Origin of the sequence: Niallia sp. FSL W8-0177, from assembly GCF_038006285.1 — a bacterium.
In the GTDB taxonomy this organism is placed as follows: domain Bacteria; phylum Bacillota; class Bacilli; order Bacillales; family Cytobacillaceae; genus Niallia; species Niallia circulans_A.
The window spans coordinates 173,015-230,481 of record NZ_JBBOUX010000002.1; the positions used below are offsets into that span (position 1 = coordinate 173,015).

Here is a 57,467-nt window from a genome sequence, read left to right on the forward strand (position 1 = left end):
AATTTCGAATTCTATCTAAATAGAGAGTACGCATTTAACAGAGATAGGGGGAAATGTAACTGCTGTAAGGTTTCACTATATGAATGGAATCTTAATACACATCACAAAAACCCTAAACTACCGCTCAATAAAGTCAATAAGGTGATAAATCTAGTTTCCTTATGCAAAACATGCCACAAGCTGGTTCACAATGAAAATCCTGTTACCCATACCAAAGGTGGAAAGAAAATAGAGCAACTTAGAAAGTTGCTTAAAGAGGCTAAATAAGTACGGCTTTCGAGGATTAATTAACTCTTATTCGTATTTGAACAAATTAGTGTGATGTCAGTTATAGTCGCAATGCTATAACAGGCTTTATGGAGAACTGAGACAACAGTTTAAAATATGGCTTCCCGATGGAACGCCGTATGCGGTGAAAATCGCACGTACGGTGTGAGGCGGGGGAAAAGATGGAGATTACTTCAAATTCTTACCTATCGCACCCGAAATGGGTAGTGGCTACCTCAATCCTTACGGATTGGGATGCCACACATAAAGTACCATTATGACTGCTGTGGCTGATGTACTATCGGATATGAAAAATAAAGAAGGATATCATAGTGTTTTAATGTGCCCACCTTCTTTAACTAAAAAGTGGCCAGAAGAGATTAAAGAAATAATTCCTCATGCTGAAGTGAGAGTAATTGAAAGAACGAGTCAATTAATTAATTATCATCGTGATTGGTTAATGAGTGGAAGAAAGAAACCAAAAAAACCAGTTTTTTTCGTTATATCTTTTACGACCATGAGAGGAGATTCATCTATCGTTCCGGCTGTTCAATTTAGTCAGAAAAAAACTAGTAAACAGCAAAGTGAAGATAGATTACCTTATCGATATGGTTATTATTGTCCTTCTTGTGGAAAGGCTCACCAGGTAATTGAAGATATAAAAATGATTCCTGATACGGATGAACCTTCTAAAGAAATAGAAGTGCGTTCTACAAGAACCATGGATAAAGACGAATTCGGAACTGGAAGAAGGCTCCAAAATACACAAAAGCCCGCAAATGCCTTTTGTTCAGAATGTGGAGAAAGCTTATGGACCAAGAAGGTAGCAACTCGTTATTCATCAATAAAAGAATGGTATGTATATGAAAAGAAATTGATTCATGCCATTAAAGAGGGAAATAAGAACTTATTAGAGCATATTCAAAGTAACCAAAAAGAGGTACCAAAAAAGCAGGGTCAACCACGAAGAGTTGCTAGTATTGAATACATTCGAAGAAAAATGAAAAATTTTTTTGATATTGCAATTGTGGATGAGATTCATGAACGTGTGACACGTTACCTTATAAGTGTCGTTTGATACGAAATAGGTGGTCTAAGAATAATCTTAGATACAACTGATATACCGATGTCGGAAATGAAAGCCGTCACGTTGAGCTGAAACCGACAGTCTGATACTCCTACATGCAAGTATTTGATAGAAATACAAGCATTCTGTATGGAACTAGGTGAAGTCGGCTGAATTCAAATCTGAAGCCACTCTTATAGAGAAGGTATGGTTGGAGATAGGCCGGGACGCTATAAAATACCTATGATGAGAATGTTCCGTGGGGAACTGACGAAGATTGCGAATGTACGCGCCTAGAGGATTGACGATTGGGAAACCCTTCGTACTACTAAATGTAGGGTGAGATACCGATGAGTAAAATTGTTCGTTATGAAAATCGGGATAGCCAACGATGAGGCTATAAGGCTCACAGGTGTAAAGCGACCATCTAAGGGTATATGCAAAGCTAGGTATATCGGAACGTGGTAAGCAACCAACTCCTAATTAAACACCTATCAGTGGGGAGGTCACTATAAGATTCTTACGAATTGAAGTGTGTTTATGGTTGTGAAAGTAGGGTCACAGTACCGCTGAAGCTATGGAAACATAGTGGAGGGATAGACCCAAGTCTAGAATTCTAATTAAAATCCGAGTTAGAGTTGTAGCTCATCTTTCGGGTAAGAAGGTGAGTTGGAAATCACTTTAAGGAGATGATTTCTACACCAATGAGCGCAATAGCAAATCGACATAAACAATATTACGATTTCACGGGAATACAAAATGATTTGTTTCAGAGGAGCCGCGAAGGTACTAAAAACTTTAAGGATTTGTTAGAGATTATTATTTCCGATGAAAATATCTTGCTAGCATATCGGCAAGTTAAATCTAATATGGGTGCAAAGACTCCGGGAACGGATGACCAAACCATTCTAGACCTTGCTAAAGTTGATCAAGATAAGTTTATTCATCATTTGAGAAAACTAGTATTGAACTACAAACCCAAATCAGTCAGACGTGTATGGATACCTAAAAATTATTCAAAAGGGAAAAGACCTTTAGGTATTCCGAGTATAAGAGACCGCATAGTACAGCATATGTTCTTAAATATACTTGAGCCCATATGTGAAGGAAAGTTCTACAATCACTCATATGGTTTTAGACCAACACGTACAACAAGACATGCTGTTGCAAGAGTTCAAACGCTAGTAAATATCAATAAATACCACTTCACGGTTGATATTGACATAAAAGGATTCTTTGATAACGTGAATCACTCCATTCTACTCAAACAATTATGGAATATTGGCATAAGGGATAAGAGAGTAATTTCGGTCATAAGTAAAATGCTTAAAGCGCCGATTAAAGGAGAAGGCATACCATCAAAAGGAGTACCTCAAGGTGGAATTTTATCACCTCTTCTATCCAATATAGTTCTAAATGATTTAGACCAATGGGTAGCAGACCAGTGGGAAAGCTTTGAAACAAGGTATAAATACTCTGTAAATCACTCGAAATATACAAACCTTAGAAGAAATTCCAAACTTAAAGAGGGATTCTTAGTGAGATACGCTGATGATTTTCGAATCATGACCAATAGTTATGAATCAGCAGTTAAGTGGTTTCATGCAGTCGTGGACTTTTTAAACAAAAGGCTAAAACTTGAAATATCACCTAACAAATCAAAAATTATAAATCTTAGAAAGAAATCTTCTTCATTCTTAGGTTATATATTTAAAGCCGTTAGAAAAGGAAACAAAAGAGTCTTTTATTCTCATATTGATGACGACAAACAAAAACAAATCATCGCGAAATTGAAGGATAGAATTCATAACATACACAAACATCCTACGGCCGGTAACGCCAATCTTTACAATTCCGTAGTATTAGGAGTTCAAAATAACTTCCAATACGCTACTCACATTGTTAATGATATGAGCGATATTGAATACAGAGTTCTTCGAACTCTCAAAAGCCGACTTAAAAAGATAGCATGGTATGGTAAACCTATTAATCTTCCAGAAATAGGAGCATATCTAAAGTTTTACGAAAATACTCGTAAAACATACAGAATTGCTGGTGTGTACCTATTTCCAATAAGTCAAGTGAAGACCAAGAATAATTTAAATTATTCGCAGGCAATTAACCCATACACTGATGAAAAAGTCTTTGATTGGGATAAAGAACTAGCTGAACTAATGAAATCCAGACTTCCTAATAGAAGTGTAGAGTATATGGATAATAGATTATCTAAATACTCCGCACAAAAAGGAAGATGTCATGTTACTGGAGTACCTCTCAAAGCAGCTGACGTTCATTGTCATCATAAAATGCCTACCTCTCTTGGTGGAACAGACGAATTTCAAAACCTTGTTGTTGTTCATAAGGATATACACATAGCGATACACGCTACTAAGGAAGAAACCATATTAAAGTATGTTAATAGATTCAACCTTCACACTAAACAAATCGAGAAACTAAACCAACTCAGGAAGCTATGTAAACTCGAAAGGATTATTATTAGATAAATCTAGATGGAGCGCCGTATGAGCTGAAAGGTTCACGTACGGTGTGGATCCGGGGAAAAGTTGGAGATAACATCAAATTCTTACCTATGGATATTGAAAGCATCGACTAGTGCTCAAGGAAATGCACTTGGAAGTATTGCAGCTGCAGCTAAGAAAGTGGTTGGAGGAACGGGAACATTATTTGGTGGAAAAGCGGAAGATATTTATTATACCTTATGGAGGCTGTTTCCTTCTTTGATGGTGGAAAATGGTTATAAATATTCTGAAGTTAGAAAATGGAACGAAGAATATGGGGTAATTGAAACTACCACTTATAATCAAGATTCCAATGCTGAATATACAAACAAGCAATCAAGAGGTGGGACAAAAAGAAACGAGAAAATACTACCAGGTATTTCACCGTTTGTTTTTTCAAAATTTCTTGTACAAAATACAGTACTTGTTAGATTAGTTGATGTTTGGCCAGATCCAGTTGAATTCGTGAATGTGCCAACTATACTAGTGAAACCAGATGAAGATCTTCAACAAAATTATCTGAGAATGGTCAACACTTTTGAAAGATCCATTGAGGAGTTAGAAGATGGGTTTAAATTATATATGCCGTTAACTCAGACTGGAATTTCATACCCAGATAATCCATTTACTTATCCGGCATTTTATATGAATGGTGAACTTATTTGGAAGCCAGAACCATTTGAACAAGAAAGAATTCTTAGTAAAGAGAAGAAGTTACAGGAAATAATTAAGGGCGAGATATCTGAAGGAAGAAAATCTATTGTTTATGTTCGAGATACCGGGTCAAGCGTTGAAGGTAGGGATGTTAGACCACGATTAAAGCATATTTTAGAAATGATTGGTGCTAAGGTCTGTATCCTGGATACTTCTTCAACAAGTACAAATAGACGAAGTGAATGGTTAGAAAAAAAGATAAAAAAAGAAAATTATGATGTTTGTATTGTATCTCAAGAATTAGTGAAAGTAGGATTAGACCGTGCGACAAGAAGTTGCTAAATAATAGTGTTTCCATAAGAAACCGTCTTAGTCATTGAGGACGTTCCCGCCCGACACTGCTTTTCGAGTAATCGAATTGTTGGGTTGCATGAGGGTTAAATGCTTAATGGAGGAATTTACACAGAATTCCAAAAGAGCTAGGGAAAGTTAGGAAGGTATAAGCGTAAGCTGAACCTTTGTAGTCTTCGTTACCGACAACAAGCGTACTGTGATTGAACAAGCTTGTAGATGTGGATAGGAAAAGTTCTACGGTCGAGGAACTGCGAAATGACCCATAGATCCACCGGAGTAAAGAAGGATGCCTAACCTAACGTATCTATTATTAGTGAAACTTGGTAAGCCCTATACATTCCTCTCATCTAAGGTAGGGTGACCGTAAGGAAACCACAATATGTAGAGGGTAAAGGAACGTGGAGAAAGCGAATGTCGACATAACGAAAGTTAAGGTGAAAACTCATTTGTATAAGCCGTCGAATAGGGCAATACCCAAATCGAAAGATTGCAGACTTCCACGTGGTCATCAACACGAATAGAAAGCGAAAAGAATAATCCTTAAAGAGAGGGAGATATGTTATGAAAACCAACGAGTACGTTGCGTCGGCTGTTTCCCCACTGGTGGATAACTGGCACTCAATTAATTGGATGAAAGTTAATCGCTATGTAAGGAAACTTCAACAACGAATCTATCGTGCCGAACAACTTAAACAAACGAGAAAAGTAAGGAAATTACAAAGACTTCTACTTAGAAGTAAAGCGAATTTACTGTTAAGTATTAAGCGCGTAACGCAAGAAAATAGAGGCAAAAAGACAGCTGGTATAGACGGATATATTTCTAACACTCCGCAAGAGCGAGTTGAATTATACAACAAACTTAAAATGTACAGTATAAGAAATATTAAGGTTAAACCGGCTAGAAGAACATATATCCCTAAAAAGAATGGAAAGAAACGTCCGTTAGGCATTCCTGTAATTGTTGATAGAGTGTACCAAAACGTATTTAAAACTGCTCTAGAACCACAGTGGGAAGCAAAATTTGAAATGACATCGTATGGATTTAGACCTAAACGTGGCGCACATGACGCTATGAGCGATTTATTCGTGAAATTAAGCAGAGGAAGCGCTAAGGGGTGGATTTTCGAAGGTGATTTTGAAGGCTGCTTTGACAACTTAAACCACGACCTTATTATGGAAAGAATTAAAAACTTCCCAAATAACAAAATCGTTAGAGAATGGTTGGAAAGTGGATACGTTGACAATGCTACATTCCATAAAACAGACAAGGGAACACCACAAGGCGGAATCATCTCACCACTGTTAGCGAACATAGCATTACATGGGATGGAAGAAGAAATTGGAGTAAGATATATCCACTCTAAAAGACAGGGAGATACATTGTATACCTCGTCAGTTGGCGTTGTTAGATATGCAGATGATTTCGTTATCGTCTGCCCTACGAAAGAACAAGCCGTTGGGATGTACGAAAAATTACAACCATATCTAGACAAACGTGGATTGAAGTTAGCAAAGGAGAAAACAAGAGTTGTTCATATTAGTGAAGGATTCGATTTCCTCGGATTTAACTTCAAACAATACCCAACTAAGGATGGAAATAAATTATTCATTAAACCATCACTTGAAAGTGTCAAAAATGCTAAACAGAAAATCAAGGAAGTATTCGACTGGGGAAAAGGCAGAGAAACAGCATATCTAATTGAAAAACTGAATCGTGTATTACAAGGGATTGCAAACTATTGGTCACCAACAGTAGCCAAAGTAATTTTCAGAGACATTGATACTTATGTTAATGAAAAAGTCGTAATTTACCTTAAACACAGACATCATAGAACTTCATTTAGAAAACTGATGAAAATGTACTTTAAACCAGACAATACAGGCGTAAGCAAAGACAAGTGGCTCCTAACGTGTCCAAAAGATAATACGAAACAGCTTATTCGCATGAGTTGGACTAAGATTGAAAGACACGTAAAGATCAAACAATATAATAGTCCATTTGACGCATCGCTTAAAGTTTACTTTGATAAACGTGACGAGAAAATATTCAATAGGGAAAATACTAATGCTAAAAGGAAACTTGCGAAAAAGAGCAGATACAAATGCAGAATTTGTGGTGAATCCTTACAAGGAATAGAACCAATTGAAAGCAATCATATAGTGCCTGTAGTAATTGGCGGAGTTGATAGTTATGATAACCTCGAACTACTACACAAATCATGTCATAAAACACACCATGTATTGTTAGAGAATTATGGCGAAGGTAAGAAATTACCAAAAGTCGTAAACTACCTAGAAAGCAATGGTATCAAAGACGTGAATAGTAAAAAGGCTATTAATCTTATGAAAAGAGCATTCAAGAAGTTCCGTTATTAAGTTGAGAGGATGATAGATGGCTTGAGCCGTATGTGCTGAAAGGTACAAGTACGGTTCTTAGGGGGGAAAGAGGTGGTAACATCTCCGACCTACCCGACTATTATGTACTCCAACATTGATATTTTATCAATTTAGTTGGTCTTTATTTACAATTAATCAAGCTGCACGAAGAGCGTGGAGAATAAAACAAACTGAGGAGTGTAGACTGTATTATTTAGCGTATAAAAATATGTACCAAGAACAAATGGCAACATTGATAGCCATGAAGAATAAAGCTGCTGGTGCTATTAACGGTGATGTTTCAAGTGATGGATTGAATGCTATGTTAGGGGATACTGGCGATTTACAATCCATGTTAATACAGTCGATAAAGAAAGGAAATGTGCTTCAAGGAAGTACGGAAGAATGGGTTGCAGAAGCGTCTGATAGAGCTAGAGAAATTCTTTCTAATATTGGAAAACCAAAGAATTTCTCATTAAAATCAAACAAAGAATATTTCGAAGAATGGGCTAATAAGTACATTAAAACTGACAGTTCAAGAAATGTTCTTATAAGAAAATCTAAAACTATCGCTAGCAATATAGAGAAAGGTAAAATTCCTGGTTTTCATTTTAACGAAATGATATTGGAAGTAGATTTATATGCTGCTTTTGGAAGTGATTCAGCTCTTGATGGTGAAATAGTAGACTATTTAACTCGAAGTGAGAGGGAGTCTAAAACAAATAATGATAGTTCACAAATTTCCTTGTTTGATTTAGTGGAGGAAAAACCAGAAAAGAAAAATAAACTTAGAGTAGTCAGTGGTCAGCTGGCATTCGAATTATTTTAGGAGGATAAAAATGCATACTATTACGATAAATTTAGATTGGTTTGTATATATGTATTTTCTAATAGAATATTTTTTCCATGCAGTCTGTATGGATTTAAAGATGAAACAGTATTATTTAGAGAATGGATTAATTCCAACAGAGACAGAACCTAAATCGAAAGATGAAATTATTTATTTAGAAGAAACTCAAAATCTAAATATACAGGAAGATGATTGGGAAGAAGTTATGCGCCCAACTAATATTTATCATATTACTCCGACTGTTTCAGAATTAGATGATAGAACAATAGAATACTTATCGAATTTGACTAAAGAAATTAATTTTGAGGAACTATGTGACGAGCAAAGTGGACCTCTTGAAGAGGAACTTAACCTTACAGATTTAAATACCACAACTTCTCGAGAATGTAGAAATAAACAAGTAAATTCAGAAATAGAGGATCAAGTGGATGATATACCCACTACAAAAATAGCTGATAATTTACAAGGGAAGCAGCGTTGGCTTGTATCTGTTCTAGGTATGGAAGAGGAATATATTCATGTTTCAGATGGTAAAAGAGCGTGGATAAATATTGGCGAAAGTGTGTATCGAATAAATAGAAAGGATTCCTTGTCTTTAGAAATTGAAAGAGAAGGAAAAAATATAAGAGTTTTAAAGATAGAAATTTTAGAACATGCTGTTTCATCAGATTATATTATCCCGGATGAAAAAATCGAATATGAGGCAGCTGCAATTTAAGGGTTATTTGCTATTCGGAGGAAGTGAATTTAGTTCACCTCCTTCACTAAATGAACAAATTAGGATTTGTTCATTTAGTGAAGGGGGAATCCTCTCGGGTACAAATCCACCAGTAAAGGTCTATTTAACTAGTTTTTGGTGAATTTTTCATGAAAATTAGTAAAAATATCCCTGTAATCGACAAACTTCGACAGTTTTACTATATATATTAATACTATACTAATGTACATCAATGATAAAAAAAATGAAAGAAATTATAAAAAGCCATCTAAAGGGGGCAGTGGAATGAGATCTGAAATCAACACAGCTGGTTTAGAATCTATATTGTCTGTGATTGAGGATGACAATCGTTATATTCAAAAACTAAATTTAGATTATAGGATAAAAGATAATAAATTCTATATTGGTTGTTTATATGGAGATACATTTAATACGTCACTCAAGAAAAATTACTTAGAGGTGCTATCTCAAGAAGTAATTAATATGTACGAGAGAAGCTTATTGCCTTTAAGCACTCTTAAAGTTCATGATTTTACAGTAAATTTAGAAATTAATGATAGAGGTGAATTTATACGGGAAGAGCAATATATAGAGATTATTATCCCTGTAGAAGCAGTTGATAAATTATCAACTTTATCCCAATTATATAGCAAATTTAAAAAGCTCATCCCTCTTTTTCCCATAATTAATTCGATAGAGGTTCAAGGAGAAAGAAAACAGTTAAATCAAATTCGAATTTACCTTAACCCTAAGGAAAAATCCTATTTAATAAATGAAAATAAAACGGATGTTTTAGGACAATGGATAGCAAGTTTTGATAATTTTATAGACAATCTTCCAGAAACACCGTTCTATACAAAAATTAAAGTCCAAAATGGAATGATAAAACCAATACAATTTAAAAATGAAAAGGAGAAATGGAAATGGTTCGTATAGGAGAAAAAAGTATAAATGAGATTATGGTAACAATTAAGGAAAAACAATTAAACTTATCGAGATTAGAATTTAAAACGAGAGATAAGTTTGTTTTAATAGGGCCAATTGGTACAGAGAAAATAAAGCAAGAAGATGACTATTATGAAAATGTAAAAGAAAATCTTATATTTGCTAATTATAGCTGGCTTTCACCATTATGCGATGATTTAAATTGTCCATTTCAAGGACATTTAGAAGTCTTACCTTCAGGAGAAATGAACCATCATAATATTGATTTAACAATCAGTATCCCACTATCTGGAAGCCTAGAAAAGGCAAAAATAATGAGTACATTATATGAGCAATTTAAGGTGTTAGAAAAATATCGGAATTTCATCCAATTTTTTGATGTAAGTGGTTTTAAATACATGACAAATCTCATCCATGTAAGTTTAAAAATTCCTGGTAATAAAATTACGCCTCTTTTAAAAGAGGCAAAAACAAAACCTGTGAATAAACAAATTATTTCTCAGTGGTTAGCTACAGTAGAAAATATCATGGATCAGAATGCCAATAATTTCAGTTATTCACATAAGGTTTATGCTGTTGATGGTAGAATGCAATCCACTACTTTTGAGTCCAAATTCACTTTTAAAGTTCATCAACGAAGAGGGATCTTTAATGATTAGAAGCCAAGTCAAAACGATTATGTCATTAATAATAATCACAATTTTATTGATTCCTACAAAAGCAATGGCAAATCCCTTTAGTGATGCTCCATCTATGGATGATATGATTACAAATTGGGGAAATTCCATAAATGATTCTGCACCGATAGTTTCTAGTTTATTCTCATCTCTTTTTACGATAATGTTCCTGGTTGGAGTTGTTAGGCTAGGGTATTCAATTGTTACAAAAACTGGGCAAGTTATGAAAGGGGCTACCGGTGTACTAATTTGGGCTCCAATTTCTTTCTTTATAATTCGTATTTTTTTAATTGTATTATTTACAATAAACACAACAAATGTTACACTGTTTGCAACTGATGTAATAAACTTATTACAGTTATCTGGTTTTTATACAGTAGTGGGAATGACATTAGTTGGATTAGTGATGTTTCTATTCTATAAACTTTTGAAACACCCTGAATTTGGTAGATGGAGTAAGAGACTATGGGCATCTGCGGGATTTCTATTGATTATTAGCTTTATAATCCCATATGCATTTGGTGCAGCATAAATAAAGAAGGTGATATCTTGTTGTCTTTAGTAGTAGATAATACAAAAAATGCGAAAGAAATATCTTATACATGCCGGAATTCTTGTGATCTTTATGATGTTTTAACAGAATCCTGTTCAATTAAGAATAAGGTAGATGTAGATAATCCGTTCGTTGTTTCAAAATGTAGTAGATATTTACCCATAAGTAGTTTGGAACTGGATATAAAAATAAATCAAAAAGAATTGGATGGATTAGCAGAAGAGGAAATCTCTTATCCTGAGATACAAGGACAAATTGAAACCTTAGAAAAATCGTGCTATCCTTTTAAACCGGATTTTCCAGCTGGAAGAACGGATGCCAATTGGTATGTTTCTCCTTGTCAAGAATACGGTTGTTGGATAGTTAATGATTATAAGAAGCCAATTGTATTAGTTAGTCCTAATCCTGGAGAAAAAGTCTATAAGTCGGCAGTACCACTTCATAATCATAATGCATCAATAGGTTTAGCATCACGAATAGCTTGGTATATTGATGAAAATGGTATAGGGCGATATGTAACCTTACTCAATGGACATATTCTAAACTAACAAAGCCATCAAAGTTTGAAGTAAACGTTGATATCTAGCGATTCAAAGGATATAATAATATCAATTAATTGAATATCTAAAGGGAAAAACCCTATCTGAGTTAGACACTTTTATGGTGTCTTACTTAAGATAGGGTTTTTTTGATTTCTTAGGGAGGACCAGCTATGAAGGAATGTATTTTTATTGTTGAAAATGAGAATATTACTTTTCGCAAAGGCTTTAAAGATCTATTGGAGGTGAAATTCGGTAAAGATTATATAGTCTCGACAAAAGATAGTCTACAAGATACTTTACGTGGTGAGCCAAAACTTATAATTCTCACACAAGAGGCTTTAAAAGAAGTAAAAGCTATGGATAAGATAAAGACTTTGTACGAGTATGGTACTAAGTTCATTTTGATTAAGGAAAATGATAATGGGTTTCCTTTTGAATTAAATATGTTTAACGGTTTTTTATCCAAACGAATGCCTACTAAAGAAATGACTGAAGCGATAGAAAACGTATTGTTACATGGAACAATCTATGTTCACCCTGATATAGGTGCATATATCTTATCAAAATATAACCGATTTGTTAATGTCTTAAAAACAAAAGAAGAGATTCGGTTGTGAATGATGTAATGAAAGTTTTGTTTTATTAAAAAAATTGTTGTATTTGTGGTATTTTGTGTTATGATTATTTTAAATTAAGTAATTGGAGTGATCATAATGGCAAATACATTGTTGGTTGTTGGTGGAAATCAAGATAAAACGTTCAAAAAAATGGGCGACAGATTTGAGCTTAAAGTGCTACATCATCCTGGAGAATCGAAAAAGTCAGGAAATAAAAAAGAATACCAAACGTTAATCAATAAGGCGGATTGTGTAGTTGTGTTAAAAGGGGCAATAAATCGTAAATCTATGATTATGGTTAAGGAGATTTGCAAAGAGCAAAACAAAACAATTGTTTATCATCAAGGACGCGGAGTAACTGGAGCAATTCAATCATCACTTGCTTATTTTGAAGGATTGTCTGCATAAAAAGGAGCTAAGATAATGTTCTTCATTACTACGGACATTAAAGGTGTAAAAGGTAAGATTTGCGTATTTTATAAAATTTCTTTTTCAGATGAAAAATTTGAAAAGTATTTATTAGAATTAGCTTACCAAAAGGTAACCATACATTTAGAAATTAAAAAGCAACATTTTCATTTGTTTAGTAGAAATAAAGGAGCAAAAATCATTTTCTCTGATAGTTTGCTAACAAAGGATCAGGACTGTTTAGAGGACTATATTTTGAGCGGAACGACATTCTCCTTTTCTGAGATGGAAGAGGCATTAGAGTTTGCAAAAAATATTAGAAAAGCAACTATATCTTATTTGAGAAAGCAAGAGAAGAAGTATAAATGGAAGTGCCGCCAAGTTAATTGGAGCACATATGTTAAAGCTAAATTTATGTTATGAAAGGAAGACATTAAATGATATCAGCTATGATTCGTGATGGAAGAATTATCTCTATTAATGAATATAATGATGAACTACACAGTCAACAAATTTATTGTATCGATAAAAGCTGCAAGGCACCATTGGTTCATGTAAAAGGTAACGAAAGAACAACACCATATTTTAAAACTACAGGTAAAAATGAATCTAAGCACACTTCTTCCTGTGGATTTTACAGACCTCTATCGTTTGAAGAGAGCCTTTCGAAAATTAATGACTATCAAAGTGATTTTATAGATCAAGGGTTAAGTGAAACAGTGATTAAATTAAGTTTTAATAAATTAGACCCTGATTATGAACCTAGAAAAATCCAAAGAGAAGACAAAGATGAAGAAAAAAAGAATAAGGAAACTATTAAAATAAAAAACGAAACCGCTCCTCCTAACAGCATAAGCTCACTGAAATCTATTGTTAAATTGTTTTCCACTTATGAACCAGATATTCTTAGTAGTATTTTAATTCAAGTGAAAGGCCACAAAATCCCTATTTCCAATTTGATTTTGTCCCAAGAGGTAGCTCATGAGAAGTTATGGTCTGATATGGCTGTACTTAACCTTCCTTATTTAGTTCATGGAGAGATAGAAGCAATAAATAGAAGAGAAAAAGTTATTTACTTGAACTTTAAAAAAATTAATAATATCCCTTTTTCAATCGTTATCTTTGAAAAATACTTTAAATATTTCACTTATACGGATGAAGAATTAATCGGAAAGTACATTCTTTGTTGGGGACACCTACATAAAAATACATTTAACGATAAGAGTTTTACCAATCTACTAATTAAATCGGACGAATATATAGAAATCATTAAAAAAGGATGAATTAATTTGATCAGACAAGAAGTAATAGAAACCTTAGAAGGCAACCTAATAAAAGGGGTATTTTTAGGGGGATGTTTCTCCATTCCGTTATGGATTTGTTTGATAGGTTGGATAAAGCTATTTATATCTATAATGGAATATTTTTTTGAAACGGGTTTCCCCTACATATAGAAAATTTCAACTTGTAGGAGAAACAAAAAGGTGAGGTTGTACATGAAAAGGGTGGGTTACTTAACTAAGAAAACCTCTAAAGGAAAGGTGTATTTGTATATTCGTAAATCTTATAGAGAGGGGAAGAAGGTAAAACATCAATATATATATGGATTTGGACCAATTGAAACGGCCAAAGAAAAGCTATATAAAATTTTTGAGGAAGAAATAGAATTCCCAAAAGAATTGAAGATAAATGGATTTAATCTAGATGATGTCTATGATTGGATATTAACTTTAGAAACAGGTGTAACAAAAAGTGGAAGGTTATTTGATATAGGCTGTTTTCGAAAATAGATAGGAGTATAGATATAAGATGATGAGTCAAGAAGAGAGAACAAAAATGAAAACATATGTAAGGAAAATTCTTATTTTTTTTATAGTATTGTTCATCGTAAGATCATTTATTTTTGTTCCTTTAAAGGTAGATGGAGAATCTATGAAGCCTACACTACAGAATGGTGATTTAGTTCTAATAAATAAATTTAATACACCGGATAGATTTTCAATCATAATTGCCCGTCTTCCATCAGGAGAGAAAATAGTAAAGCGAGTAATTGGGTTGCCAGGTGAAACGGTCCAATACAAGAACAATCAATTGTTTATAAATAATGAAGCTATTGATGAGGTGTTTATACCTAAAAACAAAGATATTTATACGGAAGATTATGCTTTAGTGGGGAAAGTACCAGCTGATCATTTATTTGTATTAGGGGATAATAGACAATTTAGTACGGATAGTAGAGAAATAGGAACAATTCCTATTGAAAGTGTAGAAGGCTGCATTGGAATGCGTTATTGGCCTTTAAACAAAGTGTCTATTTCAATCGGAAAGGATAGTTTTAAATGATTATTTTTCTTCTAATATGTGTTATATCGTTAATGTTTGTTATTGACTACTTGAAAAGAAATATAACGGAGTTGAAAAAAGAACAACGAAGAGACAGTTTGGAACATAGAAAAATCCAACAATTCATAAACGTAAGTAATGGTACTGAAATAAGAGAACGAAGTGGAATGAAAAATGGGCAATTGAAAGGTTACTCTAATAAAAGCAGTTATGAAACTAACAAAAACTCTAATGAGTTTTTCAATAATAATTTTTATTTTGAAAATGGAAATGTCCTAAGGGAAATGATTGAAAATTCAAACGAGTCATCAAGTAGTTCTGATTATACAAACAATAATTCTTATGATTATTCATCTAGTGATTATAGTAATGACTCTTCAAGTGATAGTTCTTCATCTTTTGATTAAGGAGGAAAATGTAATGAAACAAAAAATAGCAATAATGACCCTCAGTATTATTTTATTATTTTTCACAGCATATAGTACAGCCTCTGCAAAGGTATCTTTAGGGAAAACCGGAGGTTCTAGTGTGAAAAGTTCTTCTATTAATAGCGGTAAGGTTAGCTCAGTGAAATCAAAAAATAATACAAAAACCAATGCAAAAACTAGTCCTAGTAATATTAAAAGTAAAAATGCTGCAGCAAATGCAACTAAAGGAAAAAATAAATATAAAGGACAAGCTTATTATAAGGGGAATAATTTTAGCAAAACATTATTAACCACTGCTGGTGTGTATTTGATTTTAGATTCTGTGACCAATGAAGGAGATCCGATATACGTTTCTGCTGAAACAGGCGAACCAGTTAAAGTTGAAGAATTGAAAGATGTAAAACCTGTTGAGGATACTGAACCGATTACTGAAGAAGAAAAGGAAGAGGCGAGCAAAAAGGTAAATAGTTATTATGAATTAATAAGACAAGGGAATTATGGAACAGCAATTAAAGAGCTGTTACTATCTAAACCGGAAATTGAAAGTCAATTAGTGCCTGAAGATAAGAGAAATACCTCTGATATTCAACAAGTAATAAAACAAATATCCCAATTTTATACTAGCAAAGGTAATTCTGTTGCTACTTTTAGCATAGAAGATGCTAAGGAAATCGATGGAAGAAGTATTTTGTTTACTGCTTCGTTAACTGACTCCAAAAAATATACCTATCAAGAAAGAATCGTCGCTATTAAGTTTGAAAATCAATGGTATTTAACTTTTGATCTAGTAGATGATGCTGTTAACCAAGTGATCGATGAACATGATTTAACCCCAAGGGAAGTAGTTACTAAATATTATAAAGAAGTAATAAATGCAAACTATGGGGCTGCAAGCACTTTGGTCTCTAAAAATCAAAGCTTTACAAAGGGGAAGACAGATGAAGAAATTAAAACTGAAATGATTGAAGCATTTAGTGAAAACGAAAACCCGTTATCATCAATAGATATACTTAAAGAGAAAAAAGAAAATGATCAAATGTATTCTTTCACAGTTAATCTAACTCATCTATATCCTGGATTTTTTGAGGATTATATAGAGAAAACAACTGAGGTTGAAATTAAAGCTTTATATGAGGGAGGAATGTGGAAGCTTAACTTTGATGATGAGAAAAAGGCAAGTAGCAAAAACGAATCCCCCTTTTTATCACTAGATGATTTAAAGATCCTGCTGCATATCGTCTTTATAGGTGCTTTATGTATTTCAATAGCGATAATGTTAAGCAATGGTTTAAAAGATCGGAAGAAGCTTAAAATGACCATTATAAAAGGGAGAAGGTAATAACATGCAAATAATATTATGGATAGAAAAAATACTGTTGGTTTTTCTTATTGGTTCATTATTATTTAAGATTCATTATTCTCGTAAATATTTGGACCAATTAAAAAATCATAAAAAGGTAAGTTTTATAAATGAAATTGATATTCCTTATGGGAAGAGCATAGGGAAAGTTATTGAGTTTTCTTTTCCTATTAATGAATATGTCCCTCTGAATCCGAAATGGAATCTGATTTGGTCCATGAGAAAAGAAAATCTGAGGGTAAGTAACCGTTATTACGAAGTAAATAAAAGGAGATTTGCTTTCAAGCTGGACAATAGCAATTATTACTTATTCAGAAATGAAATTTTGATTCCTTTATCAAAAATTAAAGAAGAATATTTTGTGATTCATTTTAATGAAGAAATTATTTATTCGATTTCGTCATTGGAAGACCTCTCTAAAAAACTTTCTGAGCAGGATTTAAAAAAAGAGATAGAGAGAGTTATAGGTTTTATTAAGGAAATTTCTGAATATGCTAATGGAATTGAAAAGCAGGCTAGTCAAAAAGTAAAAATCTATCAAGATGAAAAGATGAAAGATTTATTGGAGAAACATCATTTAGCTATGGAACAAAATATAAAAAAGGTGCAATTGATCAACAAGATCAAATAAATAGAGAAGGAGATCAGGTATGTTGTTCTATATTGATGTATTGGGTGCCATTCTGAAGATACTTGGTTGGATTAAATCATTGATAGAAATGATAGGTTAGTAAAAGGGGAAGTTATTATGGATATTACAGAGAAAAAAGAAAATTGGAAATGGACATAGGATGATGTAGGGGCACTCCTAACATTAATAGGAATAGTTGGATTAGTTATTTTTTTGTTACAAATACTAAAATGTTTTTCTTTGATGTTCGTGATGAGGGCGATTATAATTATCAATTCGAGAATTATAATATCATTTCATACAATATGAAGATAAAAAAACAAGCTCTTTTTATCAAAAGACGATTATAACATATATGTAGAAAACGAAAACGGACAACCAAAAATACTTAGTTACTTGGTAAGAAAATTAGATACTCTTGAACATGCTTCACAAATTAAGAAAAGAATTTTTACACCAAGTAACCGTAAATATAGAAATTCACAACATCAAGGCGGATCTGAAATTATTTTAAATGACAATCCTGCCGAACATTTAAAGCAGGATACCAATCAGCCTGTGTAGGTTACACAATTTGACTTTGGCAATGATACAATAGTACAGAAAGAGTCTTGCGATATACAAGAAGTGAATTAGGGTGATATTTATATCTAAATTTAAGTTCAAGGTGGTGGCGTTCTAAATAAGAAGCAATAAATCGTGGGTGGATGAATCGGTTTATGGTGGTATGATTCGACCGATTGAATTTAACACATTACAGATTGCTAAGGATATTAAGAGCCAAGGGTTAGAAAGTTTTATAAAGATGATTCAATTGTTATCTAAAGATGCCTGTAATTATCATCTTGCAATGAAAATAGTTTATTTGCCATTAGGTAGAAAGTTTTCATTGTTATTAGATGGAACAAGAAAATCGTGCTGTATAGTTTTATATATAAAATAGGATAAGCAATAAAGAATTCTATGTAATAGAAATTGCAACACCTGCGACAAGAGTTTATCCACATTGATTTTAAGTATAGATAATAATGAAACAGAGCATCTTATTTTAAAAACTATTAGGGATCTTATTTATAATAGTAGTAGTTTGAATATACTAAAGACTTATCAAGACTAAATTTTAAAAGGTTAAAACATGTAAAGCAAAGTAATTATGAATGGAAAATACGGTTAGAATCTAACTTTAATTAAAGGAGTAAAAATATATGGCTGACTATTTTTTAGACACTAGTATAAAAAAAATTAAAGAAGCGAGTGAAAATAATAAATTAGTAATTTTCGTAGGAGCAGGAGTTTCGGCGAATTCAGGAATGCCAACTTGGAATGAATTAATTAAAGAATTTGCAAAAGATTTAGGGGATTTTGAGGTGGATAAATCACCGGATTTATATATGAAGATCCCTCAATACTATTTTAATGAAAGGGGAGAAAAAGAGTATTTCGAAAAATTAAATCAAATTTTTCGAAAAAAGAAATATAAATCAAATCCAATACATAAGGAGATATTTAAGCTTAAGCCTACTCATATTATTACTACCAATTACGATACTTTGCTAGAAGAAGCTGCAATAGAAGAAGGCCAATTTTTTCATACTGTAAAACATGATTTAGACCTCCCGTATGACAATTTTAATAAAACTATTATTAAAATGCATGGTGATTTTGAAAATCGAAATATTGTTTTAAAGGAAGATGACTACTTAAATTATTCATCAAATTTTACATTAATAGAAAGTTATATTAAATCTTTAATAGCTACAAATACTGTTCTCTTTATAGGATATTCAGTGAATGATTCAAACTTTAATTTGATTTTTCAATGGGTTAAAAATATACTGAGAAATCATTTCCAACCAGCATATCTAATTGAAAGTAGTAAAAGATATTCCCGTATAGAGCATGCATACTATAAAAATCGTGGTATTAATATTTTGTATGATGATGAAGTCAATAATTTGCCAAATAATAATGTGTTTGATAAATCTAATTGGAGAGGAAATAGATTATTTGATATATTAACTTATTTTAATTCGTTTGATAAATCAATGAAGATGAGTGACTTAGAAGGTATTTATGAAAAACTCAGTTGTTTTGAGAATTTGAATTTTATTATGCCAGATCAAATTGTGAAAAGTTTAGGGTTAAAGTCAGTGGGTTATGATTTATTTGGTGATAGAACTTTAACAATTATAAATGGTGAAAATTCCTTATTAAAGATATTTTCAAATGCTGACCAATATAAAGATAACTGGATGTTTGATAAAATTATAAAAATATTCGAAAAGGCAAATATTCAGGGAGTTTCTATAGAAAAAAAGATATTATTTAGTATTGAGAGTGAAGATAAGTTTTTAGATGATTTGATGATTAAAATTATAGAGAAAGATAGTTTAATAAGTCCTATAGATATAAATAGTTTTACGAGTCTTATCGAGGGAGAAGATTATTTTCTTATGTTAAATCAAGCATATACATATTATGAACATGATCATTTTCTTGATGCGTATAAATATTATAAGACTATTTCATTGAAGACTTTTAAAGACAAGGAATATTTAATTTATTTTATTTCTGAATTTAATAGAAAACATGTAGGACATTTTTTAGTTAATTCACATAAAGTAAATGATGATTTAGAAATAGAAATTAAAGAAATAGACCTCGAAGATATTTACAACAATCTTCCATACAAAGAAAGAAAGAGTATAGAATTTTTGAAGGAAATCCAAGACTTTAATTTAATATATAAAGTACAAAATAAGTTAAATAAAGAAGTAGATACGTTAAAGAAGACTAAACGTACTGTTGAGAAAGGCGGTTTTTCTTTTAATAGTTCGATAGATAAAAATTTCCATATAATAAGTAATATTTGGATGTTTATAGAGTCTAACTATTTATGCATAAATAAATATACAGAGATCAAATATTTATATTTAAGTTTTATAGAAGGTGTTTTTGCGAGTTATAGCACTCAAAATAACCCTAACACGAAAGGTTTCTTCAGCGGAATTTCTGCAAATAAAATAGAAGAATTGGATCTTTTTGAAGTGTATATAATAGTAACAAAATTAAAGACAAGTGATTTAGAAAATATTTTGATAGACTATAATATTAAAGAAATAAACTTTAATATTAAAGCTTTTGAGTATATTATGAAAGTTTTAGATACAGTAATTGAAAATATATTAAACAATAAAAACAAAGAAAAAAGCGAGGTATATCTTTTTAATTTATTAACATTAATTTCGAAATCGAACCTAAGTATTCAAAAGGCAAATGATATCGCAAATAAATTAGTGTTACTTATAAATGAAAAAATTTATCTAAATGAATTTAAATATCTAAATAAATTTATAGTTTCGGTAGCAAATAAAAAAGTATTGTTCCAAAAGACTGTATCAGATTATTTGGAGAAATATTTAAAAACATACTTACAGAATAAGAGAATAGTTGAATTTGATAGAAATGGATTTTATAGAAATTTGACTAATATATATACCGATTATAATGAATATCCTATAAAAAGAGATGTAATATCTAATATTATAGATTTAGTAAAGAAATCCTATAAAGAAAACCATTATAATTTTTTATATGAAATTTTAGGAAAACTACTGGTTCCGATAGTTAATGCTTTAAATGAGGATCATAAACTATTAATAATAGAAGTAATAAAAAGTTTATTAGAAGAAATAAAGACTAAGCAAAGTTCGTTAGATTTTAATGAATTATATTTTTACTATGTCATTTTGATTAACAATGTTGTTATTGCAGACAAAGATATTAATAAAATTATAATAGAAGATACAGTAGAAAAAATTCGTACTCAAGATAAGAATATAAAGTTACATCCAGATCCTGTAGAAAGAAACCTAAATATATTAACAGATTTATATAGAAATGATTGCCTTAAAAAAGAAGAAGTTGAAGAGTATGTGCATTCCTTTGATGGCTACTCAGAATATTTCGATTTAGTGTTTAATATGGAAAATCCTAAATTAACTGATATAGATTTACTTCTATATTTAAAAGAAGAAGAAATAGAAACTTTAATGAAGAGAGAAGGATTCAAGGAATCTGTATATAACTTATTCGAAAAGAGATTGGGAAATCAAACGTTTGAAAAATATAAGGATATTTTTAATGAACTGTATGTAAGAAGATTTTGAAAAGGCCCTTCTTTTAATGAAATCATGTAGTTCGATTAGGTAAATATAATGGGCGTTAACGTTATCGTTGCAAGTTTTGCAGAAAAATTTTACCAATACCACTAGTACAGTCTAAAAGGCAACATGGATTACATTTGGCATGATAAAGGGATACTCCCTACTAGAATCTCATGATAGTTACTTATGATAGATTACACTTGGATTTAGAAGCTGTTGCTTTTAAAAGACAATCACAAGAAATGTGAGCCATCTTCTTTGACTTCGAGCAATATGGTTTAACAAAACTGGCCAAGAGACCGAAAGGGGTTTGGCATGAAAATTTTTTCAATTGAGATTGAGGAACTTTATTATAATTACGGAGTCAAAAAATTGGAACAGTGGGTTATCTAATCAAAGCATTATATAGAAACTTTTTTTTAGAGTAAGTTTGAAAATATAAAAAAGGAAACCTTTCTGAATAGGCTTCCCTTTTTTATATTTTCAACATTTAAGTTTACCAGAGCTAATGTAAAAATAATTAATTTAGTTACAATGAGTTAATTATTCTTGAATTTTTCCAAGCATGCCCCGCATTGTTTTCTCTTCTTGATTTCTTCTGCAGATAAATAGATGTTGTTTGAATCGATTTGTGCCCCAATGCAATTTTAATTTGATCCAAACTCGCCCCTTGATCAGAACTAATTTGTGCAAAAGCATGTCTTAGTGTATGTGGTGTAATTGGATTTTTCCTTGTTTTGATGAAAGGTAAATCCGCTTCATTAATTTTTTTTGTTAAATAATTAGATAAATACTTATAATTGTATGGTTTCCCTTTGTTCGTCATAAAAATATACGAATTATCACTACCATCTAATATAAAATCTAACCGTCTTGTTCGTCGAAATTTCCGTATTTCTTCTATTATATATGGATGTAAGAGTACCTCTCTTTCATGTCTCCCTTTTCCTAATACATATAACCAGTAATCTCCATCCACATAAGAAATATCCGATATTTTACTATGACATAATTCGTTTATTCTAAGCCCTGTTGTAATTAAGGTTGCTAGTAAACAATGAACAATGGGATGGTCTTTATAATAGTCCAATATCTGCACTACCTCATTTTTTCCTAAATCCCTATCTGGCCGATCAATATCCCGCACATTACTACTCAACATTTTTTCATGCAGCGGAACTTCTATATACTTTGTTTTATACAAAAAAGAAAGAAATCCTTTAAGAACTACCATTTTACGACTCAGTGTAGAAACTGCGTATGGCTTCTTCCCCTTCCCTAACGGAGCTGCAGCTAACCACTCTTGAAATTTTCTAATATGTACATGATTGAGTAGTTTGAATATCTGATAAGGATTTTGCTGTGCGTTTAAATCTAATCCAATGGAAAAAGCATTTTCTATTATCTGTTTATACATGATAAGTAAATCTCTGCTGTACTCTTCGATGGTGTTCTCCATTTTATTCTTTCGTATATCCATATCTTTCTTTTGGTGTAAAAATAAATACATCATTTCCAAGTCATTTATTTCCTTATTTTTAGATACATCCTCCATAATGATTAACTCGTCAGGTAAATTTTGAAATACTGATGGATCTTTTAGTGTTTTTGAAAACGATGCGATGGATGACTGACTTCCTGTAAATTCTAACGAATTTTTATTCGAATGGAAAGAAATTTCCTTTTCTAGCATTTTCACACCCCTTTTGTCATTTTTTAAAAGTATAGTAATTATCTGGTTGTAGGTAATTCATTATTAAGTAAATTTAAATACATTTAATATCTACTCCTATATTAGTAGAAAAATCATTTATTTGTCTACTATATATACATATAAATAAAGATAATACTTAAAATACGTTTTAATATAAAATAGTAGGTATCATATTCTTTATATAAAATATACATTAAACCTTTGTTTAATATTAAGATATATATTATAATCTGTTTAATGATAAAAGGAAGAGGTGGATTTTTTGATTAGCGAAAGTTTATACCGAGCATTAGATGAAAGTACTTTTTTTGTAAGTAAATATGAAGTGCAAGTGAAAACTTATTTCTTACAAAAATCCAAATATGGTCTTAGAGTGCAAGTTAGTAGATTTGTAGATAAAAGAGGAAGTTTGAGTCGAGAAAAAGATACAGTGGAGATTAAATTATTGATAGGGGGAGGAGGGGTAGTTATTGATAAAACTATTAAAAGTATTACATTAGAAAAACCAACAAGAAAAAAGGTAGAAGAATGTATTACAGATTTTTTAGAGAATGCTAGTGAGTATTGTAAACAAAGTGAGAATTAATACATAAATTAGAATTATTCCCCAATTGAATATTGACTATAGTAAATGGTAACATATAAATAGATTATAATATTGTGTTAATATTAAATGATATGTATACACTATTTTAATAATGATTAGTTGGGGAGAATAAAATGTGCCAAGAAGATAAGAAAAAGCAAATTACTACAAAACAGGCTGCGGAATTATTAGGTGTTGCTGAGAACACAGTTTTATCATATTCCAGACAAGGCATATTAACTGCAGTGAATGAAAAAAGTTGGCAAATTGACAATACGAAGTACTTTTATATTGATGATGTAGAAGAGGTAAAAGACAAATTAAAAAAGCCAGGACTTAGCACCGGTGAAGTTGCTACACAATTAGGTGTATCTACTGTAACGGTATTTAACTATATAAAGGATGGTAAACTTACTGCAGAGAAAAAAGTTTATAGAGGTAGGGAATTATATTTTATTAAACAAACGGAGCTTGAACGTTTTCAAAAAAATTATAAAAATGTTAGAAGTAGAAATAACAAAGAGTTTTATTCCAAACCAAATAAACAAGGTTGGTTTCAATTGTTTATTCATGAAAGAAGTGAAGAACATGGCAGATTGATGGTTGGGGAAGATGAAGATTACTTTTTACTAACTGCTAGTGGAAATAAGATTCCATATACGAAAATTGAGCAATATGGTTTTAAACCGGTTTATTTAATTGAAAGAGGTTCGATAATTTCCAAAAGGAAATTTGCTAAATTTGAGTTCCCTTACGAAAATAATGTTGAATCTAATATATACTCTTTCTTAGATAAATGTTATGAATATATCACTCCAACAAATATGAAGATGAACATAAATAAAGAAAAGATAGAGTTAGAAATTAAACCATATTGTTTCCCTTACGATACTTTAGATGAAGATACGATAAAAATTATTAAGGAATATATGGTGGAAGGTTCCATAATCTCAACGATTAAAGGGATTTTTATAGATTCTGAATATGACGTGTTATCTATAGAGATACCATCTCATGTTAAAGATTCTTTGAAACAAATTGCGTCTGAGAGAAATTTGACTTTGGAAGAGTTGGTTTCTAAAATTCTTGTAGAATATGTTAATGAAAATAACTAATATCTTTTTCTGGATAAACATATTTATAGGCAGCGGTAATTGATATATTGAGATTTAAAATGAACAAATTGAAACCATTTGGGGTTCCATGAATTTAATCTTAATTTTAACGTTCATATACATAATATACAATCACCCCAGACTTAAAAAAGCTGCCATATGCAGTTTTTTTATAGCACTAAAGGAGCATGTTAAATTGAAATAAACCTCAGAGAATTACCACTAAATATAACATTTATAAAAAAATATTTTTGGTTACTTAGATAAATTTATCTGGAGGGAAAATAAGAAGAAAATGTAGGGTGAATTCATATTACACCAAAATGCATGAATCTAGAAAGGTGAGAATTAACCCTCCTATTTTTTAGAAGGGATGTTTTGTTTCTAATTCTTTATAAATTGACGTCAGAAAATTATTAACGTGAAATAACATTTCATCTATATATTCTTTCTTAACCACAAGTTGTCCTGAGTTTATTTCTAGGTTAGAACTTTTATTAATAATTTTTTCAATTCGCTTAGGATTATTATCATCAAATATTCTTCCATTACTATGAACGATATTATTTCTAACTTTATTTAAGCTTTGTATAAAATTTAATTCATCTGCTAAATGAAGGATATTTATTTCCATTTCTATTGTTATATATTCTAATATGGCATCTAGATCGGAATTGTTTTTTTTGTATTTCTTGAAACCATGTCTATCCTTTGATTGCTGATAATGTATTCTAAATAATGCTCGCTCAAGGCTAGAATATGTTGCAGTAATAATTGAGTATCTTAGAATACTTGGATATTCATCCCGTACTAATGCCAAGTCATCATAATAATATTCATAATAATTTTGTTTCTCATCTTCGCTTAGCCCCTTTGTTGCTTCATCTGCTTGTTGTATAAATTCATCAAATTTTGATTCTATAAAATTTTCTACTTCGTTAGAATATAGTGTAATTAACTCTAGTCTATATTCAGAAAGTAACCAAACTAAATTATATTTATTCATATTGAAATACCTCATTTCAAGTGTTTGTTTATGAAAACTTTAAAATAATACTAAATATCGTAAATGAAGGGAGTTAGTTAAAAAGAATCAAACCAGTGGTTTAGAAATCTTTCATCCACTAAAAGAAGGTTAGTGGAACAAGTAATTCTAATGATAAATTACGATATGATAGGGAGTGATCCAATGAAAATTTGTTTTGGTTCATAAATCTATTGCCCTAATATGCTAATAAAAAAGTCGATACATTAATAATATAGGAAAACGACTTTTTATAGCATGAATTTCTCCTATCAATTTTATTAATATAACCTCTATTTTATTTTTTCTATTCTTAATATTGTTTTTTCTTGTAATGGAAAAATCACTTCATGCTCTTCTCTGATAGCCGATGAGTTTAACTCAAAATTTGGAATCTCCAATTTCATAGCTGATATAAACCCCTTAACACTAATCCCTGGATTCTCTTTTGTTGCTTCTGCTGTAATTATTGTATGAGGAATCGATGATTTAAACCAGTATATATCTTCTAGTCTTTCAGCTGCTGTCCATGAAACATAATGATTATTAAAATTCACTTTTTCAAGATTTAGGTGAACTCTTCTTAATGTGCCGGTATACTTCAAATATTTTGCAAACTCGTTTGCTACTTTATTGTCACTACTCTCCCAAATCTGAATATCTTTTATAACTTTTTTCCAACATTCATCTGTAAAATCTAAATTAGTTCTTCCAAAGCCTTCTTTTGGATGATTTACTCACATTTTAAATAATTTTTCTAGATCCATATTTAGCTCCTCCTTGTTTTCATTTGCCTTTATTTTAGTCATTCTTGAAGTTACTATATTGTATATAGGTTATTGTATAATTAGAATATATTAAAATGGAAAGAGGAGAAAATATTGAGTGATTTGATTGAACGTTTTAAACATAAATTAGATGACATTTCATTAAACGAAAATCATATACAAAATTTTCTTGAAGAAAATACAGAACTTATTTCGACCCCTTTTTTATTAAACCATCACTTGCACTTTAATAGTATAATAACAAAATTTAAGATAAGTGATGGACTTATCTCAGATTTTGCTTTTCTAACTAAATCGACAGATTTCTGGCATTTAGTCTTGGTGGAATTAGAAGACCCCAAGAAAAAAATATTTACAAATAATAACGAACAAATCAAGTTTAGTGCCAAATTTAATAATGCAATGGATCAAATAACCGAATGGAAAGCGTATATTGAACAAAATCCTACACAAATATTAAACAGAATAGCCCCTCTAAAAAAACCCTTAGAAGATCGACCAATTAGGTTTAAATATGTATTAATATATGGTAGAAACTCTGAAAAGGAAAATGATATTAGAAGAACAAGGATGTTTGCACAAAAGACAAATGATGACATAAGAGTAATGACTTTTGATTCGTTAATTTCAGAATATACATCAGCATGGTATAACTATGGGAAAATGATTCTATCCCATTGGCGTGAAGGGTATCAAGTGAAATCGATTCCTTCTAATTTAGAAACAAGTATATTTGCTTATTTAACGCCAGCAAATTTAAAATTAGAGGCAGAACAAAAAAAAATACTAATTGAACAAGGTTACGAAATAGAAAAATGGGAAGTAGGAAATATTCTAAGTCATAATAACAAATATACCGAAGAAACTAGGCAGAGGTTTAAGTCCAATAAAACAAAGTTATAATACTTCATGAAATTACTATTAAACTTTTAAATAAATATCCACATTCTTGGTACTCTTTATGATATAAATCTGCTGCTGAAATACCTTTTAAAGTATAGAAATCAATAAAATTAACTGTAAGAGCCTTGCTGGACATTGAAATGTATCGAGGCTCTTATACTTTTGTTTTATCCTTTTTACAGGACAACTACTTTTTAAAACCATTTCATCTATTTAAACGGTTATGTCTGCTTACATAAAGAAATATGGATTAACTACAAATGTTTTATAAATATCATTTTCTATCTATTAATTGCAAAATGTTTTGGGTTAATTGATGGACAATTATTATCTCTTCTGTACTTCTTGTACTTAATAATTCCTGATGAAGCTTTAATAGTAATGTCTTATCAGTTTCTTTTTTTAAGTAGTTTTGTGCAAATAAATCAGTAGGTGAAATTTCAAGAGCTTCCGTAATTTTGTTAAGCGTTTCCAGGGAGATATTTCTTTCTCCTCTTTCAATACCACCAATATATGTATAGTGAATATTTGCCTTTTCAGCTAGTTCCTCTTGTGTAAAACCTCTATATAATCTGAAATAACGGACTCTTTCTCCAATGGTTTTTACTAAGTTATTCATTTTTTCACCTCTTTCTATAAGGGTAAAAAACAATGGAAATACTATACAGTAGTTTATATTCAAAAAAATAAGTAGAATAATATTTATAAGTATTAAAAGACAGGTGAATTTCTACATTACTATAATAAGTAACAGAAAGGATTTCCCATGAATGAAGAAAACTACTATATTAAGAAAAAAGAAACCATTATACCATTTTCGCATGGTAAATATAAAATTAAGAAAACTACATACTATCTTCAGGATAATGAGTATGGATTAAGAGTTGAAGTCACAAGATTTAGTCTAACCGGAACTGTTGAAGTGAGGCTAGTGTATGGTGGGGGACTAATTATTGAAAAAATTTATACAACTAAGAGTATTGTTCATCCTACAAAGGAGCAACTAGAAAAGATAATAAAAGAGTTCTGTGTAAATTCCCACCAATATAAGAAATTAAGTGGTAAATAATCAGTAATTATTGCTTTTTTCAAAATAATCAACTAGAATTTATATATACATTTTTTTGTAATTTTTATTTTTAGCTATCTTTATGATAAGCATATTCTAATAGACACGAAGCCTTTGGGCCTTTGATTTTTACTTAACAATATTTTTGTTAGGTTAATAAAAGGACCAAAGGCTTTTTTGTGTTTATCACTGAAAGGAGCGGTATGTAATTAATGAAGGGGAAATATTTAGGAAAAGCAGATAGTGCTAACTTAGTGCCTGGAATGAGTTATTACTTATTTGAAAATGGTAAGGATTATTTTTATGTTTCTCGTTTTAACAATAAGAAGGCTCATTTTGGTTGCTACGAAAAAACACCTTTTGAAATTAATGAGGAAACAAGGGAGAAAAGTGAGGTTACATTTAAAGTAAGTATTTCAGGACAGATTTCATTTTTCTAAAAGAGATCAGTTGGCATTTATCATTGGTTTTTTTAATAAAAAGGGAGGCAAAAGAATGGAAACTTTAATAAATACTGTAGAACAGGTGAACTTTAAAGTTGAAACTTCATGTTTTAAAACATATGAATTTTCCACGCATAATGGATTATATGTTGAAGAGGCACAATCGGAGTTTAGTTCATTTCGTTTAATGATCTATAAAAATGAAGAAGCGGCTATATTTGTTGCAAATGAGTTTGATTATGATATTAGCGAAGAGGTTTCTTATTTATTTGATATCGAAAAGATTAAAAATATTTGTGAAAACCAAAAGGATGTACCAGATTTCTCTGATGATTACTATGAAGAAAATTAAAAATTCTGATATTTTTTTGAAATCATATTAGTAATAATTGGTACAGGTGAAATGGAGGAACTGAGATGTATTACGATCGTGAAATACATATAAGAGTGGAAAGAGAGAGAAAAAGAATAATCGAATTCCTAAAAGAAAAGGGGATCACACGAAATAAAGATGATGAAAAAATAGATGATTTAACACTTTTGTCATTAACTTTAATGGAAAATGAATTACTAGCAGATATAAATACCAAAAAAGTATCTATATAGGAGGATTATTTAATGATTAGTTATACTGAAGAAGAAAAAGAAGTTGTGACTAAATTAGTTATGGAGTTAGCAAGAATAGATAATAAGAAAAGAAGAAAAGATTTAGTTTGGTGGTATTCCATGGCCAGTGGAATCAATAATAATGAAAAAACTAAGAAAATCATGGAGGATATAGAAGCAATTTAGCTTTGCCTTTTCTGAAAGGAGAGTTTAGTTTTTTTTGGGTTGAATTTTTCTATTTTTATCCTTATTATAAATATATAGGAAATTAGAAGAGTGAATATAATATATTGAGAAATGGGAGCACCCCAATTACTAAGTAAAGTCTTAGTATATTGGAGTGCTCTCTTTTTTGGAAATGAGGGGTTTAGATGAAAAAGATTATTTCCACTTTATTTATTTTATTTTTATTAAGTGGATGTTCAACAGATAGCCTAGTTACATACCAGTCTAAAGAGAACTACAAGACTGATAATCAGGTAGAAAAGGAGATTTCGTTTAAGAAGTACTTTAATGATGTCAATCGTTCTAGTGAAAAGGCAGCTGATATTAAAACAGAAAAACACAAAGCTATAGTAAAAAAAGTGATAGATGCTGACACTTTAGTTTTGGAAGCAGATAAGTATACCGCTTTGAGGTTAATCGGAATAAATGGACCTGAAATTACAAAAGGGAAGAATGAGCCATTTGGACAAGAAGGTAAGGAATATCTGGCTAACCTTATAGAAGGAAAGGAAATTACCTATCAATTGGATCCTAATGCTGATGAAAAGGATAAGTACGGAAGAATTTTGGCGCATGTCTTTTTAGATCAAATTAGTATTCAGTCATATTTATTAAAAGAGGGATATGTTAAATTAGCTTACTTATTTGATGAATATGAATTTATTGATGTCTATAAGGATGCAGAAAATATAGCAAAAGAAAAACAATTAAATATTTGGAGCATCCCTGGTTATGCAGATACTGACTTAAATGGTTTTGTTAAGTAATACAAAGATATTCTAAAACAATAAAATTGGAGGAATACTCATGTATAAACTAAGAGATCAAATAGAGCGGGTAAGAGAAGAAATGTTAAAAATTGCATTCTCAGAGGGATTTAATTCTCCCGAAGCAATAAAGAAGAGTAAAGAGTTAGATGAATTAATACTAAGATATCAGCAAATGAACCAAAATGAATCGGTAGAAGTTAGAATTTGTTAAGAGGGTAAGAATAGTTTAGGAGGGGACATAATGATAGATTGGAGAGAAGAAGACGTTAATAGATTCTTTAGCTATCATAAAACAATTACTTATTATGGTGATGAAATACCTAAGTATCTGGTTCTAGAAAATCCAGATGGGGACGGTTGGATAATTGGTATGTTTTATCCATTTATAGGAGGAGAGTACGTTCCATTAGAAGAAGCGGGAGACGTACGACTAATATTTTCTACATTAAAGTCAGCAAAAAATTATGTGGATTTTAATTTATGGTGAGAAGTGATCAAATAATAAAAATTCTTAGACTTGAAAATTTATATCTAGTAAAAGGGATAGGTTTACTATCTCTTTTTAAATTGTGTAGTGTTATAAGAAAGAAAATCGTATAATAAATGTATAACCTTTTTTTCTTTTTTCTTTTTTGGCAATCCTATTTAGGATTAGCGTCTTAACTAATAAACACGCAGCCTTTGGGCTAATAGGCATAATACATGTAACGCATGTATTTATTGTCTATTGCCTCAAAGGCTTTTTTGTGTTTGCGCAAATTTTTCAAGAGAGGTGAATAGGCATGTTAAATAAAATAATTTTGGCTGGTTGTATTGGATTTGGTATGGGAGTTTTAACTCACGCAAAGAGGTATGGGACAATAAAAAAACCGAGGAATAATAAACTTACATTCTATCCGGGTTTCTTATTGGATGGTTGTTTTGGAGCTGTTGGAGCTATTGTTACGATTTTATTCAGTGATCCAAATGGAACGGAACGAGTAATTTTAACATCAATCTTAGGTGGATATGTAGGTGAAAATGCAATTATTAAAGTTGAAGAATCACTTCAATCAAAGAAGGAAAGCAGAATAGAGGAAATAAACAGAAAGATAAATCAGGATCTGTAGTGTTTATTTTTTCAACATGATTTCGATATGTTATAATATTTATAACAATAATCGTAGTATAGTGCAGAAGAGCATAGAATATAGTCGAGGTAAGATAGACGAGAGGAGAGAAATCATGAAACTGAATGATATCCTAACGGAAGAAGAAAAAAAACAAGTTAATGATTTAATGGTAGAGTTAGACGATTGTATTACTGAACGCCAAATGGATAAGATAACTAAGGCTATAGAAGAGATTTTTAATGAAGCTAAAAAAAGATATTATGAATCAATAGGTTCAAATAAAGAGCAAGCAGCTTCCTTACAGGAAGATAGAAGGATATTTCATAGAAGATCCCCTAAGCGATTAAGAAAAGTATCATCTTACTGAACAGAGAAGAGATTAATAATCTCTTCTTTTTGTTTTGTTTTTGATAAGTACATAAGCACGATTCTTATGAAAATAAGAAAATAAAAGTGCTTATAGGATAAAGGAACATTTAATTAATGAAAATTAATAACAACTAGACTTTTCGTTATATGGTTGCTATAATTTACCTATATAAATAACGAAGAGGGAATCCCCCTAGATGAAGACATATAAACTGTATGTCTTATTCTAGGGGGATTTTTTTGTTGAAAGGAGAAAAAGCGTCATGGAAAGAGAGAAAAAACTGAAAGAAGGCACATACTGTACGAATGTTTTATTAAGATGGTTAACAACAGATTTATTATTAACTAATAAACGGTTTAAAGGGTATGATCGCAATACCGTTTTAGGTTTAATGCCTATAGGAAAAAATGAAGTTACTATGTCCTTAAAGAACATAGCTAGTGTTTCAACATCAACAAAATTTCATCTAAAGAGATTTTTGTTTGGTCTGTTTTTTACATTCATATTAGGACTTCCTTCTTTTGTTAATGGTGATTTTTTCATAGGATTAGTCCTTATTCTTATCGGTATTGTTCCCTTGTTTAACAGTTATACTTGTTCGTTAAATGTATCGAATAATGGAGGGGTAGCTTTACCTATTGAGATTTCTATACTGGAAAGAGGGAATTTACAAGAATTTGCAAATGCGATTAATGACACAATTGCTGAAGTAGAATAGGGGGCTTAGAAACAAATGTCTCTATCTTCAGAATTAGTTAAAAACGACTTTATTCAATTTCCTACAGATTATACAGATATGGTAATTAGATATGAATTAAGTAAATATGAATATATTGAAATACCCTTTATTAAAAAAAAAATTGAGAGTAAAGAATTAGCAGAATTAATTATAGAAAAAAGTAGTAGAGAAGAGAAAAAAACGCTTGTTGAGATGATAAACCGTATTCAAAAAAGAAATAGCTCGACAAAAGGGTATTTGGGGATTCTAGCAGTAGCTTTATCTACCAAAGAGTAATGTTTGAGAAAGTAATCACTTGATTTAACAAAGGTTTGATAGAGAGTGAGAAGTAAATGTGTATAGGAAAAGTACTTTTTGGTCTGAATATGGGCATTGTGCTAGCATTACCTCAATTAATCCTAATTTTAATTGATTATTTAAAGTGTTAATACATGAATATGTTGAACAAATTGAAAATTCAAATGGGATAACCCCAAGATTCATAGAGAGACATTCATTTCTATGTATTCTTGGGGTTATTTTTTGGGGAGGGTTAAAATGAGTAGTAAAATTAAAAGTATCACTTTTCTTTCTGCTATTGGGTTATCCATAGGGTTGATAAATGGACCAATCCATGTTGCTGCAAATGAGAGTGAAAAAGAAATAACAACGATTGATTCGATTGATGAATATAATAAAAATTTGAAAGAACAAATTGTAAAGATGGATAAGGCTATAAATATAACCCAAAATGAATTAGTTTTAAAAAAAGGCAACTAAATCATTTAAAAACAGCAATAGACTTAAATAAAAAGCAGGTAAAAAAAGTTAAAGATGAACTGGCCGCGAAAGAACATGAATATCGGGAAAAAAAGAAAAGTTCGGTGAATGATCTACCCTTTCTTTCGGATAATTTTGCCGGGATAAATGAAGATATTATTATAAAGAAGAACGTAAAGAACTTTAATTTCGTAGAAGATTTGAACAGAGATTTTACGTATTTAATGGAAAAACAAACATTACTCAATGAATTTAGCGATTTGAATGAACAATTGCAACAACAACAGGAAGCTTCCAGTAAGTTAATAGATGCATTGAAGGAAAAAGAGGATACTTATAAAGAAAAAAAAGAAAAATTAGAATTAAAAAGCAAAACTTTATCAAAGGATAAAGAGATGATTGAAGCCGCTATTACTAATGAAAATGCCAGGGTAAATGGAGAACGATTTGAAAGTGATTTTTACCAAAAAAGCATTACATCATCTAAAGAGGTACCAGAAGAATATATGCCATATTATCTTTATGGTGAACAGACATATAACATACCATGGTATTACTTAGCGGCTATACATGCTGTAGAAACCTCCTTTTCCACTCATATTTCCATGGAATCCAGTGTTGGAGCCATAGGACCTATGCAATTTATGCCTTCTTCATGGGTAGGATCTAAGTACGATATTGGTGGAGGATTAGTAGCTGAAGATATAGACATCACCGATTTAGAAACCATAAAAAGAGGAAACGGGTTTGGAATTGATGCTAATAATGATGGAAAAGCAGACCCGTGGAATCCAGCGGACAGCATTGCAAGCGCAGCGTATTACTTAGCTTCTCATGGATTTGAAAATAACAAAGAGAAGGCAATATGGGCCTATAACCATGCAGATTGGTATGTTGATAAAGTTATAAAGTTAGCAGAGAGCTTTAAGTTCCAAAAGGACATATCTACAATCGATCTAAATATCAATAATAATAGTGGGATTGATGTTACAACAGTAGGATATAAGTGGATAAATAATTCTTATTACGTATTTGGAGGAGGAAGGAGCAAAGAGGATATAAGTAGAGGGTATTTTGATTGTTCTAGCTTTGTTCATTGGGCATTTGAACAAGTTGGAGTAACCTTAGGCAATAGAACCGGAGTGACAACAGACACTCTTAAAGAAATGGGGAATGCGGTTAATTATGAAGCTGCTAAACCAGGAGATCTCGTATTCTTTGATACTTATAAAAAAGATGGGCATGTTGGGATTTATTTAGGAGAAGGGAAATTCATCGGCGCCCAAAGCTCTACCGGAGTTGCAATTGCAGATATGTCTAATGGCTATTGGAATCAAAAGTTTAATGGAAGAGTTAAAAGAATTTCCCATTAATTATATGAGGAGGAATGGGAAATGGATAGTAAAAATAGCAAAATGATAGATAATGCAAAGAAATTAGCAAATGAAATAGTAAGAATAGAGAATCAAATTCAGTTGATAATTGAATCAAAACAATATGTCTTTGATGTTTTATATGATGGGGAATTAGGATGGATTGTTCAAACTTCCTATTGTCAAATTGGAGGATGTATAGTTAATTACATTCCTTGCAAATCTAAAATCTCTGCTATTGAAGTCTCTGCAAGACTGACATTTAAAGGGGTGAAACCTGATGCTTATGGAAGCTGTTTAACTTGTAGCGAAGACATATATGAAATGCAAACATAGAAGATAGCTATGAATTCTAAAAATTTTTAAATACAATGAGGTTGATAAATCTCATTATATTTCTACCCTCCACCCATAAAAAAATAATTAATAAAAGACTATTTTAATTACTATTGATTTTGTTTAATCATTCATCTATAAATTTATAATTACAGTGAGAAGTACTTGGGAAGCAACAAAATTTGCATAAATTTTATTACTTAACTTTTCATTGTTTTTTCTAAGTGTTGAATAACTAAATATCGTTTGTAAAAGAAGTAACACTAACTATTAAAAAAACTAAATGTTACTACGAACGAGGAAATTTAGATGCTTTAAAGAGAAGAAACTCGAAAACAGATAAAAATTCCATTTTTGAGTTTCTTTTCAACATACGATATTACAAATCCATGTTCAATATGGAGAATTTAAGTAGTAATTTCCTTTAATTATCCAAGAAGTTTTTTCAATGTATTTTCCAATGAAGTAAACTAAATTGAAAAAAGTTAAAGCGTCAAAAAATAAATGAATGAAAGAAAATCTAAATTTTTTGCTGACATGTAGAAGCTTTCAGTAGGTATTAATCATATAGATTCACCTCATATATGATTTATTTACTATTAAAAGTTACCCAAACTTTATAAATAAATGAATCCTCTACCTTTAATCCTGGATGAATATTGAAACTCTTTTCTGTATGAACAACATAATCAGGATTAGAAGCTAGAAAAAATGAAAGAGCATATGCTATTTTATAATCTGGTGTTATATATCCATTTATTGTTCTACCATGTATTTCGTTTGCTAAAGTATCAGCCCATACCTCTGATTCTCTTCAAGTTTAAAAAATAATAGTTTCTTTTTTCCATTCTATCTTCATCATTTATAACCTCATTTCTTTATTTCTTATGTTTCGGTTTCTTCTTTAGGGCATTTTGCAAGTTAAATATCGATAACCATATCTTTCCGGATTTGTACCCGTTATATGCCAAGTAAGAAGTGGATAACTTTGACCTTTAATTTGATAATTTTTCATGCTTCTATGAAATTATATGATGCTCCTTCGGAATGGGGTTCATATGGTGTGTTTATAGCTTTACCGTTTACTGCTGCAGAGGGCATTTTAACTACTACAATTTTTATCGAAGTAAATGTTGACTAACTTTAGCTGTACAAGAACACTACCTTCAATAAATAATAATATACAATAGTAGAAAATAAATTAATTAGTAGAGGGGAAATTATTCTCATCGTGTTTCTATAATTTTTCTATCTATTGAAGGAGGAGAGGTATGGGAAATATCTATCTAGAAAAGTGAAAGTTACAATTTATACAAGAGGAATATTTCAAAAGTTAAAAGAAAACAAAGATTTTAAAAAGAATATATGTATATAGGAAAAACTAGTAAGTAATCTTCCATTTATTAGTATGGAACATGGTATAATATACTTAATTTTAAGAAGCTGATTATGCTTGGAAACTTGCAGGTAAACAGGCTTAATATAATATTAATACACAACAGAGTCAACAGGGAAATTTAAAGCAACGTGAGGCTAATGAAGCAGCGAAGAGAGCAATGAAATTATAATAATAAATTCTCTGAGACTGCTGTTCTTTGGTGTTCTAAAGGATTTTAATGTATTTTTCAATCGTTCTTTTAATCCAAGTATTTTTTTATAAAAAACATGTCCAATCCTCTATTTAATCACTTAATAATTTGAATAGAAAAATTAGATGATAAATCTTTAAATTATTTTGGTGGATTCGACTTACATGTCAAAGACAACAAAGGAAGTGGTTAGTGTTATCGAAAGTACTTAAAATAGAGAGAATATCAAATTATTGATAAGTAATTTCCTTATATTAAAGGATAATGGAGAACTTTTGTAATGGTTAGAGATAGTTCAAGAGATTATATAAAAGGGTGGGTGAATTCATGATATTTACAATTTTACATATTTCAGATATACACTTTAAAAATGAGCATAATTCCCTTGAGGATAAGCTGGACAAATTTTATAGATCTGTAATTTCAAACTTAAGAGATTCGGATTATATAGTATGTTGTGTTACTGGTGATATAGCTTATTCAGGTTTGCAAGATCAATATTATAATAAGGCATTTTCCTTTTTTGATAACTTAAAACAAGAGATATATGATGAATTAAATAAAGAAGTTGAGTTTTTATTTATACCAGGAAACCATGATTGTGATTTTAGCAATAAAGAATTTGAAAAACCTCGCAAAATACTCATAGAAGATGTAAGAAAAAAGAAAGATTCTCCAATTGAAGAATCAATTATAAAAATGATAAAACAGCAGAAATATTTCGAAGAATTTAAAGAGATATTTCATCAGGATTGGAAAAATTGTAAATTAGTATATAAAAATGAATTATTTGAAAAAGTAACTCTAATCTTAGAAAATAAAAAAATTTGTTTTAATCTTATTAATAATTCATGGATTTCAGAATTACAAGAAAATCCAGGGAAAATGATATTTCCTATAAATATGTTAGATTCTATAGAAGATAATTTAGGAGATGTAAATATAACTTTAATACATCATCCTGATAACTGGTTAGACCCTGATAATAGAAAAGCATTTCGTAAATCAATTGAAAATTCTTCAGATATTATATTAAGCGGTCATGAACATGCGGGGGAAAATAGTACTGTTGAATATTGGAATAAAAGAAAAATTCAGTACCATGAAGGAGGAGCGCTTCAAGAGAATTGGGACGATAGTATCTCATCTTATAATGTAATTCATTTTAATTTAGAAAATCAACATCAAAAGGTTGTCTGTATTGGTTGGAAGGGTGATATTTATTCAAGAATTATGGAAACTGATTGGGAGAACACTTTGCAGTACAATCACTCAGTTAAAGGTAATAATTCAGAAATATTAGAACCTACAGATCGTTATTTAAATCAAATAAACAATTTGCAAATTCCGCTTACTCATCCCAGAGTAGAGGACGTAAGTATTAGTGATATTTATGTTTATCCACATATGAAAGAGTTGCTTTATCAAGAAAAGAATAATGAGGTAACATCACAAAAAAATGCTGATCACATATTGAGTGAACTAAATACAAGTACACACTTTTTTATTACTGGAGAAAAGGAATCAGGAAAAACGACGTTATCCAAGAAGTACTTTAATGAATTTTATCAACTAGGATATTATCCGCTTCTTATTGATGGTCAAGGAATTAAACCTGCACTTATTAAAGATATGATAAAGTTACTGAAAGAACCAGTATGGGATACATACGGAAAAAGCAATTATGAACGTTATTTACAATTAAAAAGAAATGATAGAGTTTTAATCATTGATAATTGGCAGAAGGCAGCATTGAATGATAAATTGAAAACAAAATTTTTAGAATATGCTAATAAGTGGTTTAATAACATTGTGTTTTTTTCTGATTCAGTTTCAAATATTAAAGAAATGCTGCAATTAAGAACAACAACAATAGAAAATTTGAAGATAAGACAGTTTAAATTATCGGAGTTTGGATATGTAAAAAGAGCTGAGTTGATTGGTAAATGGGTAAAATTAGGTCAGGAAGAGAGCTTGAATGAGGAACAAGAAATCCGCATAATTGATCAATTTGAAAAAATGGTAAATTCGGTTATTGGTTCAAATTACATTCCTACTTTTCCGTTATATATATTAGTTATGCTGCAGACCTTTGAAAGTGGTAAAGAACATAACTTAGATAAAAGCACAAATGGTTATTATTATGAAGTCTTAATTAAGCAAGCATTGATGAAAATACAGATACAAAACAAAGATATTGAAACGATGAATAATTATTTGACGGAATTAGCATTTTACTTTTATAAATTCAAGTTAAAGAAAATAAAACCACTTGAATGGGACAAATTTCATGATAAATATAGATTAGAATATGATTTAACGAATGAGCAACTGCCATTTACAATTTATAAGCAAAAATTGTTAGGAGCAAAAATTCTGGAAAGTCATAATGACGGATTTAGGTTTTCTTATTCTTACATATATTATTATTTTATAGCTCAATATCTAGCAAAGAATGTTAAAGAGGAAGAAGAGCAAAAAATCATTGCAAATCTTTGCAAGAATTTATATGTAGAAAAAAATGCAAATATATTAATGTTCTTAGTTCATTTATCTAAAGATTCATCCATAATGTTCAGAGTGAAAGAGGCTGCAAAAGGTATTTTTGAATCGTTAACTGAATTAAGACTTGATGAAGATGTTAGCATTATTAATGATTTTATGGATTCAATTCCAGCAATGGTAATTCATGATATTGATGTAAAAACGAACCGTTATGAAGTTAATAAAAGTGCGGATAATTTATATGACTCAAAAATAGATGAATCAGAAGATGACTTCAATGAGGAATCAGAAGAGGATGTTGAAAACCATCAGCTTCAAATTATAAATGAAATGAATAAAGCATTTAAAATGATTGAATTAATTGGCCAAATTTTAAAGAATTATTATGGATCTATGAAGGGCGAAGAAAAGAAAAACCTATGTAGCGAAGCCTTCACAATCGGTTTAAGAACAGCTAACTCTATAATTGGGGATTTAAAAAATAATAAAGATAGTTTAATTGAATTCATTACAGATTTAATAATATCTAAAGAGGGAGATGCAAATTTATCAAATGAAGAAATTACAAAGCGATCCAAAAGAATCTTATATAATATGTCAAAATTAGTTATTAGCGGTACAATAATGAAGGTTTCTTTATCTGTCGGATCTAAGGAGTTAGATGAAACATTAAGAAAAGTTGAAGATGTTCTAGATATTAATTCTGCAAGATTGATAAATGCCGCAATTAAACTTGAACATTATGATCAATTTCCATATGATGATATAAAAAATCTATATAAATTATTAAACGATAATAAAATTGGTCAAGATTTATTAAGAGATTTTGTAAAAAGACATCTGTATATGTTTAAAACTGATTTTAAGGAACAACAAAAAATTTGTTCTAGCGTTGGAATCCAGTATAAGCCTCAAAGTATGTATAGAATTACTACTGCAGAAAATAGTGTATTAAGATAAAAATTCAATTTCTATAAAGTATGTGCGTAATAATCTAAACGAGAATGTTATCCAGAATATATTATATTGGTTATTGTCAATTAAACGACGAGTTAGTATAAAAGGTTAACCAGTTATTGGTTGACCTTTTTACTAGCTCTAATTCTAAGGCTTTATGATATTACCTTAATTAGATACCACCTAGGCAAAAATCAAAATATAGTAATTAAATTATTCGGGGGATGATATATTGGAAGACACTAATAATTACTCTTCAGATGCACCAATAATGGACTTGAGTGAAGATAAATTTAATAGGTATCCATTTGCAAAGAGAATTGCTGAAGTTATATCTGGAAGGACTGACCCAAGTAGTATTGTTATAGGAATAAATGGAGCTTGGGGTGAAGGTAAAACATCGGTGTTCAACTTCATAGAAAATGAATTAAAACCATATACTGAAATAGTATGTCTAAAGTTTAATCCATGGAGGTTTGGAACAGAAGAAACGATGCTAATAAACTTTTTTAACTATTTAGCAGACGCAATTGATAGCTCTTTAGAAACAAAAAAGGATAAAATATCTAATCTAATTAATACATATGGTATTCCCATAGCAAAAGCTACTGGTTTTAATACTATAGCTGAAGGTGTAAGCCCATTTTTAGCTAACGGGGTTAATTTAGATAAACTTAAAACTAGACTAGAAGAAAAGCTGAATAAGGAGCAGATAAGAGTTGTTGTGTTAGTAGATGATATAGACCGTTTAGATAAAAATGAAATACATTCCTTATTTAGACTTATTAAATTGACTGCTGATTTTAAATATACAGCATATGTGCTTGCCTTTGATAAAGAGGTTGTAACCTCAGCATTGCAAGATAAATATTCTTATAGCAGCAGTTTCACAGGAGCCTCTTTCTTAGAAAAAATCATACAAGTTCCATTACAATTACCAGCAGCAGATTTAGAAAATTTAAGGGATTACTGTTTGAATGAACTAAAACATATTCTTGAAAAAAATAAGATAGACTTAAGTTATAGTGAAAAAGAGGAATTTTATCATTACTTTACAACTAGTTTGGAGTTATTTCTTCGTACTCCAAGGCAAGCAAAATTATATGGGAATATTCTTACCTTTTCATTACCTTTACTTAAAGGTGAAGTGAATGTAGTTGATTTAATGCTAATTGAAGGGATAAGAGTTTTTACTCCAATAATCTATTCCTTCATAAGGGATAACCAAGATTTGTTTTTATCTGAAAACACTAGTTCAGAAACAGATAAAGAAGAAAAAGTTCAAAGAATTAAGGAAGCTTTAAAAGGTCTAGATAATGAAGAATTTGAAGGAATGTTGAATCTATTAAAATACTTGTTTCCCCAGTTGAATAGTATCTATACAATCTTTTCTATTGGTGAAGAAGAAGATCAATTGAGTTTAAAACAAAGAATTTCTGCAAAAGACTATTTCCAAAGATATTTTTCATACTCAGTAAATAATAAAGATATTTCAGATATGGTTCTGGATGACTTGCTAAAAATTGCTGATAGTTTAAATGAAATAAAAGTTAAAGAAAAATTTAATAAGATAATTACCGAACAAAATAGGGAATCAATAATGACTAAATTAAGACGCAAGACTAGATGGTTCACGATTAATCAGGTTAAACATATCGCCTTAGCTTTAGCTAATATATCAAATGATTTGCCAATAATTGACGGATTTATGCGAAATACTAAGTTTGGTAATGCGGCATATGTAATTGTTGGGTGTATTTCTTCTGTTAAAGACAGTGAGTTAAGACTTTCTATTTGTAGATATATTTTAAAGAGTATAGATAATTTAGATTTTTCTATCGAAACATTTATATTATTAAATCCAGAAAAAGAAAATAATAAAAATTTCACTCATGAGAATTTACTTTCTGAAAACGACTATAAAGAACTTGCAAGATATTTAACAGAAATCATTGCAAGTAGGTTATATGGCGGTAAAACTAAGGGAGCGAGCGAGTATTTAGCATACATGTTTGCTATATGGAATGACTACGGTTTAGATAATGAAGCTACGGACTATTTGATTGAAAAACTTCAGCAAGATGAATTTTTTGTTTTTGAATTCCTAGAAAGATATACGCCTGTTTCCTACAGTGGGAGAAATAGAGGAGATTTTGAAATAGATAACTATAAGGCAGTTTGCAGATTAATAGACCCACAAATTATAATTGATCATTTACTTGATAAATACCCTTTATTACCAAATGACGAGGAGTATCCATCATCCTTTGATATCGAAAGAAACGAATTGCTAGCAAGGCAGTTTATTTGGCTTAATAATAATCCTCAATAAATCAAAAGTAAGAGGGATAATAGATTAACAACTTACAGTAAAATTGATAAGATCTAAAGAATCTTACCCTTTATTATCTTTTACCAAAATAAACAAGTGAATGGTTTACTTTATAATTTTTATATATATTTATCGAGGCTTCAATAGCTCTAATATAAACGTCTAAATCATGATAAATAAGGAGTTAGCATGAAAGCAGTTATTATATTCAAAAATAATGAGAAACTTGCACAATTTCCAACAATTCAAAAGGCAGCACATTTTATGAAAGCAGAACTACGTCGAAAACAGATTCCCTGGTCAATCGTCAATAAGGGAATTCAGCATAACATTAGTTATATGCACACAGATGGAAATGTTTACAAAATTTGTAAATTAAGTGATGATGTTAATCTTAAAAGGGAACAACAACTGGTAGCTCTAAATACGCTCCAAAAAAGTGAATTTTCCAGAATAGAATTCATTGAGTTTTTAAGCAGAAATTTGGAGCAAATTATTTACATAAAGCTCCAAATAAGCGATGAACGATTAAAGCAACACCATTTAAGTCCTAAAGGGTTAGGGGATGACTTATACTATCTAACTGAGAGCTTTCATCGTCAGAAAGGCTTGTATAATGGCAAATACAGTATGACTGACTTTATTACACCTCAAGCGTTACTCCTTATGCATCAAAAAGAAAAGGTCAAACTAATTTTTGAACATATGATACCCAAAAATCTTTATTTAAATATGCTAGTGGAAAAAGCAAGAAAAAAAATATTAACTTATGATGAAATCTATAAAGTGCTAATGAGATATTACTATACTTGTACTGTGACAAAGGAAGAAGATAATTCTCTACCTTCAACAAATATGCAGAATGGTTGGGATGGCCAAAATGCATTCTATCGCTATCAATTAGCTGGAATTGAATTTATAGAGAATCCAAAAACATTTAAATAAAGTATTCTGGATTAATAGATAACTAGGTAAATGAAACAATTCTAATATATAGCGAACAATTAAAATCTCTCTGTGAAATGAAACTATTATCCGCAATATAACTTGTATTAGAATCTGATTTGGGATTTGTCGAAAACGAGAAAGAATATTTTAAGTGCATAGTTATGTACTAGTGAAATCTGCCTTATGAGAGTAAGGGAAAGGTGCATTAAGAAGTTATTACTACTCTCATAGATTATTAATATTTCTTAAGAATAGATTTAATCAATGAAGAGTAAACCTTCTGCTTAATTTATGACAAAGAATTTGGTACATAAATAATATAGGAGTGATGATTACTTGCATATTGGTAAATATATAGATTTTTTGCGAAAAGCAATCAATAATGTCGAAGACGTTTATTATGGAAATAAGGCTTGGATAGATTCTATGCTTAATTATCATGAGAATAAGATTGAATCCCAGGATGACCGAAAAGAGTTAATACCGTATTTGAGTAGGCATCAAGAGAGAGTATTCTGCTATGAGCTTTATCATCAATTTCGCAAAATAATGGAACAAAAACAAAATGAACTGACCGAAGAATGGATATTGCAAGGTGAACCCCGCAAAGGGCCAATAGGTAGTGAAATTGAAGAATATTGTGAAGTACAAAGTATCGATAAAATATATTATCCTGACTTCCTAGTACATGAACCTAATACAATGAATAATGGCTTAATTATCGAAGTTAAAGCCAACCCTAGCCTTACTATAAAAGATATGAAAAAAGATATATTGAAAATCGATCAGTTTATAAACAAATATGAATATCAAAAAGGGGTTTTCTTAGCGATAAATATTACCAAAGATAGGCTCAAGGAACTTCTAAATGATTCTCGTCTAATAGTTCCTCTAAAAGAACAAGTTATTTGTACAGATGAAATCTTACTTATATTTAAAGAATCAGCTAAGGAGAAGATAATCACAATAAACCTAGGGAAATTGTTAACAAATGGCTTTATCTTAGAATAAATTTATGAAACTTTGTACTTACACAGAAGGATGCTTAAGTTGAAGAAGAAATAATATAAATAACTTAGTATTAATATTTAGTATAAATATAAAGGATAAAATTTTAATAAAAGATAAGAACCTTCCTACACAACAATAAAATGAGCGGGGGTTAATATCTTTTAATCTTTTACTTTTAACTATTCGTATAATATAAATTTTACGAACAATAGAATGTGGACGGATAAAATGTAAGTTTGGTATAATATAATTATAGATTTAAAACAAAAAAATAGCTCAGCCCTGCCAAAACGGTAGCGGGGAAAAGCTATTCTTGCGCGTATATTACCAGCTCTACATAAACGGTAGCGGAGAAAGTAATATCATATAATTTATGATGTAATTATAACATTTATGTACTAAAAGTCAAATTAATAGCACTAGGAAGTGTTTATATGAATTATTTAATATATTTCGATGAATCAAACAAAATTGATCAATTTAATAAAGAGTTTTCTTATTATGGTGCATATAGTGGTACTGACTTGGCTCTTGCCAATCTTGTAAAAAAAATAAGGGTCATTTTTAAGAACAGTAATTCTAATAGTGAATTACATTTTAGAGAATATACAAAGGATACACATATAAAAAAGTACTTACAAACGTTACATACAGTTATAAAAGAAAATATTAGAATAAACATTTTAATAGTGAACAATACTGATGCATTCTCAGCAGCTGATAAAATTGGTTTATCAGCTAGTGAACTCCGAAACTTATTTTATATTAAAATACCAGAACGGCTTTTCTATGGATTAACGCGTGATTTATCTCATATAGGTAATAATATTGACCCTGTCAATGTTAAGATTAAAATTGATAGCAATGATGAATATGATAAACTATTTCTTAATGATAAAATAACTGAACAAATGAATGCACATTCAGCATATCGAAATAAAAACTATAGAGTCAACAAGGTAATATCTCAGGATTCTAAAAAGTCTATTCCCCTCCAAATTGTAGATACTTTTATGGGGATAGTTGTATTTCTGTTAGAAGAAGGATACCTTGAAGATTCAGATCATTCGATTGTAAAAAGTGATTTAATTTATCGTTTTTTATCTGTTGATGATAATATTATACGATTTCAAAATCAAATCCGACTTTTTAAGTGGACTGGTAATGAGGAACTTACTCCAATTAATATTGCAGAGTACGTATCCCCTTTTATTATCCATAAAGCAAATTATGACATTGAAGAAATGACTAAAATTCAAAGAATTTTGGTGGAGTATCCGAAGATATCTACTAGAGATTTGAGAATTATGCTTCAATATCCCAATACACGATTAAGGCAATTATTAGGTTATAAAGATCAAATCAATGGAATTGGTCGTAATACATATCTATTAAACTAATTGTTTTGATGTTGCCAATAATATAATTATGTAAACAAACATTCGTAAAAATTGTATTATACGAATGTTTGTTCTATTCGGTTATACAAAATATATTTGTTATTTATGGAATATATTATTTTAATAAATATTCCTATTTTCACCTTATAATATTAATTTATCCTTTTATTTAAATAAAGAGCCCGTTAATGCAATAAGGAAATTTATTTTCTTCCTACCAATGTACTTGAAGTTAATTACCATTTGGATCATAAAAGTGGAAATATGAATGACCGTTATCTTCTTGTATAACCTCAACTTTACCTTATTACAACTTTTTGTTAGATAAAATGGCAGCATGGCTTTATTCATGCTCCATTTATCGTATTAGTTACTTTATTATTCGATTTACAATTACTTCATAAGAGAATCGAGAACATCAAATTTCTGACCTGGGCGACTTAGATATTTACAACAACACCCTGGTTTGGCAAATTTGGACAGTAGATATTGCTATTCGGTTTTTTTTGTTTAAATATAATTTTTAGTGTAAGTGTTGACCATAAATTATGTTAGAGTTTTATCAATAAATCATCTAGGTTACCATTATAGGATTGGTTTTCTATAGAATTAACTAGTAGAGTGGCATTTGTATGAACTGCATATAAGTATCTAAATATATCTCCTGCCATACATTCCATTGAAAGGGTATCATTTAGTAAATAAGCATCAATATATGGATTCCTTTTAAGTTCTTGTGCTTTGACTCTATGATTTCCATCGATAACAATTACAGTATTATGAGGATCATATGCAACGATAAATATTGGATTAACTTTTGTGAAATTGATGCAAGATTGTACTTTTGAAGGGTTTAATTGTGTTAGTCCATCAAGTAAATATTTTACTGGTACAGCCTCTGGTTTTAGTTTATTCCTTTTTATTATTTTGGTAGCTAATTCAATATCCCAATATAAACTAAAAAAATCTTCATCATCGAAATAAAATTCACGATGATAAAACTGTTTCATACCAAATCTTGAAAAATTGGGAACTGGCGCATTTTTCAATTTTTTATATAAATCCTCCATTAAATTCAAATGCCTAATCTCAATAGAGTCACTATATTCTATAAAAAAGTCACTGAAAAAATTATCAAGCTTATGAAAATTAATCTGTTTAAATTTATTTAATAATTCTAAATCTGTTAGTAGTTCCTGATTCATAATTAACCCTCAAATCTATTACCAATAATTTATGTATTTCTTTCTCTTTCAATATAAATTTATACTTATTTAAATTTAATAAATCTTCTAATATTTATATCGTATTTTTGTTCTAGAAGTTTAGTAACAATTGGAAAAAACAAGAGCAAGGTTAATTATTAGCTTTAATCAATCTATGGCCATTTTTAATTTTTGGAAAGAGGAATATCCTATATCTCTTCTGAAAACCTGATTACCTCAAAAAAAGGAGTCGCAGATAATCAGCTCCTTTTATAGATTAGAATTATTTGTATATAGAAGTTAATCGAAGGATAATATTATCTTATCTTCCTAATGACGCCGTTATTAGTGAAACTTGTTGAAGAATACCTGTAGCAAGAAGATTTCCTGTCATAAAGAATAAAATTAAAATAATATAGAGAATATAAGGACTCATACATATTAGATATATATAAGTACGAGTCCTTATATTCAACAATCGCCCCCCTTTATCTATTATTAGCAAGGGTTTCACTTATTACAGGGTTGCTTGCTGCCCCTTTTCTTCCATAAGCTAGTTTGGCCCTATTGCAGTTGAGGGAATTGAAGAGCTATCCTTTTTATAAAGCGAAGATCTCTGCTCTTCTATTTTACAATACACAACATCTTTTATTTTTTATTACCTCTTTTAACAAGCCTCTCATTATCTATCTTTAAGCATAATTACTTCCATATAATATTATAATTAACTACCTTTTATCATGTTATTAATGTACTTTTTTCTCTTAGTTGAATTACTTCAAAACCTAAAGTTACAAGCTTCATCCTATTTTCATCACTGATAGCTTCCATTTTAATTATTAACCTGTTTTGAGCTCTACTCAACGCAACATAGTAAACCCTATGTGATTCTTTATTCATATCCGGATTAATAAGAAAATCAATTTCTTTGCCATCACCCTTTGAAGGTAGACTTACACAAACTGTCTCATATTCTTCACCTTTAGATTGATGAATAGTTTTAAAATTGATCAATCCATTTTCTATAATCTTTATTTGCGAGACTAGCTGTATATAAGTTAATTTATCATATAAAGCCTTTACTTTACCTCTAGTAATTTTCCCTGTTACGTCATAATGACCAACTATATAATTATTGTGAAGATCGGTAATACTTTCATTTTGGATAACTTCATAATCATTTATAAGTCTCCTTAAGTTTTCTAAAGCTTCCTTTTCAGTAAACCCAATTGTCTTCCGATAGGCCTGTTTCATATATTTTAATGCATTCTTTATATCAAGATTTTTAGCTAGTTCTAAAGCTTGAACTAAATAATATATTCTCCAACTTCTATCTCCATCTGAATCATCTACCAAAATATTCACATTGGGTTGATTGGTATGTTTATACGATAAAAACATAACCTGCCCTAAATTATCTTTTAAATAAGAGTCTGCTTCTGAACTATCTCCAACTAGAATCATCGGTGCTGGACCATCTAAGTTAATAGGGGAATATTGCTTAAAATCCACTGATTCTCTCATATGGTTTAATACATTAATAATTTGATTTGTAGATCGTCGATTTCCAGACAAAATATAAACTTTCATTTCATTTAAAGAAAATTCTCTGAATAAATCCACATTAGCTCCTTGAAAGGAATATATAGATTGACATATATCACCAATAATCCCAATACAAGTTTCCCTTTCACCAATCATTTTTAATATTTCTGTTTGGATTGGACTAGTATCTTGAAATTCATCAATCAAAATATAAGGAAATCTAGCTCTTATAATTTCTATGACTTCTGGTTTTTCTTTAAGAATACGATAGGTGAAATAAAGGACATCGTCGTGGCTTATTTTACCCTCCGTCCAATATAATTGTTTATAAAGCATATACGATTGTTTCTTAATTGAATAGCTTCCAATTCGTCCATCATTAAATTTTATAAACTTAAGTACTGGTTCCCCAGCTTCTAAAATCCATTTTAGTTTCCCTAATGCTTCTACTAAAGATTTATCATCAGCAAAATGTAACTGCTGACTCCTTGTTTTAAAATCTCTTAACTGACTTTTTCTTAGCTTAATTTCCTCGTGCCCATCTATTTTTTCTAAAGGAATTAAAGGATCATTTAAAACCCAAATATATGGCTTTACAATAAATTTATAACAAAAACTATGAATTGTGGAAACTTCTGTAGAATTTGTACAACCTTGCAATCTTTGAATTAGAGTATTCACCGCTGTATTGGTATAAGTGATACAAGCAATTTGTCTGGATTTCTTTAGTTTATGTGACTTTTTGAGAATATTTCTAATATGATTTGTCAAAAAAGTAGTTTTCCCTGCACCTGGACCTGCATAGAGTTTAAAATTCTGGTCAATAGGAATTTCACTTAAGCTATTTTCCAATTCAATTGCTACTGAGATATCCATTTTATCGCCTCCCTTATATAATCTGGGGGACTAATTAAGTTTTCCTCATCGTTACTAATTAAGTAAGCCATTTCTTGTGCTGCTTCCCCTTTTTTAACTGATAAAAGAAATCTACTTGCAAGTAGTGCAATTCTATTTTCCTTAGAATCTTTCAAAACTCCATTTTCTACCGATTCTAATAGTTCCGTTTTAAATTTTGATTTTCTAATCCTACTTATCATTTCTTCTAAAGCTTCTTCTCGGTCAACCATTTTAAATAATTCTTTCAACTCATTACTATTAGAGATTGAACTTGTTACTAAGATATCATTGGTATAATTTGTTCTGATCATTTCATATTCAAAAGTAGAGCTCAAACCAATTGGTTGTGTATATACTCTTATGTTAGATGAATAGCTTTCTCTGTTACTGATAAGGTGATTCGATGTTTCTTTGTAATCATATAATTCATTATTTATACTAAAAAAAATAGGATGACATTTTTCCCAATTGCTTGAATCATCTTCTGTAGTGTCATAATTAGCATTTGCTTCTGCTGATGTTCCTTCAATTATTTTCTTTCTCACCGGGTCTAAATCCGTAATACAAGCAATTTTTTTATTAATTGCATAAGGAGATTTAATAGTATTAAATAATTTTAAGAAATGATCAAAATATCTGCCACCAATATTTAAAACTGTTGTATGGCTATCTTCCAAAGATAACCCTAGTTTACTAGCAAACTCTGGTATAACTAGTTGTTCTGCAATTCCCTCAACTAGTATAATATTTTTTGCAAAAAATAGATCCGCCTTAGTTACATCCAAAAATCTTTTTACATAATCTCTAGACTTCTGATCTTCTTCAGAATAGGTATTACCTTCTTTAGTTTCAAAAACTTTATATGGGTAAGCCGGCCTTATAACTTCTATAGGTTTTTCGTTTCCAATGTTAACTTTTAATTTTTGCATAATTATTATATCTTCTAAGTCAACAGCGGCTGTTATATTAGGAGAATGAGAAGTAATAAATATCTGTCTTACTTCAGATTCTTTATTTCTTTTTAGAAACTGTAAAAACTTGTATTGCATACTAGGGTGTAAATGAGCCTCTGGCTCTTCAATTGCTAAAATTGAAAATACTTTAGAATTAGATCCTAGATACTCTCCAGAAGAGTCCTTTTGCATTTTGGAAAGCAATAAAGATATAAAGATTAAATTGTTATATCCTAAACCATTGCTTGTAGCGGGTAACTTAACACCCGTTTCCTTTTCTACAATTAATCTTAAAGCCGAATATAATTCATTATCGAGAATTTCACCTTCAAAAACGGGTTTCGAATTGTCTATACCTGCACCCGTATTTTTTACATACTTCAGAATTTGTTCTTCACCTTGAGTCATTCTATCTTTTAATGACTTTATTAATTTCTTTGATTCTTGAGCAAAACTATCTTTTTTTTGTTGAATTTTATCAAGCTTTTCTTGGATTTCTAAATTTACATCATTTTTAATTTCATAGTCCATATAAAAATCTATTACTTCTTTTAATAACATATTGTTACCTTTAAATAAATCCCTTTCAACATCCCTTATTGCACTAAGAAATTGAAAGTCGAATCTAGATAGTTCTGAGACATTAACCTGATTTTTTAAATCTGCATTTCCCACATATGTTTTGCTAACATATTTCTTTAAAAAATGTTGCTCGATTACTTTCCAGTAATCATTTATATCAGTACTAGATATTTCATTCATTAATTTTCTGTATGTATCTACATCATTATCAGGTAAGAAAAAATTGAATGTTATAGTAGCTTCATATGGAGTACCTATACTTGTCAGCCAGTTAGAAACTGCAACCAATTCATCCGAGTACGATTCTTCATTATCTGATTCCATTAATTTCGCGGATATAGAGATATTGGGAGGATTAGATTTTAATTTATCTAATGCTAAATTGTGATTAAAATCATTAATATTTAGTTTTCTAGAGGATTTACTGTCAAACAAGATTTCTAAAGCTTTAATTATTGTAGTCTTCCCTGCGTTATTTTGACCAATTATCACGTTAATCCCTTCTTTAAATTCAATAACAGTTGGTTCACTAGTAAATCCTCTAAAATTAGTAACTTTTAGTTCTGATATAAACATTAAAGTACTCCTTAATAGTTAAATTTTGTAACTCTATTTAATTATTTATATATTAACATATATTAATTTACAATATTCGAACATTTCCTTTATTCTTATTCCTCTATACGGTAACTAATCTACCATTTTGACATATGAATAAATACTTATCTCTGTTAAATACACAGTTTCAAGCAGTAATAAGCGTTAATCCTTCTTAATTTGAATTATGATATAATAAAGAAAACGTCTAATCCCTTATATACCAAGGTTTTAGACGTTTACCACTAGAAATTATTTAAGAGTTATTATACATTATGTAAAGAAATGTTCTTATTTAGGGGTGATAGAATTGGCTATAACAAAACAACATGAATATTATGAAAAGCGATTAGCGGAACTTCTAAAGGAAATGCCAGACTTTATAAATGAATATGTAGAGGCCAAAATGGATAATCGCTCCCCTCTTACCCTATTCAATTATGTTAGAGATTATAAGGAGTTTTTATCTTGGTTAATGGCTGATGAAAGGGTCAAATGGTCTAGTTTAAAAACATTTCCAGTAAGCTTGTTAGGATCTCTTCCCCTATCAGATGCACAAGATTACTTTAAATATGTCAGTCGAAAAAAGTACGAGAAAGCAAATGAATCTCATAAAATAAGTTCAAAAACGGTTAATAGGCATAAGTCCTCCCTTCGTTCGCTTTTCAATTATTTAACGATTGAAGCAGAAGTTTTAGGAACACAAGGTGAACCATACTTTCATCGAAATGTAATGAAAAAAATTCCTATCAAGAAAGTTTCGGAAACTTTTAATGAAAGAGCACGAAAGATTTCGGAGAAGATTTTTATAGGAAATGAAGATCTCAATTTTTTGGAGTATATAAAAAATGAATATGAAAACACTCTTTCCCCTTCAGAATTAAAGTTCTTTAATCGTGACAAGGAACGAAATTTTGCTATCATTTCATTATTTTTGGGTAGCGGAATTAGAGTAAATGAACTGATAGAATTACGCCTTAAAGATATCGATAGTAAAAATAACGAAATAAGTATTATTAGAAAAGGCGGTAAGAAAGATACTATTCCAGTTACTCCTTCTTCTATGTTAGATGTATTAGATTATCTATCTATAAGAAATGAAAGATATAAAGCAGGAAATGAGGAAAGTCAGTATCTATTTGTTAAACAATATAAGGGAGATACACTCCCTCTTACTGCACGTGCTGTTGAGAATATAGTTTATAAATATACCAAATCATTTGATAAACGAATGGCCCCCCATAAATTAAGACATACTTACGCTACTAATTTAGCAGAACAAACAGGAGGAGACATTCCGCTTATTATGAACCAATTGGGTCATACACAATCTGACATTTCCTTGCTTTATATCAATACATCTAGAGAAAAAGCTAAGCTTGCTGCAGAACAACTTGATCAAAGGAGAAAAAAATAAAAAAGGAAGCATTAAAGTGAAAACTTTATGCTTCCTTTTTGGTGTGCCCGGCATGTGTGCAATCTTTAGGGTGAAAGTCCCGAACTGCGAAGGCAGAAGTAGTAGTTAGCCTAACGCAAGGGTGTCCGTGGTGACGCGGAATCTGAAGGAAGCGGGCGGCAAACTTCCGGTCTGAGGGACACGAACTTCATAGAAGGCTAGGTATCATTGGATGAGTTTGCCAAACAAAACAAAGTCCTTTCTGCCGAAGGTGATACAAAGTAAATGAAGCAGATAGATGGAAGGAAAGATTGCACTCTTACCCGGGGAGGTCTGATGGATACGGGAAGTACACTTCCTAACCTACTTAGCGATAAGTAGCTGAACCATCAGAAGTCAGCCGATGTCATAGTACAAATCGGTCTAGAACGATTTGGAAGGACGGAACAATTAGGAGAGAATAGCCCTTGGCTTTCAGTAGGTCATGAGGAACACAGAAAACATAGTACCTCACTTGAGGAAGGAAACGGTGAATTCCGTGGGGGATCTCTTGGAGGGTGGAGTGACCACTGGCATAAGAAGATAAGCTATTCACGGAAGGAAGAATATAAATGTCAACACAAATATGTACATTTTCGCTCGTTTAAGGATGTACAAAATCACTCGTTTTCTTGCACTAAATGATCCTTTAAACGATAGGAATTTCCCACCATTGTCACAACCTTCGCATGGTGTAAGATGCGATCTAAGATGGCATTTGCCAGCTTAGGCTCCTGAAATACTTCATCCCATGCCTTAAAGTTTACGTTCGTTGTTAAGATCGTACTGCGCTTTTCATATCGCATGTCAATCAGTTGGAAAAATAATTTCGCATCTTCTTGATCAATTGGCAAATAACCAATCTCATCAATGATTAATAGTTTATATTTTGTATAATGTTTTAGACGAGTTTCTAAGCGGTTCTCCAATCGTGCTCGTCTTAAATTCTGAATTAAATCATGGCATTTAATGAAATAGGTACTTGTTCTTTTCTTTGCTGCCGCAATCCCTATGGCGGTGGCCAAGTGTGTTTTGCCAACACCACTTGGTCCTAAGAAAACAATATTCTCGTTCTCTTCAATAAAGCGAAAGGTTAGAAAATCTTGAATCTGTTGCTGATTGACTGAGGTTTGGAAAGTGAAATCAAAATCTTTTATTTCTTTCATATGTGGAAATGCAGCCACCTTTACCATCGACTGCGTCATATTTTGTTCTCGCACATCAATTTCATAGTTGGTTAACTTGATTAACGTATCAATAAATGACAGCTGGTTCTGGACTCCGAAATCAATTACTTCATTTAAATGTAGAGTCATTTGCTTCAGCTTTAGATACTCTAGGTTTCTTAATAATTGTTGATAATTAGTGGATAGATTCATTATTTATACACTTCTCCAATCGTTGCTAGATTTTTCTTTGCCAAATCATCGATTTCCGGATAGTTATAGTAAGGGGCTGAAACAGCCAAACCTGCTTTATAATGTGCTTCCTGATAATTTAGCTTCGCTTTGCTGATTGGATGCTGTGCAATAAGTTTCATGTTATAATAAATCCATAAGTTGTTATCATACACTTGTAAACCTACTTTCTTTCCTTGATATTCTGGTGGTACGGAATACTGGTTTGATTTGTAGGAGATCATGTTGGATGCATTGACTTTTACTTGTGTGTGCTTAATGCGATAGGAATCTCTTACTTTATCAGTTGGTAGCTGGAGTAAGTGGTTCCTTTCTTTTTTATATTCAATCATTGGTATTCTTCCTGTCCCTTGGTGAATCTGGTGATTCACTCTGTTGGCTAACTCTTGTATAAATTGATGCAGTTCCTCTAAAGAGAATTGTCCTTGATAGGCATGAATTTCGTCTAACAATTTCATTGTCGTTTCGACTTTTCCCTTTGTCCTTGGTCTGCCAGCGATACAGGCTTTCACTTTAAAGCCAAAGTCTTTTGCGAATTGCTCAAACTTTGCATTCACTTTACCCGGATAATGTTCCGTTCTTGCTTCATCCATCACTGTTTTCATATTATCCGTAAGGAGTTCCTCAGGAACACCGCCAAACGTTTCAAAAGCTTCTGTTAGAAAGGAAAACAGCGTACTTTGTGACTTGGAAATACTCAAGTGGAATACTCGCAATCTTGAAGTAGATAGAATAAGCGCAGCTACATTGATCTCGACCTGCTCGCCATCTTTTGTTTCATATTGAATATTTTCCTTCCAATCTAATTGAGCTTGTTTACCTGGCGGAGTTTCATAGCGAACCGTCCCCTTCGGAGAAGCAATACGTTTGTCCTCCACAAAGTAAGCATTAAATTCAGGTATTCGAGCGATATAGGCTCGAAAGGTCGAAGCACCACAGTCTAAACCGTGATTATCCTTTAAGTACTGCCAAAGCACCCGCCGATAATAAAACACCTGTTTAGAATCCTCAGATAAAAGAGCAGCGATCACTTCATAATATTCATCAATTTTTGAGGACTTTTTTCTTGTCCTCTTGGGGACAAAACCATTTAGATATTTCTCAACTGTTCGTCGATCTACTCCAAGTTCTTCAGCCAATTTACTCTTATTAATTTTCATTTTCATATGCTCCATTATTTGTTTGAATTTTGGTAAGTCTGAAAGACTATTAATCTCAAAATTAACATCGACATTTAATGATATATACATGACTAGTCACCTCAAGACTAGTATGTAAAATGAAAGCAAATTTGTACATATTTATCCAAGCATTATTGTACATATTTAAAATAGCATTTCTAGAAGAATAACGATGCTTTTAAATCAAATCCTGTCACGGGAAAATATGCTTCAAGCATTAAAACGAGTAGAACAGAATAAAGGAAGTCATGGAGTAGATAGGATGCCCGTACAAATCCTACGACAGCACCTAGTCGAAAACTGGCATTCTATCAGAGAGGCTATTTTCAAGGGTACTTATGAGCCAATGCCTGTCCGAAGAGTCGAAATCCCGAAAACTGGTGGAGGTTTTCGGCTACTAGGTATTCCAACCGTGAAAGATCGTTTGATTCAACAATCCATTGCCCAAGTATTATCGAAGATATATGACCCGATGTTCTCCGAACATAGCTATGGCTTTCGACCAAACCGAAGCGCCCATGATGCGGTAAGGGAAGCAAAGGGATATATCAAAGAAGGATATAGATGGGTTGTAGACATGGATTTAGAGAAGTTCTTTGATAAGGTCAACCATGATAGACTCATGAGTACACTTGCGAAAAGAATCAAGGACAAACCACTATTAAAGCTAATCCGCAAATATTTACAGGCGGGCGTTATGATGGATGGAGTTATTTCAAGTACAGAAAAAGGAACGCCACAAGGCGGACCATTAAGTCCATTACTCTCTAACATAGTTCTGGATGAACTAGAAAAAGAGCTAGAAAGTCGAGGGCATAAATTCGTTCGTTACGCGGATGACTGTAATGTTTACGTAAAATCGAAGCGGGCAGGAGAACGAACAAGGGTAAGCATTCAACGATTCATCGAAAAGAAACTTCGATTAAAAGTGAATGAGAAGAAATTAGCAGTAGACCGACCATGGAAACGGAAGTTTCTAGGGTTTAGCTTCACGTCTTCTAAAGAACCAAAGGTTCGTATCGCAAAAGAAAGCTTAAAACGAATGAAGAAGAAAATACGAGAAATCACTTCCAGAAAGATGCCCTATTCTATGAGATATCGGATGGAGAAATTAAACCAATATCTAATGGGTTGGTGTGGATATTTTGCATTAGCGGATACTAAATCACTGTTTATAAAATTTGATGGTTGGATACGAAGAAGACTTCGCATGTGCCAATGGAAAGACTGGAAGAAACCAAAGACAATCGCAACCTTATACATTTAGGTGTCCCAAAAGGGAAGGCTTATGAATGGGGAAATAGCCGGAAGGGCTATTGGCGCGTCTCGAATAGTCCTATATTAGATAAAACCCTCGATATTTCCTATTGGAATAATCAAGGGTTTAAAAGTCTACAAACTCGTTATAAATTCTGCGTCATTTATCTTAATTGAACCGCCGTATACGGAACCGTACGTACGGTGGTGTGAGAGGTCGGGAGTTAATCACTCCCTCCTACTCGATTT

The 57,467-nt window shown here is 30.9% G+C and carries 58 protein-coding genes and 1 pseudogene (1 of these 59 cut by a window edge); 49 read left to right on the plus strand and 10 right to left on the minus strand.

What is annotated here, in order from left to right; all coding sequences use genetic code 11:
* The 23 genes from ltrA (NST77_RS25220) to NST77_RS25330 all read left to right on the plus strand — a co-directional run.
* Window positions 1-267, plus strand: partial view of a group II intron reverse transcriptase/maturase gene (gene ltrA / locus NST77_RS25220; protein ID WP_171510404.1) — the final stretch only. It extends 1,599 nt beyond the left edge of the window; 267 of the gene's 1,866 nt are visible here — the last part of the coding sequence; its start codon lies off the left edge, out of view; the stop codon is at window positions 265-267.
* A 286-nt stretch (window positions 268-553) separates the two neighbouring features.
* Window positions 554-1,345, plus strand: a complete 792-nt coding sequence (locus NST77_RS25225) for a hypothetical protein (RefSeq protein ID WP_341123857.1) — start codon at window positions 554-556, stop codon at window positions 1,343-1,345.
* A 692-nt stretch (window positions 1,346-2,037) separates the two neighbouring features.
* The gene (gene ltrA, locus NST77_RS25230; RefSeq protein ID WP_341123858.1) at window positions 2,038-3,837 is read left to right on the plus strand and encodes a group II intron reverse transcriptase/maturase; all 1,800 of its coding nucleotides are present in this window, start codon (window positions 2,038-2,040) and stop codon (window positions 3,835-3,837) included.
* A 93-nt stretch (window positions 3,838-3,930) separates the two neighbouring features.
* Window positions 3,931-4,848, plus strand: coding sequence for a hypothetical protein (locus NST77_RS25235; protein WP_341123859.1), 918 nt, complete (start codon window positions 3,931-3,933; stop codon window positions 4,846-4,848).
* A gap of 573 nt (window positions 4,849-5,421) precedes the next feature.
* Window positions 5,422-7,236 (plus strand): group II intron reverse transcriptase/maturase, encoded by a 1,815-nt coding sequence (ltrA, locus tag NST77_RS25240; RefSeq protein WP_341123860.1) that lies wholly within the window; start codon window positions 5,422-5,424, stop codon window positions 7,234-7,236.
* Window positions 7,237-7,465: 229 nt separating this feature from the next.
* Entirely contained in the window at window positions 7,466-8,065 is a 600-nt protein-coding gene (locus NST77_RS25245) for a hypothetical protein (RefSeq protein ID WP_341123861.1), read from the plus strand.
* 10 nt (window positions 8,066-8,075) lie between these two features.
* Window positions 8,076-8,804, plus strand: a complete 729-nt coding sequence (locus tag NST77_RS25250) for a hypothetical protein (protein WP_341118253.1) — start codon at window positions 8,076-8,078, stop codon at window positions 8,802-8,804.
* A gap of 285 nt (window positions 8,805-9,089) precedes the next feature.
* Complete coding sequence (locus tag NST77_RS25255; protein ID WP_341123862.1) at window positions 9,090-9,740, plus strand: hypothetical protein; 651 nt, start codon at window positions 9,090-9,092, stop codon at window positions 9,738-9,740.
* Window positions 9,728-10,408: a hypothetical protein gene (locus NST77_RS25260; RefSeq protein ID WP_047944131.1), complete on the plus strand. Its 681-nt coding sequence runs from the start codon at window positions 9,728-9,730 to the stop codon at window positions 10,406-10,408. Before NST77_RS25255 ends, NST77_RS25260 begins: the two co-directional genes overlap by 13 nt.
* Window positions 10,401-10,958 (plus strand): hypothetical protein, encoded by a 558-nt coding sequence (locus NST77_RS25265; protein ID WP_047944130.1) that lies wholly within the window; start codon window positions 10,401-10,403, stop codon window positions 10,956-10,958. The genes NST77_RS25260 and NST77_RS25265 overlap by 8 nt, the downstream gene beginning before the upstream one ends.
* Before the next feature lie 20 nt (window positions 10,959-10,978).
* Complete coding sequence (locus tag NST77_RS25270) at window positions 10,979-11,527, plus strand: hypothetical protein (protein WP_341123863.1); 549 nt, start codon at window positions 10,979-10,981, stop codon at window positions 11,525-11,527.
* A gap of 164 nt (window positions 11,528-11,691) precedes the next feature.
* Window positions 11,692-12,138, plus strand: a complete 447-nt coding sequence (locus NST77_RS25275) for a response regulator transcription factor (RefSeq protein WP_047944127.1) — start codon at window positions 11,692-11,694, stop codon at window positions 12,136-12,138.
* A gap of 96 nt (window positions 12,139-12,234) precedes the next feature.
* Window positions 12,235-12,546, plus strand: a complete 312-nt coding sequence (locus NST77_RS25280) for a DUF2325 domain-containing protein (RefSeq protein WP_047944126.1) — start codon at window positions 12,235-12,237, stop codon at window positions 12,544-12,546.
* Between the two features lie 15 nt (window positions 12,547-12,561).
* On the plus strand, window positions 12,562-12,969 hold the full coding sequence (locus NST77_RS25285) for a hypothetical protein (RefSeq protein ID WP_341123864.1): 408 nt from the start codon (window positions 12,562-12,564) through the stop codon (window positions 12,967-12,969).
* A 14-nt stretch (window positions 12,970-12,983) separates the two neighbouring features.
* Entirely contained in the window at window positions 12,984-13,829 is an 846-nt protein-coding gene (locus NST77_RS25290; RefSeq protein ID WP_341123865.1) for a hypothetical protein, read from the plus strand.
* A 213-nt stretch (window positions 13,830-14,042) separates the two neighbouring features.
* A complete protein-coding gene (locus NST77_RS25295; protein ID WP_047944123.1) occupies window positions 14,043-14,336 on the plus strand; it encodes a hypothetical protein in 294 nt (97 codons plus the stop codon).
* Window positions 14,337-14,358: 22 nt separating this feature from the next.
* Window positions 14,359-14,889, plus strand: coding sequence for a signal peptidase I (lepB, locus tag NST77_RS25300; protein WP_047944161.1), 531 nt, complete (start codon window positions 14,359-14,361; stop codon window positions 14,887-14,889).
* A gap of 71 nt (window positions 14,890-14,960) precedes the next feature.
* The gene (locus NST77_RS25305; RefSeq protein ID WP_341123866.1) at window positions 14,961-15,296 is read left to right on the plus strand and encodes a hypothetical protein; all 336 of its coding nucleotides are present in this window, start codon (window positions 14,961-14,963) and stop codon (window positions 15,294-15,296) included.
* Between the two features lie 13 nt (window positions 15,297-15,309).
* A complete protein-coding gene (locus NST77_RS25310) occupies window positions 15,310-16,656 on the plus strand; it encodes a hypothetical protein (protein ID WP_341123867.1) in 1,347 nt (448 codons plus the stop codon).
* Between the two features lie 4 nt (window positions 16,657-16,660).
* Window positions 16,661-17,308, plus strand: coding sequence for a hypothetical protein (locus tag NST77_RS25315; RefSeq protein ID WP_341123869.1), 648 nt, complete (start codon window positions 16,661-16,663; stop codon window positions 17,306-17,308).
* Window positions 17,309-17,704: 396 nt separating this feature from the next.
* On the plus strand, window positions 17,705-17,872 hold the full coding sequence (locus NST77_RS25320; RefSeq protein WP_341123870.1) for a hypothetical protein: 168 nt from the start codon (window positions 17,705-17,707) through the stop codon (window positions 17,870-17,872).
* A gap of 139 nt (window positions 17,873-18,011) precedes the next feature.
* Window positions 18,012-18,251, plus strand: a complete 240-nt coding sequence (locus tag NST77_RS25325) for a hypothetical protein (protein ID WP_341123871.1) — start codon at window positions 18,012-18,014, stop codon at window positions 18,249-18,251.
* Window positions 18,252-18,513: 262 nt separating this feature from the next.
* A complete protein-coding gene (locus NST77_RS25330) occupies window positions 18,514-21,477 on the plus strand; it encodes an SIR2 family protein (RefSeq protein ID WP_341123872.1) in 2,964 nt (987 codons plus the stop codon).
* 526 nt (window positions 21,478-22,003) lie between these two features.
* Here the strand turns inward: NST77_RS25330 and NST77_RS25335 are convergent.
* Window positions 22,004-23,167 carry a tyrosine-type recombinase/integrase gene (locus tag NST77_RS25335; RefSeq protein WP_341123873.1) on the minus strand — a complete coding sequence of 388 codons (1,164 nt, stop codon included), beginning with the start codon at window positions 23,165-23,167 and terminating at the stop codon, window positions 22,004-22,006.
* A gap of 283 nt (window positions 23,168-23,450) precedes the next feature.
* Between NST77_RS25335 and NST77_RS25340 the strand changes: the two genes are divergently transcribed.
* Together NST77_RS25340 and NST77_RS25345 are read left to right on the plus strand one after the other, a co-directional pair.
* On the plus strand, window positions 23,451-23,774 hold the full coding sequence (locus tag NST77_RS25340) for a hypothetical protein (RefSeq protein ID WP_341123874.1): 324 nt from the start codon (window positions 23,451-23,453) through the stop codon (window positions 23,772-23,774).
* A 134-nt stretch (window positions 23,775-23,908) separates the two neighbouring features.
* The gene (locus tag NST77_RS25345) at window positions 23,909-24,889 is read left to right on the plus strand and encodes a helix-turn-helix domain-containing protein (RefSeq protein WP_341123875.1); all 981 of its coding nucleotides are present in this window, start codon (window positions 23,909-23,911) and stop codon (window positions 24,887-24,889) included.
* Between the two features lie 364 nt (window positions 24,890-25,253).
* Here NST77_RS25345 and NST77_RS25350 read toward each other — a convergent pair whose 3' ends face one another.
* Window positions 25,254-25,895, minus strand: a complete 642-nt coding sequence (locus NST77_RS25350) for a hypothetical protein (protein ID WP_341123876.1) — start codon at window positions 25,893-25,895, stop codon at window positions 25,254-25,256.
* A 311-nt stretch (window positions 25,896-26,206) separates the two neighbouring features.
* Window positions 26,207-26,518 (minus strand): hypothetical protein, encoded by a 312-nt coding sequence (locus tag NST77_RS25355; RefSeq protein ID WP_341123877.1) that lies wholly within the window; start codon window positions 26,516-26,518, stop codon window positions 26,207-26,209.
* A 276-nt stretch (window positions 26,519-26,794) separates the two neighbouring features.
* Between NST77_RS25355 and NST77_RS25360 the strand changes: the two genes are divergently transcribed.
* Window positions 26,795-27,604: a Shedu immune nuclease family protein gene (locus tag NST77_RS25360; RefSeq protein ID WP_341123878.1), complete on the plus strand. Its 810-nt coding sequence runs from the start codon at window positions 26,795-26,797 to the stop codon at window positions 27,602-27,604.
* A 274-nt stretch (window positions 27,605-27,878) separates the two neighbouring features.
* Here the strand turns inward: NST77_RS25360 and NST77_RS25365 are convergent, their stop codons facing one another.
* Window positions 27,879-28,223, minus strand: coding sequence for a helix-turn-helix domain-containing protein (locus tag NST77_RS25365; RefSeq protein WP_171510432.1), 345 nt, complete (start codon window positions 28,221-28,223; stop codon window positions 27,879-27,881).
* Between the two features lie 147 nt (window positions 28,224-28,370).
* On the opposite strand from NST77_RS25365, the gene NST77_RS25370 reads away from it, so the two are divergent.
* The 15 genes from NST77_RS25370 to NST77_RS25440 all read left to right on the plus strand — a co-directional run bounded on the left by NST77_RS25370 (window position 28,371) and on the right by NST77_RS25440 (window position 35,406).
* Window positions 28,371-28,673 carry a hypothetical protein gene (locus NST77_RS25370; RefSeq protein ID WP_016204207.1) on the plus strand — a complete coding sequence of 101 codons (303 nt, stop codon included), beginning with the start codon at window positions 28,371-28,373 and terminating at the stop codon, window positions 28,671-28,673.
* Window positions 28,674-28,885: 212 nt separating this feature from the next.
* Window positions 28,886-29,113, plus strand: a complete 228-nt coding sequence (locus NST77_RS25375) for a hypothetical protein (protein ID WP_341123879.1) — start codon at window positions 28,886-28,888, stop codon at window positions 29,111-29,113.
* Window positions 29,114-29,168: 55 nt separating this feature from the next.
* Entirely contained in the window at window positions 29,169-29,468 is a 300-nt protein-coding gene (locus NST77_RS25380; RefSeq protein WP_047944801.1) for a hypothetical protein, read from the plus strand.
* A gap of 65 nt (window positions 29,469-29,533) precedes the next feature.
* Window positions 29,534-29,722: a hypothetical protein gene (locus NST77_RS25385; protein WP_047944802.1), complete on the plus strand. Its 189-nt coding sequence runs from the start codon at window positions 29,534-29,536 to the stop codon at window positions 29,720-29,722.
* Between the two features lie 12 nt (window positions 29,723-29,734).
* On the plus strand, window positions 29,735-29,908 hold the full coding sequence (locus NST77_RS25390) for a hypothetical protein (RefSeq protein ID WP_186325669.1): 174 nt from the start codon (window positions 29,735-29,737) through the stop codon (window positions 29,906-29,908).
* A 185-nt stretch (window positions 29,909-30,093) separates the two neighbouring features.
* A complete protein-coding gene (locus NST77_RS25395; RefSeq protein WP_144545656.1) occupies window positions 30,094-30,714 on the plus strand; it encodes a thermonuclease family protein in 621 nt (206 codons plus the stop codon).
* Between the two features lie 40 nt (window positions 30,715-30,754).
* Window positions 30,755-30,928: an aspartyl-phosphate phosphatase Spo0E family protein gene (locus NST77_RS25400; protein ID WP_016204211.1), complete on the plus strand. Its 174-nt coding sequence runs from the start codon at window positions 30,755-30,757 to the stop codon at window positions 30,926-30,928.
* Between the two features lie 30 nt (window positions 30,929-30,958).
* A complete protein-coding gene (locus tag NST77_RS25405; RefSeq protein WP_328283185.1) occupies window positions 30,959-31,204 on the plus strand; it encodes a hypothetical protein in 246 nt (81 codons plus the stop codon).
* A 295-nt stretch (window positions 31,205-31,499) separates the two neighbouring features.
* Window positions 31,500-31,826 carry a DUF4257 domain-containing protein gene (locus NST77_RS25410; protein WP_016204213.1) on the plus strand — a complete coding sequence of 109 codons (327 nt, stop codon included), beginning with the start codon at window positions 31,500-31,502 and terminating at the stop codon, window positions 31,824-31,826.
* 115 nt (window positions 31,827-31,941) lie between these two features.
* Complete coding sequence (locus NST77_RS25415; RefSeq protein ID WP_016204214.1) at window positions 31,942-32,196, plus strand: hypothetical protein; 255 nt, start codon at window positions 31,942-31,944, stop codon at window positions 32,194-32,196.
* A 265-nt stretch (window positions 32,197-32,461) separates the two neighbouring features.
* Window positions 32,462-32,917, plus strand: a complete 456-nt coding sequence (locus tag NST77_RS25420; protein WP_152112338.1) for a hypothetical protein — start codon at window positions 32,462-32,464, stop codon at window positions 32,915-32,917.
* A gap of 15 nt (window positions 32,918-32,932) precedes the next feature.
* Window positions 32,933-33,214, plus strand: a complete 282-nt coding sequence (locus NST77_RS25425) for a hypothetical protein (RefSeq protein WP_144545662.1) — start codon at window positions 32,933-32,935, stop codon at window positions 33,212-33,214.
* Between the two features lie 261 nt (window positions 33,215-33,475).
* Complete coding sequence (locus NST77_RS25430) at window positions 33,476-33,697, plus strand: hypothetical protein (RefSeq protein WP_341123880.1); 222 nt, start codon at window positions 33,476-33,478, stop codon at window positions 33,695-33,697.
* A gap of 104 nt (window positions 33,698-33,801) precedes the next feature.
* A complete protein-coding gene (locus NST77_RS25435; RefSeq protein ID WP_341123881.1) occupies window positions 33,802-35,070 on the plus strand; it encodes a C40 family peptidase in 1,269 nt (422 codons plus the stop codon).
* 21 nt (window positions 35,071-35,091) lie between these two features.
* The gene (locus NST77_RS25440) at window positions 35,092-35,406 is read left to right on the plus strand and encodes a hypothetical protein (RefSeq protein ID WP_341123882.1); all 315 of its coding nucleotides are present in this window, start codon (window positions 35,092-35,094) and stop codon (window positions 35,404-35,406) included.
* Between the two features lie 589 nt (window positions 35,407-35,995).
* Here NST77_RS25440 and NST77_RS25445 read toward each other — a convergent pair.
* On the minus strand, window positions 35,996-36,181 hold the full coding sequence (locus NST77_RS25445) for a hypothetical protein (protein ID WP_341123898.1): 186 nt from the start codon (window positions 36,179-36,181) through the stop codon (window positions 35,996-35,998).
* A 225-nt stretch (window positions 36,182-36,406) separates the two neighbouring features.
* On the opposite strand from NST77_RS25445, the gene NST77_RS25450 reads away from it, so the two are divergent.
* The 6 genes from NST77_RS25450 to NST77_RS25475 all read left to right on the plus strand — a co-directional run bounded on the left by NST77_RS25450 (window position 36,407) and on the right by NST77_RS25475 (window position 46,148).
* Window positions 36,407-36,547: a hypothetical protein gene (locus NST77_RS25450; RefSeq protein WP_341123883.1), complete on the plus strand. Its 141-nt coding sequence runs from the start codon at window positions 36,407-36,409 to the stop codon at window positions 36,545-36,547.
* Between the two features lie 775 nt (window positions 36,548-37,322).
* Window positions 37,323-40,460, plus strand: coding sequence for a metallophosphoesterase family protein (locus NST77_RS25455; RefSeq protein ID WP_341123884.1), 3,138 nt, complete (start codon window positions 37,323-37,325; stop codon window positions 40,458-40,460).
* 229 nt (window positions 40,461-40,689) lie between these two features.
* The gene (locus tag NST77_RS25460; protein ID WP_341123885.1) at window positions 40,690-42,789 is read left to right on the plus strand and encodes a KAP family P-loop NTPase fold protein; all 2,100 of its coding nucleotides are present in this window, start codon (window positions 40,690-40,692) and stop codon (window positions 42,787-42,789) included.
* A gap of 189 nt (window positions 42,790-42,978) precedes the next feature.
* Window positions 42,979-43,734 (plus strand): hypothetical protein, encoded by a 756-nt coding sequence (locus tag NST77_RS25465; protein ID WP_341123886.1) that lies wholly within the window; start codon window positions 42,979-42,981, stop codon window positions 43,732-43,734.
* A 339-nt stretch (window positions 43,735-44,073) separates the two neighbouring features.
* Window positions 44,074-44,748: a hypothetical protein gene (locus NST77_RS25470; protein WP_341123887.1), complete on the plus strand. Its 675-nt coding sequence runs from the start codon at window positions 44,074-44,076 to the stop codon at window positions 44,746-44,748.
* Between the two features lie 434 nt (window positions 44,749-45,182).
* Window positions 45,183-46,148, plus strand: coding sequence for a DUF3800 domain-containing protein (locus tag NST77_RS25475; RefSeq protein WP_341123888.1), 966 nt, complete (start codon window positions 45,183-45,185; stop codon window positions 46,146-46,148).
* Window positions 46,149-46,699: 551 nt separating this feature from the next.
* On the opposite strand, the gene NST77_RS25485 is transcribed toward NST77_RS25475, so the two are convergent.
* The 3 genes from NST77_RS25485 to NST77_RS25495 all read right to left on the minus strand — a co-directional run bounded on the left by NST77_RS25485 (window position 46,700) and on the right by NST77_RS25495 (window position 51,906).
* Entirely contained in the window at window positions 46,700-47,353 is a 654-nt protein-coding gene (locus NST77_RS25485) for a hypothetical protein (RefSeq protein WP_341123889.1), read from the minus strand.
* A gap of 738 nt (window positions 47,354-48,091) precedes the next feature.
* Window positions 48,092-49,774 carry an ATP-dependent helicase gene (locus NST77_RS25490; RefSeq protein WP_341123890.1) on the minus strand — a complete coding sequence of 561 codons (1,683 nt, stop codon included), beginning with the start codon at window positions 49,772-49,774 and terminating at the stop codon, window positions 48,092-48,094.
* Window positions 49,759-51,906 carry an ATP-dependent nuclease gene (locus NST77_RS25495; protein ID WP_341123891.1) on the minus strand — a complete coding sequence of 716 codons (2,148 nt, stop codon included), beginning with the start codon at window positions 51,904-51,906 and terminating at the stop codon, window positions 49,759-49,761. The genes NST77_RS25490 and NST77_RS25495 overlap by 16 nt, the downstream gene beginning before the upstream one ends.
* Before the next feature lie 322 nt (window positions 51,907-52,228).
* Between NST77_RS25495 and xerS the strand changes: the two genes are divergently transcribed.
* Window positions 52,229-53,344 (plus strand): tyrosine recombinase XerS, encoded by a 1,116-nt coding sequence (gene xerS, locus NST77_RS25500; protein WP_341123892.1) that lies wholly within the window; start codon window positions 52,229-52,231, stop codon window positions 53,342-53,344.
* Window positions 53,345-53,982: 638 nt separating this feature from the next.
* Here xerS and istB read toward each other — a convergent pair.
* Both istB and istA read right to left on the minus strand, forming a co-directional pair.
* Entirely contained in the window at window positions 53,983-54,741 is a 759-nt protein-coding gene (istB, locus tag NST77_RS25505) for an IS21-like element helper ATPase IstB (RefSeq protein ID WP_061801337.1), read from the minus strand.
* Entirely contained in the window at window positions 54,741-56,030 is a 1,290-nt protein-coding gene (gene istA, locus NST77_RS25510) for an IS21 family transposase (RefSeq protein ID WP_061801336.1), read from the minus strand. Before istA ends, istB begins: the two co-directional genes overlap by 1 nt.
* Before the next feature lie 103 nt (window positions 56,031-56,133).
* Here istA and ltrA (NST77_RS25515) point away from each other — a divergent pair.
* Window positions 56,134-57,395, plus strand: a pseudogene (ltrA, locus tag NST77_RS25515) (group II intron reverse transcriptase/maturase).
* The last annotated feature ends 72 nt before the right edge of the window (window positions 57,396-57,467 follow it).

Coding starts and splice junctions, on each gene's coding strand:
- NST77_RS25275 (WP_047944127.1), top strand. CDS start 11,692: ATGAAGGAATGTATTTTTATTGTTGAAAATGAGAATATTACTTTTCGC.
- NST77_RS25490 (WP_341123890.1), bottom strand. CDS start 49,774: ATGGATATCTCAGTAGCAATTGAATTGGAAAATAGCTTAAGTGAAATT.
- NST77_RS25430 (WP_341123880.1), top strand. CDS start 33,476: ATGAGTAGTAAAATTAAAAGTATCACTTTTCTTTCTGCTATTGGGTTA.
- NST77_RS25425 (WP_144545662.1), top strand. CDS start 32,933: ATGTCTCTATCTTCAGAATTAGTTAAAAACGACTTTATTCAATTTCCT.
- NST77_RS25495 (WP_341123891.1), bottom strand. CDS start 51,906: ATGTTTATATCAGAACTAAAAGTTACTAATTTTAGAGGATTTACTAGT.
- istB (WP_061801337.1), bottom strand. CDS start 54,741: ATGAATCTATCCACTAATTATCAACAATTATTAAGAAACCTAGAGTAT.
- NST77_RS25345 (WP_341123875.1), top strand. CDS start 23,909: ATGTGCCAAGAAGATAAGAAAAAGCAAATTACTACAAAACAGGCTGCG.
- NST77_RS25385 (WP_047944802.1), top strand. CDS start 29,534: ATGTATTACGATCGTGAAATACATATAAGAGTGGAAAGAGAGAGAAAA.
- NST77_RS25420 (WP_152112338.1), top strand. CDS start 32,462: ATGGAAAGAGAGAAAAAACTGAAAGAAGGCACATACTGTACGAATGTT.
- NST77_RS25265 (WP_047944130.1), top strand. CDS start 10,401: ATGATTAGAAGCCAAGTCAAAACGATTATGTCATTAATAATAATCACA.
- NST77_RS25285 (WP_341123864.1), top strand. CDS start 12,562: ATGTTCTTCATTACTACGGACATTAAAGGTGTAAAAGGTAAGATTTGC.
- NST77_RS25310 (WP_341123867.1), top strand. CDS start 15,310: ATGAAACAAAAAATAGCAATAATGACCCTCAGTATTATTTTATTATTT.
- NST77_RS25290 (WP_341123865.1), top strand. CDS start 12,984: ATGATATCAGCTATGATTCGTGATGGAAGAATTATCTCTATTAATGAA.
- NST77_RS25485 (WP_341123889.1), bottom strand. CDS start 47,353: ATGAATCAGGAACTACTAACAGATTTAGAATTATTAAATAAATTTAAA.
- NST77_RS25370 (WP_016204207.1), top strand. CDS start 28,371: ATGAATGAAGAAAACTACTATATTAAGAAAAAAGAAACCATTATACCA.
- NST77_RS25335 (WP_341123873.1), bottom strand. CDS start 23,167: ATGCTAGAAAAGGAAATTTCTTTCCATTCGAATAAAAATTCGTTAGAA.
- NST77_RS25440 (WP_341123882.1), top strand. CDS start 35,092: ATGGATAGTAAAAATAGCAAAATGATAGATAATGCAAAGAAATTAGCA.
- NST77_RS25465 (WP_341123886.1), top strand. CDS start 42,979: ATGAAAGCAGTTATTATATTCAAAAATAATGAGAAACTTGCACAATTT.
- NST77_RS25245 (WP_341123861.1), top strand. CDS start 7,466: ATGTACCAAGAACAAATGGCAACATTGATAGCCATGAAGAATAAAGCT.
- lepB (WP_047944161.1), top strand. CDS start 14,359: ATGAGTCAAGAAGAGAGAACAAAAATGAAAACATATGTAAGGAAAATT.
- NST77_RS25400 (WP_016204211.1), top strand. CDS start 30,755: ATGTATAAACTAAGAGATCAAATAGAGCGGGTAAGAGAAGAAATGTTA.
- NST77_RS25380 (WP_047944801.1), top strand. CDS start 29,169: ATGGAAACTTTAATAAATACTGTAGAACAGGTGAACTTTAAAGTTGAA.
- NST77_RS25350 (WP_341123876.1), bottom strand. CDS start 25,895: ATGAATAAATATAATTTAGTTTGGTTACTTTCTGAATATAGACTAGAG.
- NST77_RS25395 (WP_144545656.1), top strand. CDS start 30,094: ATGAAAAAGATTATTTCCACTTTATTTATTTTATTTTTATTAAGTGGA.
- ltrA (WP_341123860.1), top strand. CDS start 5,422: ATGAAAACCAACGAGTACGTTGCGTCGGCTGTTTCCCCACTGGTGGAT.
- istA (WP_061801336.1), bottom strand. CDS start 56,030: ATGTATATATCATTAAATGTCGATGTTAATTTTGAGATTAATAGTCTT.
- NST77_RS25330 (WP_341123872.1), top strand. CDS start 18,514: ATGGCTGACTATTTTTTAGACACTAGTATAAAAAAAATTAAAGAAGCG.
- NST77_RS25455 (WP_341123884.1), top strand. CDS start 37,323: ATGATATTTACAATTTTACATATTTCAGATATACACTTTAAAAATGAG.
- NST77_RS25255 (WP_341123862.1), top strand. CDS start 9,090: ATGAGATCTGAAATCAACACAGCTGGTTTAGAATCTATATTGTCTGTG.
- NST77_RS25315 (WP_341123869.1), top strand. CDS start 16,661: ATGCAAATAATATTATGGATAGAAAAAATACTGTTGGTTTTTCTTATT.
- NST77_RS25295 (WP_047944123.1), top strand. CDS start 14,043: ATGAAAAGGGTGGGTTACTTAACTAAGAAAACCTCTAAAGGAAAGGTG.
- NST77_RS25260 (WP_047944131.1), top strand. CDS start 9,728: ATGGTTCGTATAGGAGAAAAAAGTATAAATGAGATTATGGTAACAATT.
- NST77_RS25365 (WP_171510432.1), bottom strand. CDS start 28,223: ATGAATAACTTAGTAAAAACCATTGGAGAAAGAGTCCGTTATTTCAGA.
- NST77_RS25250 (WP_341118253.1), top strand. CDS start 8,076: ATGCATACTATTACGATAAATTTAGATTGGTTTGTATATATGTATTTT.
- NST77_RS25375 (WP_341123879.1), top strand. CDS start 28,886: ATGAAGGGGAAATATTTAGGAAAAGCAGATAGTGCTAACTTAGTGCCT.
- NST77_RS25415 (WP_016204214.1), top strand. CDS start 31,942: ATGAAACTGAATGATATCCTAACGGAAGAAGAAAAAAAACAAGTTAAT.
- NST77_RS25405 (WP_328283185.1), top strand. CDS start 30,959: ATGATAGATTGGAGAGAAGAAGACGTTAATAGATTCTTTAGCTATCAT.
- NST77_RS25280 (WP_047944126.1), top strand. CDS start 12,235: ATGGCAAATACATTGTTGGTTGTTGGTGGAAATCAAGATAAAACGTTC.
- NST77_RS25390 (WP_186325669.1), top strand. CDS start 29,735: ATGATTAGTTATACTGAAGAAGAAAAAGAAGTTGTGACTAAATTAGTT.
- NST77_RS25410 (WP_016204213.1), top strand. CDS start 31,500: ATGTTAAATAAAATAATTTTGGCTGGTTGTATTGGATTTGGTATGGGA.
- ltrA (WP_341123858.1), top strand. CDS start 2,038: ATGAGCGCAATAGCAAATCGACATAAACAATATTACGATTTCACGGGA.
- NST77_RS25475 (WP_341123888.1), top strand. CDS start 45,183: ATGAATTATTTAATATATTTCGATGAATCAAACAAAATTGATCAATTT.